Annotated in this window: 60 protein-coding genes and 1 pseudogene (2 of these 61 only partly in view); 56 read left to right on the top strand and 5 right to left on the bottom strand. The window is 44.1% G+C overall.

Annotated features, from left to right (window positions below; genetic code table 11):
* Both BLS69_RS11610 and BLS69_RS11605 read right to left on the bottom strand, forming a co-directional pair.
* On the bottom strand, window positions 1-994 hold the 5' portion of the coding sequence (locus BLS69_RS11610) for a response regulator (protein WP_256332344.1). 596 nt of this gene lie to the left of the window's left edge; the window shows 994 of its 1,590 coding nt (coding positions 1-994); it begins with the start codon at window positions 992-994; its stop codon lies off the left edge, out of view.
* A gap of 5 nt (window positions 995-999) precedes the next feature.
* Window positions 1,000-2,811, bottom strand: a complete 1,812-nt coding sequence (locus tag BLS69_RS11605) for a cache domain-containing sensor histidine kinase (protein ID WP_091031634.1) — start codon at window positions 2,809-2,811, stop codon at window positions 1,000-1,002.
* Window positions 2,812-3,054: 243 nt separating this feature from the next.
* On the opposite strand from BLS69_RS11605, the gene BLS69_RS11600 reads away from it, so the two are divergent.
* The 35 genes and pseudogenes from BLS69_RS11600 (at window position 3,055) to BLS69_RS11430 (ending at window position 32,930) form a co-directional block, all read left to right on the top strand.
* Window positions 3,055-4,077 carry an ABC transporter substrate-binding protein gene (locus BLS69_RS11600; protein WP_091031632.1) on the top strand — a complete coding sequence of 341 codons (1,023 nt, stop codon included), beginning with the start codon at window positions 3,055-3,057 and terminating at the stop codon, window positions 4,075-4,077.
* 85 nt (window positions 4,078-4,162) lie between these two features.
* Window positions 4,163-5,674 carry a sugar ABC transporter ATP-binding protein gene (locus BLS69_RS11595; protein ID WP_091031630.1) on the top strand — a complete coding sequence of 504 codons (1,512 nt, stop codon included), beginning with the start codon at window positions 4,163-4,165 and terminating at the stop codon, window positions 5,672-5,674.
* Between the two features lie 4 nt (window positions 5,675-5,678).
* Entirely contained in the window at window positions 5,679-6,722 is a 1,044-nt protein-coding gene (locus BLS69_RS11590; RefSeq protein WP_091031628.1) for an ABC transporter permease, read from the top strand.
* The gene (gene yjfF / locus BLS69_RS11585) at window positions 6,712-7,686 is read left to right on the top strand and encodes a galactofuranose ABC transporter, permease protein YjfF (protein WP_017689006.1); all 975 of its coding nucleotides are present in this window, start codon (window positions 6,712-6,714) and stop codon (window positions 7,684-7,686) included. The genes BLS69_RS11590 and yjfF overlap by 11 nt, the downstream gene beginning before the upstream one ends.
* Before the next feature lie 105 nt (window positions 7,687-7,791).
* The gene (locus BLS69_RS11580) at window positions 7,792-8,841 is read left to right on the top strand and encodes an ABC transporter substrate-binding protein (RefSeq protein ID WP_091031625.1); all 1,050 of its coding nucleotides are present in this window, start codon (window positions 7,792-7,794) and stop codon (window positions 8,839-8,841) included.
* 220 nt (window positions 8,842-9,061) lie between these two features.
* Window positions 9,062-10,126 carry a polysaccharide deacetylase family protein gene (locus tag BLS69_RS11575; RefSeq protein WP_091031624.1) on the top strand — a complete coding sequence of 355 codons (1,065 nt, stop codon included), beginning with the start codon at window positions 9,062-9,064 and terminating at the stop codon, window positions 10,124-10,126.
* A gap of 193 nt (window positions 10,127-10,319) precedes the next feature.
* On the top strand, window positions 10,320-10,850 hold the full coding sequence (locus BLS69_RS11570) for an AAA family ATPase (RefSeq protein ID WP_091031621.1): 531 nt from the start codon (window positions 10,320-10,322) through the stop codon (window positions 10,848-10,850).
* A 27-nt stretch (window positions 10,851-10,877) separates the two neighbouring features.
* Window positions 10,878-11,234, top strand: a complete 357-nt coding sequence (locus tag BLS69_RS11565; RefSeq protein ID WP_256332282.1) for a DUF952 domain-containing protein — start codon at window positions 10,878-10,880, stop codon at window positions 11,232-11,234.
* A 74-nt stretch (window positions 11,235-11,308) separates the two neighbouring features.
* A complete protein-coding gene (locus BLS69_RS11560) occupies window positions 11,309-11,794 on the top strand; it encodes a GNAT family N-acetyltransferase (protein WP_256332343.1) in 486 nt (161 codons plus the stop codon).
* Between the two features lie 12 nt (window positions 11,795-11,806).
* Window positions 11,807-12,337 (top strand): AAA family ATPase, encoded by a 531-nt coding sequence (locus tag BLS69_RS11555; RefSeq protein WP_091031616.1) that lies wholly within the window; start codon window positions 11,807-11,809, stop codon window positions 12,335-12,337.
* Window positions 12,338-12,384: 47 nt separating this feature from the next.
* Window positions 12,385-12,852 carry a DUF2691 family protein gene (locus BLS69_RS11550; RefSeq protein WP_091031615.1) on the top strand — a complete coding sequence of 156 codons (468 nt, stop codon included), beginning with the start codon at window positions 12,385-12,387 and terminating at the stop codon, window positions 12,850-12,852.
* Window positions 12,853-13,243: 391 nt separating this feature from the next.
* Window positions 13,244-14,123: pseudogene (locus BLS69_RS11545) on the top strand (methyltransferase domain-containing protein).
* A 37-nt stretch (window positions 14,124-14,160) separates the two neighbouring features.
* On the top strand, window positions 14,161-14,517 hold the full coding sequence (locus BLS69_RS11540; RefSeq protein WP_091031612.1) for an NIPSNAP family protein: 357 nt from the start codon (window positions 14,161-14,163) through the stop codon (window positions 14,515-14,517).
* Window positions 14,518-14,540: 23 nt separating this feature from the next.
* The gene (locus BLS69_RS11535) at window positions 14,541-15,038 is read left to right on the top strand and encodes a GNAT family N-acetyltransferase (protein WP_091031609.1); all 498 of its coding nucleotides are present in this window, start codon (window positions 14,541-14,543) and stop codon (window positions 15,036-15,038) included.
* 2 nt (window positions 15,039-15,040) lie between these two features.
* Window positions 15,041-15,583: a GNAT family N-acetyltransferase gene (locus BLS69_RS11530; RefSeq protein ID WP_091031606.1), complete on the top strand. Its 543-nt coding sequence runs from the start codon at window positions 15,041-15,043 to the stop codon at window positions 15,581-15,583.
* Complete coding sequence (locus tag BLS69_RS11525) at window positions 15,580-16,149, top strand: P-loop NTPase family protein (protein ID WP_091031605.1); 570 nt, start codon at window positions 15,580-15,582, stop codon at window positions 16,147-16,149. Before BLS69_RS11530 ends, BLS69_RS11525 begins: the two co-directional genes overlap by 4 nt.
* The gene (locus tag BLS69_RS11520) at window positions 16,146-16,604 is read left to right on the top strand and encodes a GNAT family N-acetyltransferase (protein WP_091031602.1); all 459 of its coding nucleotides are present in this window, start codon (window positions 16,146-16,148) and stop codon (window positions 16,602-16,604) included. Before BLS69_RS11525 ends, BLS69_RS11520 begins: the two co-directional genes overlap by 4 nt.
* Window positions 16,605-16,663: 59 nt before the next feature.
* Window positions 16,664-17,107 (top strand): GNAT family N-acetyltransferase, encoded by a 444-nt coding sequence (locus BLS69_RS11515; RefSeq protein WP_091031601.1) that lies wholly within the window; start codon window positions 16,664-16,666, stop codon window positions 17,105-17,107.
* A 229-nt stretch (window positions 17,108-17,336) separates the two neighbouring features.
* Complete coding sequence (locus BLS69_RS11510; RefSeq protein ID WP_256332281.1) at window positions 17,337-18,098, top strand: serine hydrolase domain-containing protein; 762 nt, start codon at window positions 17,337-17,339, stop codon at window positions 18,096-18,098.
* A gap of 20 nt (window positions 18,099-18,118) precedes the next feature.
* Entirely contained in the window at window positions 18,119-18,586 is a 468-nt protein-coding gene (locus BLS69_RS11505; RefSeq protein WP_091031598.1) for an NUDIX domain-containing protein, read from the top strand.
* A 50-nt stretch (window positions 18,587-18,636) separates the two neighbouring features.
* On the top strand, window positions 18,637-18,906 hold the full coding sequence (locus tag BLS69_RS11500) for a hypothetical protein (RefSeq protein WP_091031597.1): 270 nt from the start codon (window positions 18,637-18,639) through the stop codon (window positions 18,904-18,906).
* Window positions 18,907-18,934: 28 nt separating this feature from the next.
* Entirely contained in the window at window positions 18,935-19,480 is a 546-nt protein-coding gene (locus tag BLS69_RS11495; protein WP_176872683.1) for a GNAT family N-acetyltransferase, read from the top strand.
* Entirely contained in the window at window positions 19,477-20,112 is a 636-nt protein-coding gene (locus BLS69_RS11490; RefSeq protein ID WP_091031595.1) for a hypothetical protein, read from the top strand. Before BLS69_RS11495 ends, BLS69_RS11490 begins: the two co-directional genes overlap by 4 nt.
* 51 nt (window positions 20,113-20,163) lie before the next feature.
* The gene (locus BLS69_RS11485) at window positions 20,164-21,192 is read left to right on the top strand and encodes an alpha/beta fold hydrolase (RefSeq protein WP_091031593.1); all 1,029 of its coding nucleotides are present in this window, start codon (window positions 20,164-20,166) and stop codon (window positions 21,190-21,192) included.
* Between the two features lie 26 nt (window positions 21,193-21,218).
* Complete coding sequence (locus tag BLS69_RS11480) at window positions 21,219-21,635, top strand: hypothetical protein (protein ID WP_091031591.1); 417 nt, start codon at window positions 21,219-21,221, stop codon at window positions 21,633-21,635.
* Window positions 21,636-21,842: 207 nt separating this feature from the next.
* A complete protein-coding gene (locus tag BLS69_RS11475) occupies window positions 21,843-23,030 on the top strand; it encodes a glycoside hydrolase family 5 protein (protein WP_091031586.1) in 1,188 nt (395 codons plus the stop codon).
* Between the two features lie 204 nt (window positions 23,031-23,234).
* The gene (locus tag BLS69_RS11470) at window positions 23,235-23,774 is read left to right on the top strand and encodes a GNAT family N-acetyltransferase (protein ID WP_091031584.1); all 540 of its coding nucleotides are present in this window, start codon (window positions 23,235-23,237) and stop codon (window positions 23,772-23,774) included.
* Window positions 23,775-23,940: 166 nt separating this feature from the next.
* Entirely contained in the window at window positions 23,941-24,216 is a 276-nt protein-coding gene (locus BLS69_RS11465; protein WP_091031581.1) for a hypothetical protein, read from the top strand.
* Window positions 24,217-24,227: 11 nt separating this feature from the next.
* Window positions 24,228-25,028, top strand: coding sequence for a phosphotransferase (locus tag BLS69_RS11460; protein WP_371129041.1), 801 nt, complete (start codon window positions 24,228-24,230; stop codon window positions 25,026-25,028).
* Between the two features lie 237 nt (window positions 25,029-25,265).
* Entirely contained in the window at window positions 25,266-26,147 is an 882-nt protein-coding gene (locus tag BLS69_RS11455; protein ID WP_091031576.1) for an AraC family transcriptional regulator, read from the top strand.
* A gap of 22 nt (window positions 26,148-26,169) precedes the next feature.
* Window positions 26,170-27,441, top strand: a complete 1,272-nt coding sequence (locus BLS69_RS11450; RefSeq protein ID WP_091031573.1) for an ABC transporter substrate-binding protein — start codon at window positions 26,170-26,172, stop codon at window positions 27,439-27,441.
* Window positions 27,442-27,533: 92 nt separating this feature from the next.
* A complete protein-coding gene (locus BLS69_RS11445) occupies window positions 27,534-28,439 on the top strand; it encodes a carbohydrate ABC transporter permease (RefSeq protein WP_091031571.1) in 906 nt (301 codons plus the stop codon).
* Window positions 28,440-28,444: 5 nt separating this feature from the next.
* Entirely contained in the window at window positions 28,445-29,263 is an 819-nt protein-coding gene (locus BLS69_RS11440; RefSeq protein ID WP_371129073.1) for a carbohydrate ABC transporter permease, read from the top strand.
* 5 nt (window positions 29,264-29,268) lie between these two features.
* Window positions 29,269-31,824 (top strand): hypothetical protein, encoded by a 2,556-nt coding sequence (locus tag BLS69_RS11435; RefSeq protein ID WP_091031566.1) that lies wholly within the window; start codon window positions 29,269-29,271, stop codon window positions 31,822-31,824.
* 35 nt (window positions 31,825-31,859) lie between these two features.
* Complete coding sequence (locus BLS69_RS11430; RefSeq protein ID WP_091031564.1) at window positions 31,860-32,930, top strand: beta-galactosidase BglB; 1,071 nt, start codon at window positions 31,860-31,862, stop codon at window positions 32,928-32,930.
* A gap of 59 nt (window positions 32,931-32,989) precedes the next feature.
* Here the strand turns inward: BLS69_RS11430 and BLS69_RS11425 are convergent, their stop codons facing one another.
* Entirely contained in the window at window positions 32,990-35,239 is a 2,250-nt protein-coding gene (locus tag BLS69_RS11425; RefSeq protein WP_091031562.1) for an FAD-dependent oxidoreductase, read from the bottom strand.
* Window positions 35,240-35,391: 152 nt separating this feature from the next.
* Between BLS69_RS11425 and BLS69_RS11420 the strand changes: the two genes are divergently transcribed.
* The 13 genes from BLS69_RS11420 to BLS69_RS11360 all read left to right on the top strand — a co-directional run bounded on the left by BLS69_RS11420 (window position 35,392) and on the right by BLS69_RS11360 (window position 49,067).
* Window positions 35,392-36,159, top strand: coding sequence for a helix-turn-helix domain-containing protein (locus BLS69_RS11420; RefSeq protein ID WP_176872681.1), 768 nt, complete (start codon window positions 35,392-35,394; stop codon window positions 36,157-36,159).
* A gap of 211 nt (window positions 36,160-36,370) precedes the next feature.
* Entirely contained in the window at window positions 36,371-38,191 is a 1,821-nt protein-coding gene (locus tag BLS69_RS11415; protein ID WP_091031556.1) for a cache domain-containing sensor histidine kinase, read from the top strand.
* A 184-nt stretch (window positions 38,192-38,375) separates the two neighbouring features.
* Complete coding sequence (locus tag BLS69_RS11410) at window positions 38,376-39,227, top strand: response regulator transcription factor (RefSeq protein WP_091031554.1); 852 nt, start codon at window positions 38,376-38,378, stop codon at window positions 39,225-39,227.
* Window positions 39,228-39,395: 168 nt separating this feature from the next.
* On the top strand, window positions 39,396-40,712 hold the full coding sequence (locus BLS69_RS11405) for an ABC transporter substrate-binding protein (RefSeq protein WP_091031552.1): 1,317 nt from the start codon (window positions 39,396-39,398) through the stop codon (window positions 40,710-40,712).
* Between the two features lie 208 nt (window positions 40,713-40,920).
* Window positions 40,921-41,802: a carbohydrate ABC transporter permease gene (locus BLS69_RS11400; protein ID WP_091031550.1), complete on the top strand. Its 882-nt coding sequence runs from the start codon at window positions 40,921-40,923 to the stop codon at window positions 41,800-41,802.
* Window positions 41,803-41,818: 16 nt separating this feature from the next.
* The gene (locus BLS69_RS11395) at window positions 41,819-42,715 is read left to right on the top strand and encodes a carbohydrate ABC transporter permease (protein ID WP_371129040.1); all 897 of its coding nucleotides are present in this window, start codon (window positions 41,819-41,821) and stop codon (window positions 42,713-42,715) included.
* A 126-nt stretch (window positions 42,716-42,841) separates the two neighbouring features.
* A complete protein-coding gene (locus BLS69_RS11390) occupies window positions 42,842-43,318 on the top strand; it encodes a GyrI-like domain-containing protein (RefSeq protein WP_091031548.1) in 477 nt (158 codons plus the stop codon).
* Between the two features lie 308 nt (window positions 43,319-43,626).
* Window positions 43,627-44,175 carry a glutathione peroxidase gene (locus BLS69_RS11385; RefSeq protein ID WP_076216217.1) on the top strand — a complete coding sequence of 183 codons (549 nt, stop codon included), beginning with the start codon at window positions 43,627-43,629 and terminating at the stop codon, window positions 44,173-44,175.
* Window positions 44,176-44,255: 80 nt separating this feature from the next.
* Window positions 44,256-45,104 carry an AraC family transcriptional regulator gene (locus BLS69_RS11380; RefSeq protein ID WP_249911808.1) on the top strand — a complete coding sequence of 283 codons (849 nt, stop codon included), beginning with the start codon at window positions 44,256-44,258 and terminating at the stop codon, window positions 45,102-45,104.
* 136 nt (window positions 45,105-45,240) lie between these two features.
* Window positions 45,241-45,495, top strand: a complete 255-nt coding sequence (locus BLS69_RS11375) for a hypothetical protein (protein WP_091031546.1) — start codon at window positions 45,241-45,243, stop codon at window positions 45,493-45,495.
* A 147-nt stretch (window positions 45,496-45,642) separates the two neighbouring features.
* On the top strand, window positions 45,643-46,242 hold the full coding sequence (locus BLS69_RS11370; RefSeq protein ID WP_036670536.1) for a nitroreductase family protein: 600 nt from the start codon (window positions 45,643-45,645) through the stop codon (window positions 46,240-46,242).
* Between the two features lie 94 nt (window positions 46,243-46,336).
* The gene (locus BLS69_RS11365) at window positions 46,337-47,968 is read left to right on the top strand and encodes an S-layer homology domain-containing protein (RefSeq protein ID WP_256332280.1); all 1,632 of its coding nucleotides are present in this window, start codon (window positions 46,337-46,339) and stop codon (window positions 47,966-47,968) included.
* Between the two features lie 181 nt (window positions 47,969-48,149).
* Window positions 48,150-49,067, top strand: coding sequence for an NAD(P)/FAD-dependent oxidoreductase (locus tag BLS69_RS11360; protein WP_091031542.1), 918 nt, complete (start codon window positions 48,150-48,152; stop codon window positions 49,065-49,067).
* 121 nt (window positions 49,068-49,188) lie between these two features.
* Here the strand turns inward: BLS69_RS11360 and BLS69_RS11355 are convergent, their stop codons facing one another.
* On the bottom strand, window positions 49,189-49,398 hold the full coding sequence (locus BLS69_RS11355; RefSeq protein WP_091031540.1) for a hypothetical protein: 210 nt from the start codon (window positions 49,396-49,398) through the stop codon (window positions 49,189-49,191).
* Window positions 49,399-49,645: 247 nt separating this feature from the next.
* Here BLS69_RS11355 and BLS69_RS11350 point away from each other — a divergent pair, with 247 nt between their 5' ends.
* The 5 genes from BLS69_RS11350 to BLS69_RS11330 all read left to right on the top strand — a co-directional run bounded on the left by BLS69_RS11350 (window position 49,646) and on the right by BLS69_RS11330 (window position 52,963).
* Complete coding sequence (locus BLS69_RS11350; protein ID WP_091031537.1) at window positions 49,646-49,999, top strand: DUF3243 domain-containing protein; 354 nt, start codon at window positions 49,646-49,648, stop codon at window positions 49,997-49,999.
* Window positions 50,000-50,244: 245 nt separating this feature from the next.
* On the top strand, window positions 50,245-50,811 hold the full coding sequence (locus BLS69_RS11345) for a hypothetical protein (protein ID WP_091031535.1): 567 nt from the start codon (window positions 50,245-50,247) through the stop codon (window positions 50,809-50,811).
* Between the two features lie 158 nt (window positions 50,812-50,969).
* A complete protein-coding gene (gene cyoE, locus BLS69_RS11340) occupies window positions 50,970-51,827 on the top strand; it encodes a heme o synthase (protein WP_091031533.1) in 858 nt (285 codons plus the stop codon).
* A gap of 426 nt (window positions 51,828-52,253) precedes the next feature.
* Window positions 52,254-52,736 carry a tetratricopeptide repeat protein gene (locus tag BLS69_RS11335; RefSeq protein WP_091031530.1) on the top strand — a complete coding sequence of 161 codons (483 nt, stop codon included), beginning with the start codon at window positions 52,254-52,256 and terminating at the stop codon, window positions 52,734-52,736.
* A gap of 29 nt (window positions 52,737-52,765) precedes the next feature.
* Window positions 52,766-52,963, top strand: coding sequence for a hypothetical protein (locus BLS69_RS11330; RefSeq protein WP_091031528.1), 198 nt, complete (start codon window positions 52,766-52,768; stop codon window positions 52,961-52,963).
* Between the two features lie 45 nt (window positions 52,964-53,008).
* Here BLS69_RS11330 and BLS69_RS11325 read toward each other — a convergent pair whose 3' ends face one another.
* A complete protein-coding gene (locus tag BLS69_RS11325) occupies window positions 53,009-53,884 on the bottom strand; it encodes a LysR family transcriptional regulator (protein ID WP_091031525.1) in 876 nt (291 codons plus the stop codon).
* Between the two features lie 165 nt (window positions 53,885-54,049).
* Between BLS69_RS11325 and BLS69_RS11320 the strand changes: the two genes are divergently transcribed.
* The 3 genes from BLS69_RS11320 to BLS69_RS11310 all read left to right on the top strand — a co-directional run.
* Window positions 54,050-54,997 carry a DMT family transporter gene (locus BLS69_RS11320; protein WP_091031522.1) on the top strand — a complete coding sequence of 316 codons (948 nt, stop codon included), beginning with the start codon at window positions 54,050-54,052 and terminating at the stop codon, window positions 54,995-54,997.
* Window positions 54,998-55,186: 189 nt separating this feature from the next.
* Window positions 55,187-56,218 carry a LacI family DNA-binding transcriptional regulator gene (locus BLS69_RS11315; protein WP_091031520.1) on the top strand — a complete coding sequence of 344 codons (1,032 nt, stop codon included), beginning with the start codon at window positions 55,187-55,189 and terminating at the stop codon, window positions 56,216-56,218.
* 247 nt (window positions 56,219-56,465) lie between these two features.
* A protein-coding gene (locus BLS69_RS11310) for a beta-mannosidase (RefSeq protein WP_091031517.1) crosses the window boundary here: on the top strand, window positions 56,466-57,671 show its 5' end (the start). The gene runs 1,344 nt beyond the window's last position; only the first 1,206 of its 2,550 coding nucleotides appear in the window; it begins with the start codon at window positions 56,466-56,468; its stop codon lies beyond the right edge, outside the window.

Genomic DNA, 57,671 nt, shown 5'->3' with positions numbered 1-57,671 from the left:
CGAAGGACTGTAATGGAGCGGCAAACTCCTGCACAAAATGGTCACGCAGATTGAGACTGCCGATTTTGAGAAATTCAAGAAACGAATTCCTGTCGAGAAAAAGAGTTGTTTGCTCATCCAGGTTAATTTCACGTAGAGAAGCTCTGTTCTGAAGGGTGAGTCGATTAATATATTTATCTTCCTCCGCTTCCAGATAAGAGACATGTATTCCTTGCAGACGCTCCTGTTGACTGCCAATGCCCAGAATAATATGACAGTTGAACATATGCTCAAGTTCCATACGAACCCGCCCGCGAAGCTGCTCCAGATATACGGATATGCTGTCATCGGAGTGATACTTGAGCAGAAGCACGAGCTCTGTCCGGCTTCGAATATAAGGAAGAAGTTCTACGTGGGGATCACGAGTTTCCTCCAGTACGGGAATGAGCTTCTTCATCATGGATTCCGAGTCCCTGGAATCATCTGTTGATCGTACGTCGATAATGACAATGGTATAATACCTGGCTGAGAGAGGAAGTGAGAGTTGTTTGGCTGATTCAATCGCATCGGTTGTACCGATGAGTCCTCCACACAGATCGGCCAACAGCTTTTCTTTGGTGATCGTCCGGCTTGTCATGCGTTGGTGTTCTTCATCCATTTGTTTGCTGACCTTATGAAGCATTTGGATTAGCTCTGCTGCGCTAATGGGCTTTAGACAGTACTCGGTCACACCAAGTCGGATGGCCTCCTGGGCATAGCTGAATTCATCATGACCGCTCATGATAATGATTTTGATATCAGGTTGTTGAGTGCGAACGATGGAGGTCAGTTCCAATCCGTTCATAAATGGCATTTTGATATCTGTAATCAGAATATCCGGAGCCCATTCATGAATTAAAGGTAACGCAAGCTCGCCGTCGGGTGCATCCCCGCAATAGTGAAAACCTTCCTTTTCCCAATCAATGCAACTGCGTATATTCTCCCGAATTCCAATTTCGTCATCCACAATCATCACCTTTTTCAACGGTGAACCTCCTTGCTTTTGGGGATACGAATCATAAATGTGCTGCCTTCCATATACGTACTTTCCATTTCAACGCCATAAGCTGGTCCGAAATAGAGCCGAATCCGGTGATGTACATTGAGCAGACCAAATCCGCCTTCCTGCTCGTCATCTTGGGGTGAACGGGAACCTGCCGGCTTCTCCAACTCTTCACGTAATTGTGCCAATCGATCCGCAGACATGCCGATTCCGTTGTCTTGTACGGTGAGAATGATGCTATTGTCCTCAACATATCCGTGTATGGATATCAGCCCTTGACCACGTTTGTTCTTGATCCCATGATAGAGCGCGTTTTCAATCAGGGGTTGCAGCGTCATTTTTAAAATGGGATAGTCCTGAAGCTCAGAGTCAACGCTGATCTCGTAGGTGAGAATATCGTGGTACCTCATCTGTTGAATGACCAAGTAACTCCGTGCATGTTCAAGCTCGGTTTGAATGGACACCCAATCGAATCCTTTGTTCAGACTCAAACGAAAGAACTTCGAGAGGGCCTGGACAAGTTTAATTACCTTTTCTTTTTTCTCTGCTTCAGCCATCCATAGAATAGATTCCAATGTGTTATAGAGGAAGTGAGGGTTGATCTGAGCTTGCAGCGTACGTAGTTCAGCTATTTTTACCTGTTCATTCTCTCGAATGCTTTTTTCGATTAGTGTTTTGAGCTTATCAAGCATCACATTAAAGCTTTTACCCAGATCAGCAATTTCGTCCGAGCCGTGTGGTGTGACTTTGGCTTCCAAGTAACCGTTTGCAGCTTTACGCATCTTGTTCATCAGAATCCGAATGGGAAGAATCAGTCGATTATTCAGGAAAAAATATAACGATATTGCAAAGAACGCACTTAACAACACCGTGATGATGATCAATTGCCGAATGCTATTGGCCTCTGCAATGATTTCCTGATAAGGAGCTACGCCGATCATTTTCCATCCGGTCTGTTCTGAGGTGCTGTATACAACAAACTGGGGCTTGGATCTTGCAGACAGGATAAAGCTGTCGTGCTGTAGATGTAAAGGAATCGATCGGATCTGATCCATCATGGTTATGGATGCCGGGGTGGCATCCGGCCTGAAAAGTGTATTTCCGTATTGATCACTAATATAGAAAAAACCGGAATCCTTAATGGGGGTACTTGTCAAAAAATCATCAATGAACGAATCATTCAAATCAATTACGATGAACCCAATGACCTCATGCGTAATTCGCTCTTTTACCGTGGTTATAATTGAAAGCGCATTCTGTTTAGGGTAAGCAAACCCATCCAGCCTGTTATATTCGGCATTGGCTGCAGAATGAGGGATGCGCAGAATGGCATCCGGGTACTGTATCAGATACTTGAAGTACGGGTTACGCAGCGGATTTCGTTCCAGCTTGAACACGCCTTTTCGTTCACTTATGCCTTTTCCATAAAAATTCACGAATGAGATATTAAGTACCTTGTCATACTTGTAGGTTTCCCGATAAAGGTTGTATGTCTGAAGGATGGCTTTGGCTTCCGGGTAGGACTCCGATTGAGAATATAAGTATTGAAGCACCTGCGGGTTCTTGCCCAGTTCGAGCAGTCGTTCCGTATCCTCAAACAAGATGTCAATGTTCCTGGCAAGCTGGTCGGCAACCAGTTGTGTCGATGCCTTGTTATGATTGGATACGACCGTATAGGATTTGTGGTAAGAAATCAATCCAACCACGATCAGTGGTACTGAACTGAGGATGATAAACATGCTGAGTAATTTAAGCCTGAGGCTTGAAGCAATCCATTGAATGAGTTTCAACGTATTCCACTCCATCTGAAGGGATCAAAAATGTATCATTAGTATAACATGATTTTCTAATATGTAAGAGAATCGCTAAATACTACACAATTAAACAAAGAAATTACACTTTTTAGACTCCATTTTTTGAAATTACTAAATTATTACATAAATAAAGTATAAGACTCCATATAAGCTCGGAATGAAAGCGTTCTATAATGTGGTCACACCATAAGGTGAAACGAAAAAAGGGAGGATCACAACATGCGAACCAAAAAAAAGTGGGGACTTGCCATAACATTGGCTATAGTGATGCTGGTCAGCACGGCATGTAGCAGTACCAATGGAGGAGCAGGCTCCGATAAAGAAACTTCAACGAGTGGGAATGGCAGTACACCTGCCAGCGCCAAAACAATTACGCTTGGTTTTTCGCAGGTTGGTGCGGAGAGTGGCTGGCGTTCGGCGAATACCAAGTCAATTCAGGATTCAGCCAAAGAAGCGGGTTATGATTTGAAATTCTCCGATGCGCAGCAGAAGCAGGAAAATCAAATTAAAGCTTTGCGATCCTTCATACAACAGAAGGTGACGGTGATTGCTTTTTCCCCTGTTGTAGAATCCGGTTGGGATACCGTATTGAAGGAAGCGAAGGATGCAGGCATTCCCGTAATTTTGACGGACCGCGCTGTGGATTCGCCAGATAAAACCCTCTACAAAACCTTTATTGGCTCCGACTTTGTAGAAGAAGGACGCAAAGCAGGTCAGTGGCTTAGTGACCAATACAAGGATACACAAGACGAGATCAATATCGTTGAGTTGCAGGGTACAACAGGCTCCGCACCAGCGAATGACCGTCAAGAGGGCTTTATGGAATTGATTGCTTCCAATTCGAAGCTTAAAGTGATTGCTTCACAATCGGGTGACTTTACCCGTGCCAAAGGAAAAGAAGTCATGCAAGCTTTCCTCAAAGCACATAAAAAAATAGATGTTCTCTATGCACATAATGACGATATGGCACTTGGTGCAATTCAGGCCATTGAAGCGGCAGGACTGAAACCAGGCGTAGATATCACCATTATCTCTGTGGATGCCGTGAAGGATGGGATGCAGGCTGCAGCTGATGGCAAAATCAACTTTATCGTTGAATGTAATCCGTTGTTAGGACCTCAATTAATGGAAGCGGTTCAAGCGGTAGTGGACGGAAAAGACATCGAAGCCCGAATCGTAACGGACGAGACAACGTTCACATCGGAACAAGCCAAAGAAGCATTGCCAACACGCGAATATTAAAAGCAGATTCGTATAACACCGAAAAGTCATTTTTCGACCAGGCTGTCGCTAAATGACTTTTTTCCATAACAAAGGAGAGGGTTATATGGCCGAGCAAACACCCATTTTGCAAATGACAGGCATCACCAAACAATTTCCCGGGGTTAAAGCGCTATCCAGCGTCAGCTTTCGCTTGTTTCCGGGCGAGATTCATGCCTTGATGGGTGAGAACGGAGCAGGGAAGTCCACGCTTATTAAAGTTCTGACCGGCGTTTATTCCATTGACGAAGGAACGGTAACGATGGATAACCGGGATCTTTCGATCTCCGGTCCGCTTGAAGCGCAAAAGGCGGGAATCAGTACCGTTTACCAAGAGGTCAATCTCTGTCCAAACTTAACGGTTGCTGAGAATATTTTCATCGGGCGGGAGCCGATGCGATTTGGCAAAATCAATTGGAAGCAAATGAACAAAGATGCGGAGAACCTTCTGCGAGACAGATTACATCTGTCCATCGATGTTAAGGCTCCTTTACAGACCTATTCGGTGGCGATTCAACAACTGATTGCAATTGCAAGAGCACTCAGCATCTCGGCAAAAGTGCTCATACTGGATGAACCCACATCCAGTCTGGACAAAAACGAGGTTCAGCAACTGTTTCGTATTATGCACAAATTAAAGAGTGAAGGTCTGGCGATTCTTTTTGTTACTCATTTTCTTGATCAGGTATACGAAATGTCGGATCGTCTCACGGTGCTCCGTAACGGGGAATTGGAAGGAGAGTACATAGCCGCAGAACTTCCACGCATGGAACTGGTGCTCAAGATGATCGGCAAGGAGCTTGAGGTGCTTGAGGAGCTTCCGAAGGAAGCGGATGCTGCCCAGGCGGAGTCGGGAGAACTGTTAATTACCGCTAAGGCACTTGGACGCAAAGGAGCAATTGAGCCGTTCGATCTGGACATTCGCAAAGGAGAAGTCGTAGGCTTGGCTGGGTTATTGGGGTCTGGTCGTACCGAGATCGCTCGCCTTTTCTTTGGTGCAGATCGTTCAGATGAAGGCAAATTGCTCGTTGTAGATACAGGAAGTACGGTCAAGTCGCCGCGTCATGCAATTGATCAGAATATTGCTTTTTGCTCCGAGAACCGTAAAACCGAAGGCATAATCGATGATTTGACCATTCGGGAGAACATTATTCTGGCTTTACAAGCGACACGAGGCTGGTCCAAACCAATCTCACGCAAGAAGCAGGATGAGATCGCCGAAAAGTACATCAACCTGTTAAATATCCATCCGAAAAACCCAGAGCATTTAATTAAAAATCTGAGCGGCGGTAATCAGCAAAAGGTGTTGCTTGCACGGTGGCTGCTGATGAACCCGAATCTGTTAATTCTCGATGAACCTACGCGTGGAATTGATATCGGTGCAAAGACCGAAATACAGAAGCTAGTGCTTTCTCTGTCGAAGCAGGGCATGGCCGTGCTGTTCATTTCGTCCGAGCTGGAAGAAGTGATTCGTGTCAGCCGCCGGATTGCCGTAATCCGGGACCGCAAAAAAGTGCAAGAACTTAGCGGGGATCAGATCCATCAACAGCAAATCATGAAAGCAATGGCAGGAGGTTAAAGAGATGGCGGGCAAGATGCGTAAACATCATTTGTTTTGGCCGTTGTGTATGCTTGGTTTACTTTTAATCTTTAATTTGCTGTACTCTCCGGATTTCTTCTCCCTCGTCATGCGTGAAGGGAATCTGTATGGCAGCTTGATTGATATTCTCAATTTTGGAGCGCCCTTAATTCTGGTATCGATCGGTATGACACTGGTGATTGCGACCGGAGGTATCGACTTGTCTGTGGGCTCCATTGTAGCGATCTCCGGTGCAGTGGCTTGTATGAGCATCAGCAGAGGAGTAGATCAGAGTTCCTTCGGGCTTGTGTTGGGTGCACTCGGATTATCTATAGGTCTCTCACTGATCTTGGGCATATGGAATGGGGCGCTGGTTTCGGTTGCCCGAATCCAGCCCATTATTGCAACGCTTATTCTGATGGTAGCTGGACGTGGGATTGCGCAATTAATTACGAGTGGACAGATTATTACTGTATCCAACGCGAACTACGCCTATATCGGGGCGGGTTCGCTTGCAGCATTGCCTTTTTCCATCTTCATCGTATTAACTGTTCTGCTTGTTGCCTCTCTGTTGACGAGAAAAACGGCACTGGGACTGTTTATCGAATCGGTTGGAAGTAACGCAAACGCGAGCCAACTGGCAGGTATTCGTTCAAAAACGGTTATTCTCACGGTATATGTCTTCTGTGGTCTGTGTGCCGGCATTGCCGGGCTTATTCTCAGCTCGAATGTATCCAGTGCGGATGGCAATAACGCAGGTCTGTGGTATGAACTCGATGCCATTCTTGCTGTCGTCATCGGGGGTACTTCGCTCAATGGTGGTCGTTTCTATCTAATGGGTACCGTCGTTGGAGCACTCATTATCCAAACCTTAACAACAACGATCTATATGATTGGAGTCCCGCCAGAAGTTACGCTGGTTGTCAAAGCCTTTGTTGTACTGGCCGTATGTTTAATTCAATCCGATTCATTCCGCAATTCCATGGTGATCCGTTGGAAAAAACGGAAGTTTCCAGCCGAACAGGGGGTTAACCGCCATGTTTCTTAATCGTAAGTATCTCCCGGTCTTTGTCACCTTCGGTTTGCTGGCCGTGATGTTTGCCATAGGCTCTTTCCGGTATACGGGATTCTTCTCCACTCAGGTACTGCTTAATCTTCTCATTGATAACGCATTTCTGATCATCACGGCGATTGGCATGACTTTTGTGATTGTATCGGGAGGAATCGACCTGTCGGTAGGATCTGTCATTGCGCTGACGACCATCATTAGCGCAAGTCTGGTCGAGAAGCAAGGGTGGTCGCCTGCGATCGTTATACCGATGGTGCTTGTCATGGGCGCGTTGTTTGGCACTGTCATGGGGGCGATCATCCACTATTTTAAAATCCAGCCCTTCATCGTGACGCTGGCCGGCATGTTTTTGGCACGGGGGCTGTGTTATGTCATTAGTCTCGACACGATTACTATTACAAATCCATTTTACACACAGGTTGCACAGGCGAAAATTTCCCTGCCAGGGGGCAGCTTTGTCTCCATTAATGTGATTATTGCTCTGGTTATTGTACTGCTCGCGATCTACCTGGCACATTACACCCGGTTTGGGCGCAACGTTTACGCCATCGGCGGAAGCGAGCAATCCGCGCTGCTCATGGGACTGCCGGTTGCACGTACCAAAATCCTGGTGTATACGTTCAGCGGTTTGTGCTCCGCGCTTGCCGGTGTTGTCTTTACCTTCTATATGTTATCCGGTTATGGATTACACGCCATGGGTCTTGAACTTGATACCATCGCGGCTGTTGTGATAGGAGGCACCTTGTTAACAGGTGGTGTGGGGTATGTGGCGGGAACCTTTATTGGTGTATTGATCCAGGGGGCTATCCAAACTATAATTAGCTTCGAAGGCACGCTCAGCTCTTGGTGGACCAAGATTGTGATTGGTCTAATGCTGTTTGTCTTTATTTTGTTCCAACGACTTCTTAGCGGGCGGCGAGTATCCTCGAAATCACTGCATTAAGTTAATCGAATTAAATAACTGAACACAAATACCAAACAATGATATAACACGATGTGCTCTGCATTGGTGGCTGCAGAGACTAACATGGAGATGGGGGATGCGTGAGTGAGAAGATATGTGAACGGGTTGTGTTTGTTCATTCTGCTGCTTGTTGGTTGCACAACACCTGAGTCTGAAACTGTGCCTCCTCCCATCTCGTCTAACAACTTGAAAACTCTTCCGTCCGTTGAGGAATGGATGGAATCAGCGGTAGCAAGGGATACCTCTACGAAACCGATTGTTTTGGGTTTTTCACAACTGGGCAGAGAGAGTGCCTGGCGTCTGGCAAATTCCACGTCTATTCGGAATGCTGCGGCAGAATCGGGAATCTCCCTTGTGATAAAAAATGCAGAACAGTCTCAGACGAAACAGTTCGAGGCTGTTCGGTCGTTCATCAGACAAAAGGTGGATGTCATTGCCATTGCACCGGTCGTGGAATCGGGCTGGGAGGGTATTCTTCAGGAGGCCAAGGATGCAGGTATACCCGTGATCATCGTAGACCGATCAGTTGATGTCAAAGACACTTCACTTTTTGTAACAACGATTGGATCGGACTTTTACGAGGAAGGTGTGAAGGCCGGAAAGTACGTTCAGGATCGGATGCGAAATCATCCAGGATCGATACGAATTGCCGAACTGCAAGGCACGAGTGGTTCTACGCCTTCTATCCAGCGTGGTGAAGGATTTAGTAGCATTTTCGACACCAGAGCAGATATCATCTTCTCACAAAGTGCTCCGGCCGATTTTACGGAGGACAACGGGAAACAAGTGATGAAAGAATTCCTTCAGGTCCCGGAAGACAAACGGCCGCAGGTTCTTTTTGCCCATAATGATGAAATGGCGTTTGGCGCCATACAAGCGATAGAAGAAGTTGGGCTGAAGCCGGGAGAGGACATTATCATTGTCTCGGTGGACGGCTCCCGCAAAGCACTTGAAATTCTGGCGAGTGGGAAAATCAACGCTGTGGTGGAATGTAACCCGCTGCTTGGTCCTCAGCTTATGCAGGCTACAAAAGAAATTATTGCAGGGCGTACACTCCCAAAGCGCATGGTGCCCCCGGAGGACATTTTTACACAGGAGAGTGCTAGACGGGAGATGTACAACAGGCGATTCTAGAACACGCGAATAAATAGAACATTTTGGATAAAATTCAATTTACTTTAAATAAAGTTATCGTTTATACTGAACTCACCTTGAACTAAAAGTTCTTATCTATGAGAAAGTACGCAGCGGATTGCGTACATTTGAAAGCGCTTTTTTTTGAGGGTGAAAGTTTGATAAAGAGAGGGAGTGTAGAAGGTATTATGCTGTAATTATAATCTGAGGAGGTAATTTTATGTTCAAAGTAAAGTTAGCCAAGGCGGTAATATCTCTCGCACTTTTTGGTACCTTGTTTTCTATCCCGGCGGTGCCCGATGCTCGTGCTGCAGATGCAAGTTGTCCGAATGGTTATGTAGGTCTAACGTTTGATGATGGCCCATCTGGAAATACAACAAACATGCTTAACGCGTTGAAGCAAGCTGGTTTACGGGCAACGATGTTCAATGTTGGACAAAATGCGCAAAATAATCAATCGCTGGTTACTGCACAGGTGGCAGCAGGTATGTGGATTGGCAATCATTCGTATACACATCCGAATATGACTACATTAAACAGCGCTCAGATGTCGTCAGAGATTACACGGACACAGCAGACAATCCAGTCCATTACCGGCAGTTCACCTAAACTATTCAGACCTCCTTACGGTGCGACAAATGCGACCTTGAAATCCGTTGTGAGCCAAAATGGCCTAACTGAAGTGCTGTGGAACGTAGATTCCCAAGACTGGAATGGCGCCAGCGCGGCCCAGATTGTAGCGGCTGTGAACACGATGAAAAGTGGTGACGTTATTCTAATGCATGATCAGTACCAGACGACACTTCAAGCCATTCCGCAGATTGCACAAAATCTGAAGAATCGTGGCCTTTGCTCCGGCATGATCTCATCAACGACCGGTCGGGCAGTTGCACCCGATAGTAGCACTACGAATCCGCCAAGTAACGGAACAAAAGTGGAAGCTGAGAATATGACCAAAGGTGGGCAATACACCGGCAATATCAGTTCTCCTTTCAATGGCGTGGTCCTTTATGCTAACAATGATTTGGTTAAATACACTCAGAATTTTGCAACGAGCACTCACAACTTTTCACTTCGTGGAGCTTCAAACAATGCCAACATGGCTAGAGTTGATTTGAAGATTGGTGGACAGACGAAGGGAACCTTTTACTTTGGCGGGAGCTCTCCAGCGGTCTATACCCTGAATAATATCAGCCATGGAACGGGAAATCAGGTCATTGAGTTGGTTGTAACAGCCGATAACGGAACATGGGATATATATATCGATTACTTGGAAATACATTAACAAGCTCAAGGTTGATTGAAAAATAATGCACTATCATGAAAACCCGTTGGGTGAACCCAATGGGTTTTCCTCATGTTTTTGGCCATTTTATAACACAAAAGTGGAAGAAAAACCTTTATAATGGATGAAATTGAGGATAGGAAGAATTTGGTGTGTATTGAAACCATTTATGGAATAGGAGTGGATTGATCAAATGATCATTATGATTAACGGAGCGTTTGGTTCGGGAAAAACTTCTGCAGCAGAAGCACTTCAGCCCTTAATTGCAAACAGCATGATTTACGATCCTGAAGAAATAGGTTATATGCTCAGAAAACTTCTTCCGGAGAATTGTAGAGAGGAAAGGGAACGGACGGATGATTTTCAAGATATCGATCTATGGAAAATTCTAACCGTAAAGACAGCAAAAGAAGTAAAGCAGAAATACAACAAACACTTAATCATCCCTATGACCATCTATAAAGAGGAAAACTTTAATTACATTTATAACGGGTTGAAAGAGATCGATCAGGACATTCATCATTTTTGCCTTACGGCTACAGAAGAGACGATTTATCATCGTTTGGCTAAACGCGGAGATGAATATGGAGGCTGGCAGTATCAACAAGCACCAAAGTGTGTTGAAGCTTTCAAGGATGAACAATTTCAAACTCGCATTATTACCGATCATTTGGAGACTAGTGAAATCATAGAACTCATTTTGAAGAAGGTCCTATCCAAATAATTATCATTTTTTTAATAGGAGGGTTTTATGATGATGATGATTGTACATGTGCTCTCGAGAAAAGAATGGGAAGCCGCGGTGATCAATGGGGTATACAGAGCAGCATCTTTAGAAAAGGAAGGTTTTATTCATTGCTCACCTGTGGATAGGATCGTAGCTGTGGCTAATTATAATTACCACGGGACAAAGGGGTTAGTATTACTTTGCTTGGATGCATCTAAATTAAAATCAGAAGTTATATGGGAAGATCTGTATAATGAAGGCAGGGAATATCCTCATATTTACGGTGAGTTAAATCTTGACGCTGTATCTCATACATATGATTTTGAGCCTAATACAGAAGGTGAATTTTCGTTACCAACTGATTTAGAGAACATGCGGTGATGTCGGATTTCTTAGATAGACAATGGTATTTTTGAAGAAAATGAAAAGATGAGGGTGGATCTTAATTGACAACAGTGACTTTTGAAGAGGTAACCGAACAGCATCTCCCTGAAATTAGAGTGATATATAACTATTATGTAATGAATACAACGATTTCGTTTCATACGGAGGAATTAGATCTTGATCAGATTAAATCCTCTGTGATGAACAAGGATACGCGGTATAAAACTTACGTAATTCTTGAAAACAATCAAATGATGGGCTATGTTCTGATCACCCAATATAAGAGTAAACAGGCATATGATATTTGCGGTGAAGTCACCATATATCTAAAGCCCGACATTTTGGGAAAAGGCTTGGGGAAACAAGCATTAAGTTTCATTGAGAAGGTTGCAAAAGAACAAGGATTCCATACATTAATTGCGACAATTTGCATGGAGAATACTAGAAGTAAATCATTATTTGAGAGAAATGGTTATGAACAATGTGCTCTGTTTAAAGAGATTGGATATAAATTTGATAGAAAACTGGATATTGGAAGTTTCCAAAAGATATTGTAAGGAGAATACAGAATGAGTAAAAACCTATATATTATATCTGGCCCCCCTGGAGTAGGGAAATCTACAACTTCCAAGCTGCTGGTTCAGACTTTAGAGAGAAGTGCGTATATTTCTGGAGATGCGGTTAGTCACTTTCCGGTCAAAGGGCGAGGTAAACCCTGGCTTGATAAGGATACACATAACTTAACTTGGACAAATATATTCAGTCTAGTGAAAAACTTATTGGACTATAAATACGATGTAGTTCTGGACTATGTGGCCTTTCCGGAAGACATTAATGGATTAATGACCGAATTGGCAAACTATCATGTTCGCATAATCTATGTTGTATTAATGGTTGATCGTCAAACCATTATTCGTAGAGACCGTCTAAGAGCAGAAGAATATCAAATGAAAGAAAGAAGTATAATCCTGCTGAATGACTTTGAAAATCATCCGGATCTGAGAGTAGATAACAAGCTGTATACTAATCATTATACAGAAGAACAATTACCTGAAATAGTAAGTGAAATTATAAATAATGAAAAATATCAATTGAAATAACTGCACTGTTATCATGCTTCGAATTGAAAATGATAAGAGGTGAACAGATGAACAGAGGAATACGTTTTGAAATACCAAATGCCTATGGTCGCTTTCTTGGAGAGATTTTAAAACCAATGGAGGTGTCTAATTTCGATTGGTTTATTGGTGGAGAAGAATCCTATTTCATTGAGGGTGATACGTTAGGGGATGATCTTTTTCCGGATATGATTATTGGTATGAATGGAGAAGAATTACAAAAGATTATTGAGAACAACGAGTATTATTTAATATTTACGAATTTAAAAGCATTTCCAAAAGGCACACAAATAACAGATGTAATCACCTATGAAGATTATGTGGAGAGTGAGTGTCAGATGGTTCTTCTTGTGATCGATAGTATCTACGTCACGGTTTATTGTAAAGATCTAGAAAAAGTCGAGGAATTATATAATCATATAAATAGACAGGGATTTGAATCTCTCGAATATTTAACGGATGAGAATGATACGAGGACAATACTATCGGTCTGGTGATAAAGGAGATTGGGATTAACTGCTAAGGTTTGATAGATCTTCCCATGCTTTCGTTGATATGCGTTAACATAGCGTTGAGTTTAGTGTTAGGTGTTAATGCCAACGAACCTGACACGTCTTATTCGGGAATTTGAAACGTCCTCCGAAATCTAAGGAATCTGAGACACGCTATATCAGAAAAAATAGCCTTTTGTAGTGTTTTTATCAGATGATTTTGGGAAATAAGATGTCTCATGTTCCTTACAATTTTAAAAGAGGACGTGAGGGACGAATAAGATGTCCTGTGTTCCTTAGTAAATCGCCTGAGTTGGAAGACACACTCTAGTCCGCTTCCCCATGATATGTGAATGTTTATGAATACGATTACATCTTATAAAGGAGGGATTTCACCTTGTCTGATTACTATTGGGATGACCAAATTGAATATCTGAGAAATACGCGGTGGCTTTATTATAACGATGATTATCTTGAGTTTTTGGTTCAACGTGTATGGAAGATTGAAAATTCAGTAGATATCATTGACTATGGATGTGGTTATGGCTATCTCGGATTGAAGCTGCTTCCTTTTATTACCCGAAGGATCAACCTATACCGGATTAGACAAGGGTGAAGAATTGATTAAGCAGGCCAAAGAGAGTTTCTCAAAGACCTCTTATCAAACGACTTTTATAGTAGATGACATTGAAACAGTGCAAGTGAAACGTCAATACGATATTGCGATAAGTCATGCCTTCTTATTACATATGACAGAACCTATCACCGTTCTTCAGAAGATGATCGACAGTGTAGTAGATGAGGGTAGAATCATATGTTTTGAACCTCATTGGATCGCTAACATGTCAAACTATGAATTACATGGACTTGAACAATCCAAGATTATTAAGCTAGGTATTCTCCAAAAATTGTTCGAGGCGGATGCCAAACGGAGTGGTAAATATGGAAATATCGGTATGAAGATTCCGATTCTGCTTAGCCAACTTGGCTTGCGAAATGTAGAATGCCGGGTGAGTGACAAAGTTAACTTCTTAGATCAACACATGGCAGATTCGGATAAGGGAAAGCTTTTTCATGCATTAAAAGAAGAAGGACTGGGACAAGAACCGAATGCAAGAAATGAAGTAGTTGCTCAACTGATTGAAAGAGGACTGAATTCAGAAGAAGCGAATAGAGAATATGAAGCAGAGAGTGTATTTGCCAGGAAGTTTAATGAAAACTCATGGTTAACCTATGCTCCAAACATGAAAATTACATCGGGAATCGTGACGAGATAGTTGTATAGCTTCTATCACACATAAGGAGGTACACATGATGATATATAGGAGAAAAACTTATATTATTGCGACTTCTTTTGAAGAAGAGTTTAATGCTCTGTTTAATGATATTTTGCTGCCATCCCAATTGAAATACGGATCAAGACTTATTGGGAGATGGCACACACCAATCGATGATGAAACCAGCGAAATTTTTGCGATGTGGGAATACGATACTCTTGAACAATACGAAGAAATTGAGAAAAAGATAAAATCAGATAAAGAACACGTAAAGCGAGTTCAAGCCCGTTTTGATCAGATTGGAAGACATCGGTATAAAGAAGTATTTCGTGACGAGATAAGGCAAGTGTTTTTCACATCGACAGTAGAGCGCGAACAAACGATTTTGAAGTGAATAAAAAAGGAGCTGAGAGAAAGATGGAGACAGAACGACTTATATTTCGGAAATATACCAAAAATGATTTCGATTTACTTTTTGAGATGACACGTGAGCCAAATATGATGAAATTTATTAGACATGGAGGACCCTGGACGAAGGAAGAAACCATGCAAAGCCTGGAAAAGTTCATCAACTGGAATAAAGACGATAAAGGGCTGTTTCTCGCATTTAATAAAGAGGATAACAAGTTAATTGGAACCTCTGGACTGATTCCTCAAATCATTGAAGGCACTGATGAGCTTGAAGTTGGTTACTGGGTTGTAGAGCAATACTGGGGAATGGGTTACGGATATGAACAAGCAAAAGCGTGGAAAGAATATGGCATGGATCACTTGAAACAGAGACGATTAATATCGTTAATTCAACATGGCAATGTGGGTTCTATGAAAGTCGCGCAAAAGAATGGCATGAAACACGAGAAGGACGTAGACATCATTGGGAAAAATGTAGCAGTGTTCTCGATTGAGGTGAAGTGAATATGACTCCATTTCCTGAATTAGAAACCAAAAGATTGCTGTTAAGAGAGATTAAACAGAGTGATTCCCAAGACATATTTCAATATTTTTCTTCAGATGAAGTTACAAGGTTCTACGATGTAGAAAGTTTTACGAATACAAAACAAGCAGAAGAACTCATACAAAGATGGAATGAACGATTCGAAAATGGTCAGGTCATCCGCTGGGGAATTGCTTTGAAATCGGACAACAGAATTATTGGAACATGTGGATTTCATGGTTGGATGAAACAACATCATAAAGCTGTGATGGGATATGAATTAGCACCGGAGTTCTGGCGGCAGGGTTACATGACCGAGGTAACTAAGAAAATCGTTGAATATGGATTCAATAACCTTGAATTAAATAGAATTGAAGCATTTGTAGAGCCAGAGAACGCGGGATCAAGAAAGTTGCTTGAGAAAATTGGGTTCAGTGAAGAAGGCATATTGAAAGAGAATTTTATTTGGAAAAATCGATTTGTTGATAATGTCATCTATGCATTTTTGAAGAAAGAATATGTATGAAAATACGAATTATTGGATCTTGCGGTAGTGGGAAATCAACATTAGCCAAAGAATTATCGGATAAATACGGTATTCCTTCTTATGAATTAGACAATCTCATATGGGACAGAAGCGCCGAAAATCTGAGATATCCTGAACATGTTAGGGATGAATCTGTCCAATCTATTGTCAGTTCAGAGGCTTGGATCATAGAAGGAGTGCAGTGCAAAGATTGGACCATTAAGTCCATCCAGGAAGCGGATTTGATTTTTGTATTAGCTCCAAATGTTTTCATTAGAGATTATCGGATTATAAAGAGGTTTGTATTGTCCAGAATGGGCTTGCAACCGTGGAATTACAAGCAGTCATTCACGGACTTATGCAAGATGATTGTAAAATGGAACCATCAATATAATATAGAAGAAGTTATATGTACAATTAACACAAATCGCAAAACTGCGACAATCACAAAGAATAAAAAACAAGTGATACAGTTGATTGAACATCATTTGGAAGTGGTTGTAAGTGAAAGTGAAAAGAACCTTAGAGGTAATCAAGGATTGTCGAGTGAGGAGATACAGTGGTGAATATAAAGATACAACCAGTCACACGAGAGAATTGGGAAGAGGCGCTGAAGATCTCTTTGTATGAACACCAAGCGTCATTAGTTCCGTCCGTTATTGAGGGAATCGCTTACGCCTATGTAAAACCGTGGGATGAAGCATTTGATCCTTACGTACTTGAGATCGATGGGAAGGTATTTGGTTTCTTTTATCTAAGTTATACGCCAGATAGTACAGATAACTACTGGATTGGTGGTTTTCAAATCGATCAATCCTATCAAGGTAAAGGAATGGGAAAGCGTGCTTTAAGAGCCATTCTAGATTACATTACGAAACAGCATCCGTTGTGCAAGGTTATTTCATTAACGGTTGAACGGAATAATGAAATAGCACAGAACTTGTATAAGAGCATGTTGTTTATCAGTGAGAATAGAACCAATTCAGATGATGAAGTGATCTACAGGTTGGTAATAAGGTAAGAAATTTGAATAGTGTATAGATTACATGTGATGATTTTCTAAATGAGGGGATTTAAACAATGAATCGTATGAATCATGAAGAAGAATTACAAATCGCATTTGATAATCATGAAGAAGACTACAAAAAAGTTTGTAATAACTTATATAACTATAATGTCTCTGAAACAAATGGGTTATTAAATAAGCCTGGAAAGACTATCAATCTTTTTTTACGGGACAAGACAGGTAAGGCAGTTGGTGGAATCTTCTGTGCTACATATTGTGAAACATTATATATTGATAATTTTTGGATAGATGAGGAACACAGAAAGAAAGGATATGGGAAGTCTTTAATCATGCAAGCAGAAAGCATGGCTTCTGAATTAGGATGTAAGCTTGCACACACAAGCACATTTTCATATCAATCACCGAAATTCTATCAAAAAATGGGCTATGAAGTGTTTGGATTAATTGATGAGTATCCTGATGGAATCATTCAATATTTTATGAAGAAAAGATTATAAGACGAGTACCTAACATAGTATTGGATTTAACGAATGATGAATTTTTATGGAGAAACAAAAGGATGGCGGAAAGTATGCGAGCCACAAGGGAGGGTTACATATTACTGAATTTAATGATCTTGAAAGAGAGATAAAACGAAATAAAGCGGAGAGCTGCATGATATACCGAGAAAACGCAATTCAATATGAATTTTATCGGAATTGAAAAACGAAAGAAAAACAACATAAAGTGAATTCAATTACAAAAAGTGTGCTCTCCGCATTGGTGGGAATAGCTATACAACAGGGTTACATTGAGAATGAGGATACCCCAATTGTGAATTATTTTAACGATCTGGATGACAGCAAAAAGGGGATTACGATTAAGCATCTATTAACGATGTCCTCGGGCTTGCACTATCCGGGGAATGAAGCGATGATCCCATCTAGGAATTGGACGAAATTTGTTCTTGAGCAACCCATTGAATTCGAACCTGGAATCCAAATGAAATATAGTTGCGGGAGTTCGCATATACTTAGCGCCATATTGCAGAAGGCGACTGGTATGAACACTTCGGAATTTGCAAGAAAGAACTTATTTGCACCTCTAGGTATTAACGATTTCCATTGGTATCAGGATACACAAGGGATTGCGATCGGTGGTTTTGGTTTGCGAATGAAGATCGAAGATATGCTGAAGTTTGGAGTGTTATACGCTCAGAATGGGGAGTGGAATTCGAAACAACTCATCTCTGCTGACTGGATTGCTAGAAGTGTAAGGCCTTCTCTCACTTTCGAAACCTTATATAGCTACCACTGGCGCATAATGAAAAGCATCCAGGAAGAAGACGCTGAAAATAAAACGTTTTATGCTATGGGTATGGGCGGAGGAAGAGGGCAATACATATTTGTTAACCAAGATCGAGGATTGGTTGCGGTATTCACAACGATTAAATCCGATGATAGTTTGTTACCACTTCAATGGTTTAACAATTATATATTGACAGAATAGTTGTTTATGGGAGAGATAACATGAGCCACTGGTTTGATCTAGATGAACTTGATCCAAAGTTAATCAAATTTGCAGTTATGATCGCGAAATACAATAATAAATTCATCATTATAAAAAATAGGAAAAGAGGAGGTTGGGAGATACCAGGAGGCAACAAAGAAATAGGGGAAACAATTTTACACACGGCAAGTCGAGAACTCTATGAAGAGACAGGGGCAATACGCTTCGAATTAATACCTTATGGTGTATATGAATGGAATGGGAGCTTTGGTATGGTTTCTTATGCTGAGGTTAAATTGCTGGAGAGCTTACCGGAGTCTGAAATTGATGAAATAAAGCTTGTGGATGTATTACCAGAAGGGATGAACTTTGGAGATATGTTTTATCATTTCTCAGACAGATGGGATGGACTTGAGAACCATAAGTTTAAGAAATACACTATCGAAATAAATCATTTGAATGAGTTACCTGAAATTAAAATAAGCTAGTTTTAGTTGGAGGAACTCTGTTTTGAAACTAAAGGAGATGAAAAGAACTAGTGAATAAGAATAAGGGACTCATCATGTCACTATTACTTTTATTGATTTTAATTTTGTTATGGAATTCCTTTCGAACTTCAATTTTTGAAGCAGTTACTGTTCAAAAGATTAGTGAAAATGAAATGACTGTAATTAATTTTAATAATCTTGAAAGAACAATAGCCGTTCCAATGGATATGTCAAAACTAATTGAAGAGAACAAGGAATACACTATTTTGTACGATAAAAGAGTTTTTGATAAATACAGACTTCGATCTATAAAACCATAGGTCTTAGAAATAATATGTGGAAAGAGAGATGGCAACGATCATGATAACGTATAGAACGTTGACCCTTGAAGATGTGAACCAGCTGCAGGAAATAGATCGTTCGGAACATATTGATCTCATTTATGAAATGAGAGGGAACCGATTGGTTGAACTTGAACAAAATCATGAATGCTCAAACTGGGATGAGATGCTTTTGAAAGAGATTCAAAATCGATATGTGTACGAATTAGAACAAGGTGGCATGGCATATGGCGCGTTTGCTGACAATCAATTAATCGGATTTGGTGTGCTGGCACATCAATATAGAGGAAAAGAACGAAATCAATTACAAGTTGACTTGATGTATGTCTCACGCGGGTACAGAAGACAAGGTATTGGAAAACGTATTCTAAACGAGTTAGGTGAAGAGGCTAAGAAACGTGGTGCACAGTATCTGTATATCTCCTCCACAGAGACGAAATCAGCGGTATCCTTTTATAAAAGTCAGGGCAGTCAGATTGCAAGTGAGATCGATCAAGAACTTTATGACAAAGAGCCGAACGATATACATATGATAAAGGAGCTGGGCACATGACAACGGTTGGGATACTTGGCACCATTCATAATCCTGAACTCAGGGAGCGATATCATTGTTCCCTTTCTCTTTACAAGGATGTGATCACTGAGTTTAAACCAGATCTCATTTGTGGTGAAGTTCATCCGCAGAGTTGGTTGAGGTACCTGAAGGACAAACATGATAGAGGATACTGGGGAGAACCAGCTAGTGAGTATTGGGAATTGGTCTTCCCTTTATGCGAGAAGCATAACATCCCATTTGTCCCTATTGATTGGTTTGAATTAGATGTATGGAATGCTTTTGATCCATTCAACGGTTATTCGGGCGAGGAACGCCAAGAACTTGAACAACGGGACGATCATTGGTTTGCGGAGCAAATGGAGACGTATCGGTTTGGCGAGATTCCTTTTAATTCAAAGGAGTTCGATCGCGTAACCAGACAAAAATATGAATGGTTGCATGAGGTAAATCCGAAGGCACAGAACTTTCGCTGGGTGGTCCGTAATCAGATTATGGTTCAAAGAGTCAAAAATACAATTGAAGCTCATCCAGAAAAACGAATCCTCTGTATCGTAGGAGCCGATCATAATTATATTTTCCAAGAAGAGCTGGTGAAAGAACCCGTTGAATTGATGTATCCGTTACGATAAATGAACCGTTGGTAGAATGACAAATGAAACTTATGACGTAAGGAGCATTACATGCGCAAAAAAATACGGAAAACACTCAAGTACAGCATATTCAGTATTATTTTAATGGTCATAGTAGCTCTGATATTTCCCACATGGACACCCAAAATTAAAGGTGAAAACAGCATCAGCATGTTAGAGCAGGTCGAAATTAACGGTACAGGACATGAAGTCATGATCAGGGGTGTTGATCGGACTAACCCTATCCTGATTTTTGTGCATGGCGGGCCGGGATGCTCGGAGATTCCTTACGTAAGGAAGTATCAGAAAGAGCTTGAGCAACACTTCACGGTGGTGCATTACGATCAACGTGGGAGTGGGAAGTCCTATCACTTTTTTGAGGATTACTCGAATCTCACAACAGATGTATTAGTAGATGATTTGTTAGCGTTAAGGGATTATGTATCTAAGGAGTTAGGTCAAGAGAAGGTTATATTAATCGGTCATTCATTTGGTACATACATCGGGATGAAAGCTGCGGCTAAAGCACCTACTCAGTTTCACGCTTATATAGGCATCGGACAGATGGCTAATACACTTCAGAGCGAACTGGAAAGTTTGGAGTACACGTACGAGCAAGCGAAACAAGCCGGTAATGCAGAGGACGTTAAAAAACTGGAGCTAATTCGCAGCTCGATTGAGCAAGGAAAGGAACTTACGCCTAGAATTTTGTTGCAAAAGTACGGTGGTGCAGCCAGGCTCATCCATGAGAATAGAGATTATATTTCAGGATTCCTTTTAAATCCCGAATACAATGGGCTGGATATGATTCGCTTTTATTCAGGGATGTTCAGTTCACAAGACATCTTACTGAAGGAAGCATTTGATCAAAATTTACCTGATATTGTTGATCATCTGGAGATTCCTACCTATTTTGTAACGGGTAAATATGATTATATGACTACTGCGAATGCAGCACGTGATTATTTTGATGTATTGAATGCACCGATCAAAGACTTCATTGTATTCAACGAGTCGGCGCATTACCCACAGTTTGAGGAGAAAGAAGAATTCGTAAAGTGGTTAAATGAGCTATTTTAAGATGCATTGAAAGGAGCAAGATCATATTGTTAAGTGAATTCATTGAGCTTGAAGAAGAGAGTGATGAGAGTTACCGGTGTTACACTCTGCAAAATACAGTGCAAATATTTAAACATTGCATACAGGATGAGGATTTAAATGACGTCCGAATATATGTGTCCACAAATACACCGTTAGATTCAATGGTTAATAAAATAGATGACTACATTAAGTGGTTTTCTATTTGTGAGACGGTCTTTCGAGAATATTATGAGAATGAACTTGATGAAAAGGTACATCAGAATTGGTTTAATGAGATTGAAGTTTATCGTGTGGATATCACATTTAACGGTATAACCGACTACGGCGCAACAATATCTTGCGGAGATAATATCCTGCGCGATCACATCATGATTATTGATTTTGACAGAGAACAAATCCAAGCAATCCACTTAAACGGATAGATGGATTATTTTGTAGTAAATAGTCACAAAAAACAATAAAGATATCGCTTTATTTTCCATAAATGTGTTATTATGTTGGTGTTAGACGAAAAATTCATTTGTTTGATCGATAGGGAGAGGAGGCACGTATTCTCGAATCATTCAATCTGTATGGATAGATTAACTGCACTGCTTGTTAAAAATAATAGAATAAGCGGAGGTATGGTTATGTTCAAAAAATGGAAGAAGTTTGGCATCAGCAGCTTGGCACTGGTATTAGTGGCTGCGGTAGCCTTTACCGGATGGAGCGCTAAAGCATCAGCAGCTGACGCTTCGCAAATAGTATCTGAGATGGGTGCAGGATGGAATCTCGGCAATCAGCTGGAAGCAGCGTTGAACGGTACACCGAATGAGACAGCTTGGGGCAATCCTACGGTAACTCCAGAGTTAATCAAAAAGGTAAAAGCGGCAGGTTTCAAATCCATTCGTATTCCCGTTTCCTATTTGAACAACATTGGAAGCGCTCCCAATTATACAATCAATGCGGCATGGCTGAATCGAATTCAGCAAGTCGTGGACTACGCGTACAATGAAGGTCTGTATGTGATCATCAATATTCATGGTGATGGGTATAATTCCGTACAGGGTGGATGGCTGCTCGTGAATGGTGGCAATCAGGCTGCCATTAAGGAAAAATATAAAAAGGTGTGGCAGCAGATTGCCACCAAGTTTAGCAACTACAATGATCGCCTTATTTTCGAATCCATGAACGAAGTATTCGATGGTAACTATGGCAATCCAAACTCGGCGTATTACGCCAATCTGAACGCATACAATCAAATCTTCGTGGATACGGTTCGTCAGACTGGTGGTAACAACAATGCCAGATGGTTGCTGATTCCAGGCTGGAATACCAATATTGACTACACTGTTGGTAATTATGGCTTTGCTCTTCCTACAGATAATTACAGATCCTCGGCTATTCCTAGTTCGCAGAAGAGAATCATGATCTCGGCACACTATTACTCTCCGTGGGATTTTGCAGGTGAGGAAAACGGTAATATCACACAGTGGGGTGCAACTTCTACGAATCCTGCCAAGAAGTCTACTTGGGGACAAGAGGATTATCTTGAATCGCAGTTTAAGTCCATGTACGACAAATTTGTGACTCAGGGCTATCCTGTAGTGATTGGTGAGTTCGGTTCCATTGATAAAACGTCCTACGATTCCAGCAACAATGTATATCGTGCTGCATACGCAAAAGCAGTTACCGCAAAAGCTAAAAAATACAAAATGGTTCCTGTTTATTGGGATAACGGGCATAACGGTCAACATGGATTCGCATTGTTTAACCGTTCGAACAATACCGTAACGCAGCAAAATATCATTAATGCAATCATGCAAGGTATGCAATAATTTACTGTCGATCAGCATCCGTACAAACGGTGTGTTCCTTCAAAAGGGACATGCCGTTTTTTGTGCTACCCTGAGATAAAGTTGAACAACATTTACCAATGCATTTTACATAAGCCACATACAGAATTCATTAAATCCCACACTAGCTTTTATATACTTAATTTGCTTGATATAGCGAACTAAAAGGACTAGGTGGTAGACAGAATGTTAAAAAAACGTGATTTGCAGGAATGCCTTTCACTGTACAGCTTAATGATGGACCCCGCAGTTTCTCCTTACGTTCGTTATCAATGCCAATCGTATGAAGAATATCTATTCCTCACCAAACAATTGATGGCCGAAGAAGAACAAAAAACGGTGATTTCCCGAACGATTTTGAATGAAACAGGGCAGCCTATTGGAACCATTGATCTATATCATATTGAGCATCAAACCGGTTTTTTAGCCACTTGGATTGGTTCACCGTTTTTTGGAAATGGGTATAGCCAAAGAGCCAAATCAGCCTTTTTTGTTGAACTGTTTCTGGAACATGGGATTGAAACGGTATTTATGAAGATACGCAAACAGAATATAAGATCCAGAAAAGCGGTACAAAAACTGCCTTATGTGAAATTAGCCAATGATGTGTATCCAGATGTATATCAACAGATCAACATGAATGAACAGATGTATGATCTGTATTATGTTGGACAGTCAGCCTTTTTCGAAAATAGTATGGATCTGCACCCAGTGGTAGCTACGTAACTTATTCAGAGAGCATAAACAGCGGCGTCAGAGATGACGGCGCTATTTGCTATGATGATATAGGAACGGACCGTGAATATAACATGCAGGAATATAGACTAGAGAATCGAAAGACATTAAGTAGATAACCTCTTAAAAATTGGACGGTTAATCAAGGAGGCATGAAATGAATAATATTAACAAGATTTTGGGTGTAGTCCTCATGCTTGGCAGTGTGTTTATTTCAACGATGGAGAGAATCTCAATACGAGTTTCTGTCGCTATAGTAGAAGCAGGATACGCTTCAGGAGGGACCAACGTACCCCAGTTTGCTCAGACGAACGAGCATCCAACAGGTTTACTCGTATACTTCATGTTCTTTGTTGGATTCATACTATTGGTCGCGGGATTCCCGGGGAGTTATAAGAAAAATCGTAATCATGGGCATAGCAAGGAAGTTTAGCTTGAGGAGGGATGAAAGTGGCCGAACAGGAGGAAGTGTTATCGGGAGGTAATGTGAATAAGGTCGTCAGAATAGGTGAGACGGTTCGCCGGCATGCGAAACCAAATCCATATGTGATTGAATTGCTTTTACATCTCGAAAAAGTTGGTTATGATCATGCCCCTCGATTTCTGGGAATAGATGAACAGGGGAGAGAAACGCTCTCTTACCTCGAAGGCATCGTTCCAGGCAATGATTATCCTGATCTAGAAGAGTATATGTGGTCAGACGAATCTTTGATTGAAGTCGCGAAACTGTTGAGAAGTTACCATGATGCGACCGTTGGATTTACAACAACATCAGTATCAACGAACAGATATCCAGGCCTAACTGAAGATGAAGTTGTATGTCATAACGATTTTGCGCCGTATAATGTGGTGTACAAGGATGGCCGTCCTCAAGGCATTATTGATTTTGATATGGCGGGTCCAGGTCCGCGAATGTGGGATATCGCCTATGCCTTGTATACATCCGTTCCACTCGCAGAATTTTCACCAGAGATGGATGGAAAAGGTGTAATGCCATACGACAGCCAGGCGCACGGAACTGTTCGAAAAGAACGGATTGCCTTATTTATGGCTACGTACGGGCTGAGTGTTCCAGCAGATTTGAAGGATTGGGTCATATCCCGTATCCGTTTCATGTGTAAAACACTGACTGATCGTGCGGCGGATGGAGATGTCGCTTTTATGAAGATGGTCGAAGAGGGTCACCTGGCCCACTATGAGAAAGAAGTCATTTTTCTTGAAAACCATTGGGATGAATGGGTTTGAAAGGTAATGCTAATGGACCGCGTGATAGCCTAAGGGCTGGACAGCGGTTTTTTTGTTTCCATCTTTCGAATCCCTATGAATTCCTTTCTATTCATTTTCAACAATTGTGATCAACAATACAGCAATATAGTTCAGATTAGAACGAAATAACTGTGATACAATTCATTGTAAAGCGCTATCATTGTAAATTATTAAACTATATTGCTTTTTATATTCTGGGAAGGGAGATCTTTACTGATGCTAACCATACACACCCCGACGAATATTGCTTTGCAGGAAAATGAAGTTTATGTGCGATCAGAAGCAGATAATTTTCAGGATGAATGGCCTGTTCATACGCATAATGGGTATGAGATACATTATTTTATTCAAGGAGATGCAACCTTTCTAATCGGTGACCGAATATATAAGCCGCTGCCCGGCGATATGTTTATATTCAGAGGCGGTGTGCCCCACCGAATCAATCCTTCAAGAGAAATCGTGTACAAGCGAAGTTTCGTCAATTTCACGGAATTATTGCTTTTGGACATGCTTGCTGTCAGTCAGTTGGAGAATCTGATGTCCATATTCCGTCATCCCAATGGGTTATTGGTGCATTGGCCCCCGGAGGAGCGTGAGCATATCACAGCTATATTTAAGGGAATCAAGGAGGAGATGGGGGCAGGAAATACAGGGTACAAAACAATGGTCAAATTAAGTCTTACCCAATTGCTACTGCGGATTTACCGGAAAACAACCAGTGAGCAATCCGCCAATCCTATTTTATGTTCCTCCCAGAAGCAGACAAGCGTAAGCCGGGTTCTTCATTATTTAAACCAGAACTACACGGAGAATGTTTCATTGGATGAACTGTCCAAAACACTCCATTTGAATAAATACTACATTTGTCATTCTTTCAAAGAGACAACGGGATATACCATAAGCAATTATGTTATACGGAAAAGAGTTGCAGAGGCCAAAAAATTGTTGCTGTCTACGGATGCACCGATTTTATCCATATCTGAGACGCTAGGTTTTAACACACCTGTATATTTTAGCAGGGCCTTTAAACAATATGTGGGTGTATCACCACAGTTATTCCGTAAAAGTGAATTGCTCAACGAAGCCAAAATTCATTAGACCCTTCCAAGGAGATGTTGATATGACAAGAAGAACAGCGTTTAAGCTCACCACTAGCATGGTATTGGTCATGTTACTCATCGTATTGACTGCTTGCGGAAATTCAGGTACCAATGCTAATTCAAAACAAACAACTCTGGATTTCTTGTGGTTCTCTGACGGAAAAGAAGGAGAAGTCATCAAGGAAATCATTAAAGATTATGAGCAGACCAATACCAAGGTTAAAATCAACCTGATTGAAGTTGGCTTCAAGGATATCCAAACCAAATTAAAAACAATGTTATCCGGTGGAAAGCCACCTGCCCTGAGCCGGGTCACGGATACCGGATCATTTGCTAATCAGGCGGTTGATCTGACACCTTACGTGGACAATGCGGACCAATTCGAGGATCAATTTATTGACTCACTTAAACCTTATTATGTTATTAATGACAAGCTGGTAGCGGCGCCTATGGATGTTACAGCGAATGGGCTTATTTATAACAAAACCTTATTTGATAAAGTGGGCGTCAAAGTACCGACCTCTCCTGACCAGGTATGGACGTGGGATGAATATACAGCTGCGTTAAAAGAGGTTATGGACAAAGGCGGAGCACGTTATGGCATGGTATGGGATGTCACACCGCACAGATGGTCCACTCTTTTGTATCAGAATGGCGGAAGCATCTTAACAGAGGATGGCACTGCAGCAGCGATTAACAGTGAAGCCGGAATTCGTAGCATGGAGCAGTTCAAGCAGCTTCATCAAGAAGGGATCATGCCCGAATCCGTATGGCTCGGAGGGGAAAATCCGAACAACCTGTTCCGTTCCGGGACGGTGGCTACCCACTGGGCTGGCAACTGGATGATCAGCAATTACAAGGATATCACCGATTTTGAATGGGGAGTCACCTATATGCCAAAAGGAACACAACGTTCTTCAGTACCAGGCGGGAAGTTTCTGATGGCTTTTGAAGGCAGCGGATATGAGCAGGAGGCGGCAGAATTTATTGAATACTTAACGTCCAAAGAAGTGAATTCAAAATATAACCAGGAATCATTGTTTATGAGTCCGCGGAAGGACAGCTCTGTATTGAATTATGAATTCGGCAAGGAGATGTTTGAAATTTTCGCGGATGAACTGAAGAACAGTTCGCCTCTTGCAGCTAATGACTGGTCTAGACAGACGATTATATCCAAAATTTCAACGGACCTGAAAAATAATATTGTTGAGGTTCTATCCGATAAGGCAACTCCGCAGGAGGCTTTGGATCGAACAGCCAAGCTGATTAACGAGGCTATTGGCAGTCAATAAACGTAAAGTCATTTGGTGAATTCGCATAACGGGGGCTTATCGATATCTGTAAAGCCTCCCCTTCGAATAACGTATAAGGAAGGGGCAAGCAGATGAGTGAAGGACAACGATTAAACAGAATTACGCTGGCAAAACAGAACAGGAAGCTCGTTATTGCTCCTTATCTGTTTATACTTCCCAACCTCCTGATCTTTGGAACTTTTATCGTATTTCCCTCTTTATTGGGCCTCTATTATTCGTTCCATGTCTATGATGGATTGAACCCGATGAGGTTCAACGGGCTGGACAATTATATCAAAATTATAGGAGATCGGGAATTTTGGTCGACCATCGGACGAACGGGGATTTATGCAGCAATTGTTGTCCCGCTAATATATGCAGCAGCGTTAGGCATTGCTTTGCTGCTTGCACGCGAGATTAGGATGCGCGGTTTCTTCAGGGCCGTATTTTACTGGCCGACCATGATTTCTTACATTATCGTAGGATTGACCTGGAAGTGGATTTTCGGAGATTCATTTGGCATCTTGAATCATCTGTTAACCGTGGTTGGTGTGGAACCTGTCGGCTTTTTAACCTCTTCCTTTTGGGCAAATACGGCTGTAATCATCGCGACAGTATGGTCACGTGCAGGCTTTTTCATGGTCATTTTTATCGCGGGTTTGCAGGCTATACCTACGGATTATTATGAGGCTGCCCGCTTGGACGGGGCAACGGGAACAAAGGTATTTCGCTATATTACCCTCCCACTTTTGAAGCCTACAAGCTTACTCGTTGTGATGCTGTGTCTGATTGACGCGTTCAAAGCCTTCCCACTTATGTTTGCGCTTACAGGCGGTGGGCCGGGCAAAGATACTACCTATATTGTTCAATATATTTATGAAATTGGCTTTAACAGGCAGGAGCTTGGGTTAGCCAGCGCCATGTCAGTGATACTGTTTATCCTTATTGGTGGATTCTCGGCTCTGCAATTCCGTCTATCGAAAGGAGGGGCTACGTGATGGTAATGAAGCCTATGGTCAAAATCGTCATCTACAGTATGTTAAGTGTTGCTGCAGTGGTGTGGCTCCTGCCTGTCCTGTGGGTCGTGATTTCTTCTCTGAAAACGAATAGCGATCTGTACAGCTTCCCTCCCAAGTTGTGGCCGGAGCCAGTCACCTTCGAGCATTTCAAGGAGGCATTCAGAAAAGGTAATTTTGGCTTGTATTTTATGAATAGTACAATCGTAACTCTATCCTCAACGCTGCTCCTGTTATTGATTAATTCCATGGCAGGCTTTGCACTCGCGAAGTACCGCTTCCGCGGAAGCTCGATCATATTAATCGCTTTTATCTCAACACTCATGATTCCGATTGAGGTCATTATGATCCCCATATTCAAGGTGCTGAGCGCACTTGGGATGTATAATAGCCTGCTCGCGATTATTATCCCGCCAGCAGCAACACCGACAGGTGTGTTCCTTATGCGGCAGTACTTGCTGAGTGTACCAGACGAGCTACTGGAAGCTGCCCGGATGGATGGAGCCGGTGAATGGAAAATTTACTGGAGCATTATTCTTCCGATAGCGAAGCCAATTCTTGCGGTGCTCGCAATCTTCTCCTTCATGTGGAGATGGGATGATTTTGTATGGCCGTTAATTGCGATTAGTGATCCATCGAAGTATACGATTCAGCTTGCACTCTCTAATTTTATTGGTGAATACAACGTGGATTGGGGAAGTTTGCTTGCGATGTCCGTCATCACGATGCTTCCAGTACTGATTGTTTTTATGGTTTTCCAGCGATATTTTGTCAGCGGTATGATTACTTCAGGAATGAAAGGATGAGTTGAATGTCAGATACCACCCGGAGTGGGATGGATACCTTGAATTATAAACCTTTGAAATTAGGTCACAATCAGGTCATTAATCATTGGATGATCAGCGGCATATATACGAGTCCTGTTGCCTTTGTTCCAACAACGATGGAGGGAGATATTAATGATTGGCTTATCGATGGTTTTGCCATTCATGAGAATCCATGCAGAAAGGAATTTGTAGAACATAGGAGAACGCAGCCTGTGAACCGCTTTTTTGATCAATGGAGCGAGTTTCCTAGCCCGGGAGACGACTTCGTTGGAGAAGAAAACGGAATGCCTTGGGCACTGTATTCTCCTTGGAATAATCCACGGGTGGAGCAATCAGGATTTTGGTTTGTGCCAACACATCTGCGCAGTTACGCGGCGACAAGACTAATTTCTCCGACTGCTCATACCGCCTCTTTGCGGATTAAGACCTATGGCAGTCTGACGTTGTGGATGAATGGGGAAATGGTGACGGACTTTGCACCACTCACGCGTAACAAGGAACAGGAAATCATTATTAAAGCTGAACTTGTAGCCGGAATCAATGAGATCTATGCCTGCTGGGAGGATCTGGCTGAGCGGGATACGATGTATGCTTTTGCGGTGGAGTACCTAGGAGACGAGGAATTAGTGATTTCCCTGCCTATTGCTCCTCATTTGGCGGAGTCTGTAAAATCCGCAGAGGAAGCCCTCGAACAGGCTTATTTTCCTTCGGATCTCTTCAGAGGTGAGCAGATTAAGCTCAAGCTGCCACTTCCCTTACCGGATATCGTTAGAGAGGTTGATATTCAGTATGGCAATTTTTTTGATGGCACCGAAAATAAAACAATACACATAACCGAACAGGAAACGGATCTGGTCCTGGCACATACGAATCAACTCGGTCATCATTACGTATATTTCACGCTGACTATTTCAGTATCAAATGTTGTACTAACCAAGAAATTTGGCTGCCAATCCTATGATACCAGCTATGATGAGGCAGCTCAGCAAGCTGCGGATATTGAAGACCGCAAATCCCTGGCACTGCGATGCATTGCCGAGAAGGGCAGTCCCAATATTCATAAGGCGATCGCCATGCTCAAAACGGGAGGTAATCTGCAAGAAGCGGAGAACATTTTGCTTGAGGGTGTGGAAGGGATCGAGCAACGGAAGGATTGCAGTGACTTCTATCTGGTGGGACTGTTCCGTCTTTGGAGAGATGAGCGAAATAGCGGTCTGTTTAGTGAATCGTTCTGGGATCGGGTAAAAGCAAGCATTCTGGGCTATCGGTATTGGATAGATGAACCTGGCGATGATGTGATGTGGTTCTTCAGTGAGAACCATGCCTTATTGTTCCATACCAATGAACTGTTAGCCGGACAGTTGTTTGGGGATGAAACGTTCAGCAACAGTGGTGAATCCGGTGAAGTACACCGTCAAAAAGCAGAGCAGAGGCTTGCACTATGGTTTGAGCGCTTTTTGGATGAAGGATTGGCAGAATGGAATTCAAGTGCATACATTCCAATTGATGCGGTTGGGTTATTGCATATCTATGAGTTTGCCCATAATGAACAGCTCAGGCAACAAGCAAAAAAGGCGATGGACCTGTTATTCTATTATATTACCGTTCAGATGCATCAAGGAGTTTTGTCCACAACGTTTGGGCGCAGCTATGAGAAGGAACTGCTGGGTGGTTATGCAGCGGGAACAACTTCAATGTGCTGGATCGCTTATGGCGTTGGCAATGTAAACAATTATTCAATAAGCAATGTTGCCTTGAGTTTATCGGATTACAGTCCTCCAGCAGCATATCAGGAGCATCTGTTGCTTGGGGAGAATCAACAATTGGTGTTTGCCAATCAGCAGGGCAAGGGAGGTTACGCCAAGCTCTATCACTGTCGGACTGAGGAATACTCCTTATCCTCCATCATTCGCTTTCGTCCAGGCAAGCCAGGTTATCAGGAGCATGTCCAGCATCTATCTCTGTCACCTGAGGCGCAGATTTGGGTGAATCATCCGGCAGAAATATACAAGCATGGGGATGGTCGGCCTTGCTTCTGGGCTGGGAATGGGATATTACCCGACGTTGTTCAGCATGAGGGGATCGCTTTGATGATGTTTGATATTCCTGCGGATAACAACTCTGACTGGACACATGCTTATTTTCCTACTGACTTCTTCACGGAATGGGTAAAGCATGAGAACTGGCATTTTGCCCGTTTGAATAAGGGGTATGCAGCTATATATGCGGCCAACGGGACGAGTATGGAGAGCAACGGGGTAACAAGAGAGCGTGAGCTTATTTCCCCTGGCTTGCGTAACGCCTGGATTATAAGAGCAGGAAGCGAACAGCAATTCGGGTCATTTGACGCTTTTATTAACCAAGTTTGTTCTGCAAGCCCGCAATTCGATAATCAAGCTTTAACTCTCACTCTAACAGACCCGGTATATGGTCCAATTCAATGGGGAATGAACAAGCCTTTTCTTATTAAAGAAGAGGAAATTATACACGAAGGTTATGGAGTGAAGGGACAACTGAAGTTACTGGACATGGAGCGCTGAATCGTGTGCAAGAAACCAAGGGAGTGATAACCAACATGCTGAATCAAATGGTGCTGCAGGAGAGAATAAGCAAGGTATCCCAAGCGATGGAGTCTATGAAAAACACAAGCATCAATGAACAGTTTCCCATTGGACTAATCGACATACATCTATGGGAATGGCCGCAAGGTGTTGGTCTGTATGGCTTGCTTCAACTCCATGAGGCAACGAAAGATCCTAAAGTGCTGGAATTTCTGGAATCATGGTACAATGCAAGGCTGATGGAAGGGTTACCGGAAAAAAATGTGAACACCTGTGCTCCGCTCCTTACTTTGATCTCACTATGCGAGCTGACCGGAAACAGGGAGTACGAACAGGTCTGTGAGGAATGGAGCAGCTGGATCATGGATGGACTGCTGCGAACCGGAGATGGTGCGTTTCAACATATGATTACGGGAGATGCCAATGATGGTCAAATTCTGATTGATACCTTGTTTATGACGGTGTTATTTTTGGCCAAGGCAGGGGTATACTTCAAGAAACCCGACTTGGTGGAAGAAGCCAAACGACAGTTCCTTGTGCATATCAAATATCTATATAACAAGAAAACCGGATTGTTCTATCATGGCTGGGATTTCAATGAAAATCATAACTACGGTGCTGTTCATTGGGGAAGGGGCAATGCATGGTATACGGCGGGAGTTATGGATTTCCTGAATATCATTCCGATCGAAGACGGGCTGAAGGCCTATCTGTTGGATACAGCAACCGCTCAAGTCAGAGCACTGAGCAAGCTTCAGGGTGAGGATGGTATGTGGCATACCGTGTTGGATGACCCCGCCTCTTACAAAGAAACCTCAGCAACAGCAGCGATTGGATACGGCATTCTCAAGGGAATCCGGTATGGATACCTGGATGAATCCTATCGTCAGAATGGCTTGAGAGCGCTTGAAGCGGTTTTGAAACATATTGATGATCACGGAGTTGTACATCAGGTGTCCTACGGAACTCCTGTGGGGCAGGATGCTCAGTTTTATAAAGATATAGCGATCAGTCCGATGGGTTATGGACAAGCACTTACGTTGTTTATCCTGATTGAGGGCTTGCGGGTTCCAACCGCCGAATAGAAGAAGGCAGACTTGTACGGAGGATGGGGGATACAGTTTCCTGTATCCTCCTTTTTGGTTTAGTAAGCTCGAATCTCGATTAATTCGGCATATCTGCTGCCATTTGTGGTATCAATTATGATTCTCAGAGCCTGAGCTGTCACAGAGACATCCAGGGAATGAATAACTTTTCTTTTGTGATTTTCTTGCATGCTCGCAATCTGTGTCCATTCCCCAGCCGGAGTCAGTACATCCACGCGATAATCACGCACCAACTCAGGCATCACACGGAATGTTGTGTGATGGTGATGTAAATTAACCAGATCCTCGTTCACATCATCATTAAACGTCAAGTGCAATTCAGCCAAGGTTTGTGGCTCTTCCCATGTCAGTTGCACCCATTCTGGCTTGCCTGACTGCATCGGTTGCGACATCCACTGCTGCGGCCCGCCGTAAGGACGATGGTATCCGTTGATTGTGTTGTCCGCTGAATAGGCCGTGGTCTCAGAGAGGGTACGACAGCAGAACGGTTGACGCGCCAACCCCTGCATGGACCATAATACGACAGGCTGATCCGTGGCATGATCCTCCAGGTTTTTGGACACGTGGTTTTCTTCTGTTTTGAAGAAGATCAGCACCCCGCTGTGTGCTTCTATCGAATGGTAGAGTGAGATGGCTTTATTGGAGCGGATGATCACAAAAGCATTCTGTGGTTCTTCCGGTCGCCATTCGAGCGGAAGCTTCACCCACTGCCTGATTCCTGTTTTAACGTTAATAGTCGCCGTAACTTGTAATGTATGCGGGACGTAGTTCTCCTTACGCTCCGTATCCCACAGCTCTACCGTCAGCGCGGTATCGCTGGATGCATCCAGCAGCAGCTCCAGGCCGCTGAGCAGTGGATGCACAGGCAGCAGAAGGGCAACATCCGTACCCAGCGGGTACGTCTCGCCAGGCTGCTCCAGAGCAATGCCCGTCAGCGTGCTGGAGGCTGTAGCCTTGGCACGCCAGGCCAGATCCAGCTCATCGTGGCTGCGCACCCCGATGATGGAAGCGTCCTGCCGCAGCAATGTCTGCTGCAGCAACGCCAGATGCCTCGCGTGCAGCTCGCGCGGCGACACACTCATGGACGCGCAGAGCGCTGCGCCCGTACCCGCGGCTTCGCCGATGACCGCGCATGTGGCCATGACGCGCGTTGTGCCGAAGGCGACATGTGATGCGCTGATGTCGCGCCCGGCCATGAGCATATTCCGCACATTTGCGGAATACAACGAGCGGAACGGCACGTGATATACGCCGTCGGCATGCATATGCTTCGAGCCGCTCGCTTCGGCGTACATGCCCTGCGGAGGATGCAGGTCGATGGACCAGCCGCCAAAGGCAACGGCATCCGGGAACTCCCGCTGGCTGATAATATCGTTCTGGGTGAGCACATAGTCACCCGTGAAGCGGCGGTACTCCCTTTTGCCAGGCAGAGAACCAATCCACTCCAGCGTCATATGGTCGGCATCAAACTTGCCGGAATTCTTGATATAGTCCCAGATCCCGTAGATCACGGACCACAGTTCATCACGGATCAGCTCATTGTCATGAACAGTGTCATGTTCACCGCCCCATTCAATCCACCAGTAATGACAACCGGAATCCCCGCTGCGAATGACCCGGCGAATCGGAATGCTGGTCTGTGTAATATCCTTGGCAAAAGAAGGCGGGATATAACGGACAGGTGCACCAGCATCCTTGGTATAGAAGAGAAGTGTACTGCCCAGCGTGATCTGATCAGCCACCTCCGGTGCCCACTCTTCGCCATATTCGCTGCGTGCTTCCCGGCCGAGTGCAAACTTGGCACCTGCCAGAAAGCCAACCAATCCATCACCCGTACAGTCCAGATAGATCTGACTTTCGAATCGGATTTTGCGCTCAGAACCCATCATCCATCCGGTAACGGAGGTGATCATGCGTTCATCTCCATCCCCAGTGGCCTCGACTTCATGTACATCCGTGTTCAGGTACAGGCTGATGTTGGATTCAGCTCGAACGGCTTCCAGAATGATCAAGTCCCAAAGATAAGGATTGCCCTCTGGATTACGATACTGATTCTCTACAAATAGTTCTCCCATGATGCCCGTCTCGCGGGCATAGCGGTTAATTCCATGGGCGGTAGCGCCGCAGACCCATACGCGTACTTCACTGCTGGAATTGCCACCGAGTACAGGACGATTCTGCACCAGAGCGACCTGTTGGCCCAGCCGGGCAGCAGATATGGCAGCGCATACGCCAGCAAGCCCACCCCCGATGACGGTGATATCCGGTTTAACGAGTTCGTGCTTCATATGAACACCTCTCTCATTGAATATGGATGAGCCTAAGCTCAGATTTCATAGTTCATATCTATAATTTCATATTAGTTCTATATATTTACTTTTCAAATACACTATATTATCATCGAGCATATACTTTATTTCATAACAAAGGCAGGTGTGTCATGGACCTCCTTAATCACATCTACTGGAAGAAGAAAGCTGAATTTGCTCTGGCAGAAGATATCTACGACGCTTGGGTGGTCTTTGCCGTTGAAGAGGGCGTATTTCGTTACGAGATTGATGGGCAGACCGGAGAGGCGGGTTTTGCTGATCTGGTGTTATGTCCGCCCCACGTTCCTTTTCGCAGAGAGACGGTAACCCCGCTGACGTTTCACTATATGCTGTTCCGTTGTAACTCCGCAGAGGGTGAGAGTCTCCTGCCGCCAATAGGGAAATCTCTCATTAATGATACGAAGCGTCTGGCTTCAACATATGCCTACCTGCGTCTGGCGAGCGAGGACAACGATGAGGCTACAACAGGATGGAAAACCCATCTGATGTTGGATTTGTGGCGGCTGTATCAATGGGAGCGCAGACAGAGCAGGTTAATGGAAACGAAGTTCACGGAGGATGCTCTCATGGCTGAAGCGGCAGTGTTGTTGGAGGAGTGGGCAGGAGAGGCGGTCAGTCTCCGAACGTTGGCCGAACATTTGGCTTTGAGTCCAGTCCAGCTCACCCGAAGGTTCCGGGAGGCCTTTCAAGAAACACCATCTGATTATCTGAAAGCGATTCGTCTCAAAAAAGCAAAAGCCTTGCTGGCAGATAGCCGTCTGACCCTTACGCAGATTGCCGAGAGATGTGGATATGAGAACGGATTTTATCTGAGCCGTGTATTTTCGTCGACCATAGGAATCAGTCCCTCGGAGTATCGGAGACGACATCAAGTATGAGGTAAAGGGTCTCGTCCATCTAGCCATCCATCCATTCACTCACTCATTCATTCATTCATTTCTTGCTTACACCAATAGAACATATCTGTGTAGTTCACATGGATGCAGGCAGCGAATATCACAAATCCATGCAAATCATTCGACTCCGGCTGTGAATGGCAGGCAGGTGCTATAATGGGGTCATTAATTGTAGGGGAGCGAGCACTAAGGAATGAAGAAGCCAAATTGGAAAAGTTGGTTGCCACAGCGGCTTAGATACCGCCTGTTCGGTGCGTTTGTGGTGTTGATTCTCTTGCCGTTCAGTGCATTGAATGTCTACAATTATCAGCAAATTGAATCGCTGGTCGAGCAGAAAATCAGTGAGCAGAGTCATGAGCAGCTAGTCCAGATGTACCGCTCTCTGGAGGACCAGATGAGCATTGCCTTCAAAACGCTTATTTTTCTGGAACAGGATTCCGCGGTAAGAAATGTGCTAACCTCCCCGGACAGTCGTACGCCGCTTGAGAACAAGTCGCTGGTAGAAGAAAAGTTCAAGATGATCAACAACAGTTTTTTTCTATATAATCCTTCGGTGTACTTTACCTTGCTGGATTTTTATGATAGCGTTTACACTTCGTATTTGCCCAAAAAAGCACTGACTTATGGCCCCTATCTGGAGCAATTCCGCGAACGTCTGGGGGAAATAACCATTCCAAAAGGCGGTGCGGATTCACACTCGCTTCAACCGGAAGAACTCTTCTATCGCTGGGATGCACGGGATTCCAACCCTGTGCTCAGAGAGTTATCCTCCAGCCCATATCTGTTGTCGCTGTATGCTTACATGAAAGATAGCGGCGGCAAGCGATACGGGCTGGCACGAATTAGTATCGATTATTCCTACTGGTTCCAGACCATGCTGAAGGATTCACAGAGTAACCAGGAGTATTACCTTATCACAGGTAGTGGAGAGACCATAGCCAGTTCATCCAAAACAGCGGCGCTTTCCCCGGAAGTTACGCGTGAAATAGCTCTTCATCCGGCACAGGCTTATCTGACCGATCCAGCCTCGGATACGCTGATTAACTACGTGTACATCGAATCACTGGATTGGTATATGGTAAATCGTATTCCCCTTTCCATCCTGTTTACAGAGATATCCGAGCTTAAACAGCGTTACTTTCTGACCTTTTTTGGTTTCACAGGAGCATTTGTAGTGATGGCTTTTATGATCTCGGCAACGTTCACGCGCCCTCTGTCACACTTACAGAATAAGATGAAGGAGGTTGTTCGCAAAAACCTCAAGATTCGTATTCCCGAAGGCCGCAGCCGTGGGGAAGTACTGGAACTGACACGCACGTTTAATACGATGCTGGATGACGCCAATCAGATGATCAACAGACTCAAGGCGGAGGAACGCCAGAAGGAAGCGGTACATTTTCATATGCTCCTGGCCCAGATGAATCCGCACTTTCTCCTGAATACATTGAATACAATGAAATGGAGTGCGATACGCAGCGGGAATGAGGAGATCTCCGAGATGTGTGTTTCCTTGGGCAAATTACTGGAGGTCAGCCTGAATTCACAGGTCGAATTGGTATACCTGAAGGATGAGATCGAGTTGGTTCAAGCCTACCTTCATATTCAGCGGATTCGTTACCGCGATAGCTTTGAGGTGACTTGTGAATTTGACGATAAATTGGAATATGCGCTTGTGCCCAAGCTGAGTTTGCAGCCACTGGTGGAGAATGCCATTCACCACGGTGTTGGGCCACTGGAACAGCTTGGTCAGATCCGCATTGGAATTTATAGGCAAGACACAGGAATGCTGATGCTGGAGGTCGCAGACAACGGAATTGGAATGGAGGAATCCCGGCGTCAGCAGACGACCCGCACGCGTCCGGGGATCGGTCTGTCCAACCTCAGGGAACGATTGCGGTTATTGTTCAAAGGCCAAAGTGAACTTGAAGTGATGGATACCAAGCCGGGGACATTAGTGAGGTTCAGCATTCCTTTTTTATTGTCGACGCCTTACGTACAGAAGCGGTCAGACTAGGGCGTGTCTGAAAACTCCGAAGAAGCAGATTTTGCTGAATTTTCGTTCCAAGCAAGGAAGTTTTCCGCAGGCGTGCCGGGGCACGTCAAGGGGAAGTGACGCAGCATGGGGCGAAAAGGCGGTAAAAGATGCACTTCGCGAGTTTTTGAGACATGTCCTACACGACTGGAGAGGGGAATCTGGAATGTGGAAGGTATTGCTTGTAGAAGATGAAGTATTTGTACGTGAGTCGGTGCGAGAGATTATTTCCTGGGAAGAGCTGGGTTTCACGGTCATCGGGGAATCCGGTAATGGGACCGAAGCGCTGGCGATGATTATACAGGATACACCGGATCTGGTACTGACCGATATTGTCATGCCGGGTATGGATGGTCTGGAATTACTCAAACAGACCCGTCAGGCCGGGTTAAAAACCAAATTTGTCATGCTCACCTGTATGGGGGAGTTCGAATATGTACGCCGTGCAATGGAATACGGGGCTTCCAATTATATTCTGAAGCTGTCGATGAGTGTAAATTCACTGCGTGATACTCTGCGTAAAGTAAGTGCGGAACTGGGAGCTTCTGCTGAAGCCCGGACAGAGACAGATCAACATGAAGTGCCGCCTTCCACACCGGTTCTCACATCAACGCCTGCTTTGCCTAATTCTCTTACGGTCTCTTCTGCGACCCCGTCTGATACGGATCTTCCATTTACACCTGTTCGTGAGCCGGTTGTGAAGCATCCGGAGATTAGCAAAATAATTGAGTACATCGGACAGCATTATGACCAGGACATTACCGTCAAATCCATGTCACGATATGTGATGATGGGCGAGAATTATGTGAGCGCTTTGTTCAAAAAGAAAACCGGCCATACCCTGATTCACTACTTGCATGGGGTACGGATGGAGAAAGCGGCTGAATATTTGCGCGAGACGGACCTTCCCGTACAGGAGATTGGTTACCGGGTAGGGTTCGGAAGTGATAATTATTTCATCAAAATATTCAAGCGTTGGACCGGTTGCACGCCCAGCCAGTATCGCCATCGTTCGTGACTCACAGGATGAGTAGAAGGAATATGTGTACCGAGTGCTCAGGCAAGCACAAGTAAATCCGTATTTTTGTTCAATCCGAATCATGGATATGTATCTTATGAACCCAGGAAGGTCCCTGCTACGATGTAACGGAAGGTACACTTCAATTCAGGGAGGTCATGTGACCAGATGAGAATCAAAAAAGGATTAACGGGGTTAATCGTAGGTGCGCTGATGCTGGGCTTGCTTGCCGGCTGTGTAGGTAAAAATGAGACGAACGGTGGAGACAACGGAGGTGGAGCGGCAGGGGGAAAAGTGAAGCTCACTATGTGGGGCGCGGTGCCGCCCGAGAATGGTCCACAGGAAGTGGTGGATACCTGGAATGCGGAGCATCCTGATATTCAGGTGGAATATGTGCGGTTTGTGAATGATGACGACGGCAACCTGAAGCTGGATACGGCGCTGTCCACCGGGCAGAACGTTGACCTATATGTCAATTACACTCTCACAAACCTCGATAAACGCATCAAGGGCGGGACGGCGCTGGATCTAGGTGAGTTCACTGATTACAACATTGATGAGAAAATGGGTGATGATGCGGCTTCCTGGAAAGTGGACGGCAAATATTACGGGATGCCAACCAAGAAAAACGCTGCCTTCTTCGCTTTAAATATGAAAGCGCTTGATCAGGCCGGACTGAGTGTACCGAAAGCCTGGACATGGGATGAAGCCCGTGAATATGCACTCAAACTGAAGGCTGCTGGCTTCAAGTACGGATTGGTGCAGCATACCGCTTCCTATGTAGACCCGCTCGATTCCGTTCTGGTGAAGAACGGTTATGTTAAGGCAGACGGTACTTCCAACCTCGATGATCCTCTCGTTACCAAATGGCTGGAGACGTTGAACGGAATGATGAAGGAGGATGCAACCACCCCTCCGCTCGGAGAGCAGCTGACTTCCAAAATGCCGGTGGAAAACATGTTCCTCGGCGGTGAGTCTGCCATGATTAATATCGGAGAATGGCTGATCCGCACATCAAACAATATGACCGAGTTCCCGCGGGATTGGAAAATCGCCTTTGCCCCTGTACCGAGACTGGTTGCAGAGGAAGCGGATATGGTGAAGAGCGGGGGACTGGGTGACTTTATCGCCATCAATTCCAAGTCGAAAAATAAAGAAGCTGCATGGGAGTTCCTGAAATGGTACGCCGATGGGGGAATGATGCCGATGGCTGCGGGTGGACGTTTGCCTTCCTCGAATGCAGTCGATCAACAGACTGCTATTGATCATCTGCTTGGCGATTATGCCGATTCTTATGACAAAGAGTCACTGGAATTTGTGTTGTATGGTGACGAGACACCTACGTTTGTCCGCAGCATTGCACAAGAGGTGGTCGATCTGCGTGCACAGGAGTATGAAAAGTTCTTCCTTGGTAACCAGACTGCCGAAGTTACGGTTCAGAACATGGTTAAACGCCATAATGATTGGCTGAAGCAGAATCAATAAAATGCAAAAGCAATGAGTCCAAAGGCCGTCCCCAATGGGACGGTTTTTCTATATAAGCAATAGAACAATTCCATGTTGTTTTCCTCCCAAAAGGCACTGCCGAAATACATATATCTGTGATATCAGGTACAGGGTTATGTTCCTTAAATGTTAGAGGACATCTTGTTATGCTTAATTCCAGAACAGATGTTAAGGAGTGGGGGAGCATATGCATAAATCCTGGATGAAACGGCAGAGCAGGCTCGGGTATCTGTTTATTGGGCCCAATATGATTGGCGTGCTGTTGTTTTTTATTATACCGGCTGTCTATTCGTTCTATCTCATGTTTACTGATTACAAATTCATGAGCCCGGAGACAAATTTCGTCGGGCTGGACAATATCCGCCGGATGTTGAATGATGATCTGTTTGGGGTGGCCCTGCGAAATACATTTGTATTTCTGTTAGCGGTTCCAGTATCGATGGGTTTGGCATTTATCGTGGCTGTGGCGCTGAATAAGTCGGTGTACTGGCAAAAAACACTGCGAGCCCTCTATTTCATGCCCTATATCACCAGCGGCGTTGCCATCGCCTTTGTCTGGATGCTGCTATTTCAGCCAACGTCGGGTCCGATTAACGGTTTCCTGCGCGGAATCGGTATTACGAATCCACCGGGCTGGTTATCAACAACTGAATGGTCCATGTATGCGATTGATATCATCTGGATCTGGTTCATGCTGGGATACAACATGATTATATATCTGGCCGCTTTGCAGGAAATCCCGGAGGAATTAGTTGAAGCTGCAAGGATTGATGGAGCCCGTCCCTGGCAGACCATTCGCCACGTGATTTGGCCACTCGTGAGCCCAACGACCTTTTTGCTGCTGATTACAGGACTGATTATGACGATCAAAAACTTTGGCATTATCCAGGCCATAACTCAGGGTGGGCCGGGAAACAGTACAACCGTGCTTTCGCTGTTTATCTACCAGAATGCCTTCCGATATTACGAGATGGGATACGCTGCTGCCATTAGCTGGGCGCTCTTTGCCATCATCATGATCTTCACTGTATTGCAGTGGCTTGGTCAGAAACGTTGGGTTCACTACTAGGAGAGGAGGGATTGTTATGGAGAAACAAATTGCCGCGAATGCGAAGCCCACAGCCCCACATTCACCTAAAGTGAAAGTCCGCATGGAGTCCTTGACGCAGATTCGAAAAATCATATTGACACTTCTGATGTCCGGGTTTGCCCTGCTGATGATTATGCCGTTCATCTGGATGATCAGCACGTCGTTCAAATCTCCTGCGGACGTATTCACCTATCCCATCCAGTGGATACCCTCCAGCCTAAACTGGGAGCATCATATTAAGGTCTGGAGTGGGGCGGATACCTTTGCGACATATTATCTGAACTCGTTGAAAATATCGCTAATTAGCACGGTCGGAGCTGTATTTCTCTCGGCTTTTGCAGCCTATGGCTTCGCACGGATTCAATTCAAAGGTCGGGAGACACTGTTCCTGATCTATCTCTCGATGATGATGGTGCCTCCGCAGGTACTCTTTGTACCGAAGTTCCTGATGTTTGAATGGGTTGGCATATATAATACGCATTGGGCATTGATCCTGCCTGGAATGTTCACGATCTTTGGGGTGTTTATGCTGCGGCAATTCTTCCTATCAGTGCCTTCAGAGATCTCGGAAGCCGCGTTCATCGATGGTGCCGGTCATCTGCGCATATTCTTCAGACTGATTCTGCCTTTGGCGAAGCCAGCGCTGGCTACCCTGGCGATCATCGATTTCTCATGGCATTGGAATGACTATGAAAATGCGCTAGTGTTCCTGATCGACAAAGACCTGTACACCGTGCCACTAGGACTGCAGAACTTTATTCTGGAGAACAATGTGGATTACAACGGCATGATGGCCGCTGCCACGGCAGGTATTATTCCGATGATCATCGTTTTTCTGGTGGGACAGCATTATATTATCCAGGGCGTGGCCGGAAGTGCCGTGAAGGGTTGAAGCTGCGATCTTACAATCCCATAATATAACCCTTTTGCTGAACGAAGAGATTTTCGCGGCAGAAGGGTTTTCTGTTGAAGGGGAGAATTAATCCATGATCTGAGTTTATCATTGGAGGAGATTCTCATGGAAATGAAAGTGATCACATTGCCCGCTTTTTGCGTTGTAGGATATTCAATCGAAGCGACTATAGAAGAGTTCGAATCGGGTCTGGGCAAGAGCCACTATCATAAGCTTGTTGAGAGAAAAGATGAATTTCAACATCGAAAAAATGACAACGTCATGTTGATGCAGATTTATCCGATGAACGTGGATTTCAATGCAAAGGTTGATAAGTTCACACATCTAATAGGATATGAAGTAATTAGTTCGGAGAATGTTCCTTCAGAGATGATAAGTCATGAGGTCCCTGACAGTCAGTATGTGACGTGCACGCATCGAGGGGTTGAGTCAGAGATTGGTGATACATATGATTATATATATGGACAGTGGTTTGGTGAGACGGGACATGAACCCAAAGATTATGATTTTGAAATTTGGGATGAGCGTTATCAACCGGAAAGTCCCAACAATGAGATTGATATATATGTAGCTTTGCAGTGATTTTATCGGGATTCATGGGACACATTTAAATGAAGGAAGAGGATGTTGTTGAAACTGAGTATAATCATATTTATTGTTTGAGATATCGCATGGGAAAATCGAGATAAAACACTGGAAATAAAGTATCCCCCAGAACCAAATATGTTATGAGTATTAGAGCAGTTGAGTAATAGATATATTTTCAAATATCTCTGAGTCTAATCTGAACGATCAATATCTTCTCCAATACAATAGTTCAAACTTCGTATATAATATAAAATCATATGATGCTGTATGACTACATAACTATCGCGAGGTGCACTAGACTTATGCCAACCATCTACGACTTTACCGTAACCAGAACCAGTGGAGAGCGTTTCCCACTCTATCAATATGAAGGAAAACCTGTGCTCATCGTAAACACGGCAAGTAAATGTAAATATACGCACCAGTTTGATGACATGCAGAAGCTGTATGACCAGTACAAGGATCAAGGGCTTCAGATTATTGGTTTCCCGTGTAACCAGTTTGCAGAGCAGGAGCCTGGAAGTAGTTCAGAAGCAGAATCCTTCTGTCAGATTAACTATGGTGTGAAATTTCCGATGTTCTCCAAACTGGATGTGAATGGAGAAGCGGCACACCCGCTCTACGACTTTTTGAAAAGATCAGGGCCTTTTGCTGGCTTTGATGAAACAGATATACAGGCCAAATTATTGAAATTAATGGTGGCTGAGAAGGCACCGGAATGGTTACATGGAGATGCAATCAAATGGAATTTCACTAAATTCCTGATTGATGCAGAGGGTCGTGTGGTCAGACGTTTCGAACCTATCGACTCCATCGACGAGATTCAAGAGAGTATTAAACAGCTTCTTTAATTTCACTTTCATATATCCTACAGGGGCATGACACAAATCGTTCCCCTCTTCCGAACAGGAGGTGCATGAATGTGCCGAGCATGATGCAATTTAGTGCTTCACTGGAGTATAGTTACCGATCCACCAGTACGTTTAACCCAGGCAAGTCAGATGGATTCCATTCACATCCACATTATGAGATTTATTATTTTCATGATGGAGAATGTACCTATATCATAGGAGACCGGGTATATAACTTGGAGCCGGGTGATCTGGTATTAATGCATGGCTTGACTCTTCACCGACCACATCCGAAGCCAGGCAGTGCTTATGAGCGAAGCACACTGCATTTTGATCCGTCTGCCATTCGCAGCAGCCTGCATCCGGACCGTATGGCTGAGGTCTTGAGGCCATTTGAAGAACTCAGAAATTGCCGGGTCAATCTGAAGGGAGATAGTCGCTCTGAATTCGAAGCTCTATTGCATGATCTTCATCGTCTGTCTCAAAGTGAGAGCAATTTCAGGCAAGAGCGAATGAATGTCAGACTGTGTGATCTGTTGTATTTTGTAGCAGAGATCTGCCAGGGTGATGTCCAAGAACAACTTCCCTCATCGGAGAGGGAGCGACATGTCCAACACATTATTCGTTATGTGGATACCCATTATATGAAGGACATTGGTCTGGATGATTTGGCACTGGAATTACATCTATCCAAGCCATATCTGGCAGGCATGTTTAAGGAAATGACAGGTTTGACGATATTCAAATACCTGTATGACCGTCGCATCAATCAGGCGAAGCTTTTGTTTCAGTTCCAACCAGAGATTACTGTGACAGAAGCAAGTCGATTGTCCGGTTTCAAACGCCTTTCGCATTTTAGTCGGATGTTCAAACAAAGTGTGGGATGTTCGCCTGATCTGTACCGTACCCAATTGCATCGCCAATCCTAGAAGCCCTCTGTGAGCTGACCAGCTTGTCTGGTCGGCTTTTTTTGTTGATTTTCGTTTGAGGAATGCATACCACTGTGTTTAGAGGACACGCAGAACAGGTAAAGAAAGGTAATGAACCCAGAGGAGGCGAATATGAATGAAACAGCGCACACCGGATCAGAATAACAGCGATACCCATCAGGAACAATCCCATGACAATCCTGAACAATATAAGACAGAGCACGAAAATCTGCTTGACCGACATGAAGAAGAACAGACTGTAGATCCAATTCCAATGGAAGATCTGAATATGGAAGCTCAGGAAGAGAAGAATAAAGATCAGACAAAAAGTAACTCGTCTACGGAAGAGAAATACCGGGCGGATTATCGCAAAAAGACGGGCGAAGGATAATTCCAATTGCTGTTGTGGGCAAACTTGTTGAAATGTTTTCGGTGAATGTATATTTAGTGAAAATAAATTAGTTTGTTGACTAATGTATGTTACTATATTATAGTTACTATGTTGGCAATTGAAAAAAAATTTGGGAGGCGAATAAGAATGACAACTTTTTTTGATGCGTTGAAAAACAGAAGATCTTATTATGGAATCAGCAAGGAATCTACAATTTCGGATGCTAAAATCCAGGAAATCGTAGAAGAAGCGGTGAAATATACACCAACTTCCTTTAACTCACAAACATCCCGTGCCGTTGTATTGCTCGGTGAACAACATGATAAATTGTGGAATCACACAGAAGAAATTTTGCGTGAAGTGGTAGGCAATGAAGAAGCTTTCAAATCCACAGCAGAGAAAATGACTGGATTCCGCAGCGGATATGGTACGGTTCTCTTCTTCGAAGATAACAATGCGATCGCACAGCTTCAACAAAACTTTGCAGCTTATGCAGATAACTTCCCAATCTGGGCTAACCAATCCAACGGTATGTTGCAACTGGTAATCTGGACTGCTCTGGAGCAAGAAGGTCTGGGTGCATCTTTGCAGCACTACAACCCGTTGATTGACGAGAAAGTGAAGCAAGAATGGAACATTCCTGAGAACTGGAGATTGATCGCTCAGATGCCATTTGGTAAACCAACGGCAGCACCGGGTGAGAAAGAATTCCAACCAATTGAAGAGCGCGTAAAAGTGCACAAGTAAGCTTCGCATTTCCCAACATTTAACCACATACGGCCTCGCTTCAATTTGATACGATGATAGTTGATCGTAATCCAATGAAGCGAGGCTTTTTGATGTGAATAATAGATTAAAAGACATAACAAACCAACGGATATGGAAAATGGCTTTATGCGGGTTATTAACACTTGGATCTGTGGCTGGATACGGCTCCACCGTTCAGGCCGCAACCGTGCAGCAACAATTTCAGGATACGCGCACCAGTTATGCCAAGGATGCCATTACACATCTGGTGGCCAAAGGTATTGCTGCCGGTACGTCAAAGACTACGTTTGAACCGAAGAAAGCCGTTACTCGTGCAGAATTTGCGACGTTTGCGGTGAGATTGCTAGGTTTGAAGCCCGTTAAAAATAATATAAATCCCTATCAGGATATAAGCATGAATGCTTGGTATTACGGCAACGTTGCCGCCATGACGAATCTTTTTATTCTGGAGGGTAAGGGTCAGGGAACGTTCCAGCCTAATGCTTCCATTACGCGCGAAGAAGCGGCTGCCCTTCTTGTGCGAATGTTGAAACAACAACCCGTTGAGACATCACTCTTATCTTCAACGTATTTCGACGCAGCGGATATCTCGTACTGGGCACGTCCTTATGTTCAGACGGTATATCAACTTGGTCTAATGCGGGGAAGTGGAGGCATGTTTCGACCACATGACCAGGTAACGCGAGAAGAAGCAGCCGTAATGCTTGATGCCATTTTACAAAAGAAAACATGGTCTGAGCAGTTACAACGTGGAGATGAACTCGGCGTTCAGTTGGGGTGGCAATATAACTCCACTACCGCTGAATTCAAGAAGCAAGTGGAACAGTCTGAAGTGAATACGCTTGTCCCACGCTGGTTTTTCCTGAACAGCAGTATGAAAGTAACAGATCACGCGGACCCGGCATTGATCTCCTGGGCATCCGCCACAGACAGGCAGCTATGGCCATTGCTGGGTAATCGTTCGGATTCGGCACTTACCCATCAGATGTTATCCAGTTCGGCCAACCGAGCGGCAGTGATCTCACAGGTAGCAGCTTATGTCAAAACCTATAAACTGGACGGCATTAATGTGGACTTCGAGAATGTTGATCCTGCGGATCGTGAAGGGTTAACGGCATTTGTGACCTCTTTGACGGCTACGTTGCACGCACTCGGTGCGGTGGTGTCCGTGGACGTTTCGCCAGACCTGGGTACTGATTGGACGGATGCATTTGATTATGCCAAACTGGGCGCTGTATCGGATTATATGGTGCTGATGGGATACGAGGAACACTGGAACGGTGATCCGAAAGCAGGATCAGTGGCGTCTCTTCCATGGGTGGAAAAAGCTTTGGATACCATGCTCTCTGAGGTCGTACGTGCCAAAACAATTTTGGCCCTTCCATTGTATACACGAGACTGGTCTTCCGTGAATCCAGCAACCAGCTCTTGGGACATTACACTGGCAGACCAGGGAATGCGTGCGCATGCTACGGGATCTGTAAGACGATGGGATGCAAGTCTGGTTCAATATATTATCGGGTACAACAGTAATGGTAAGCCAAGATATATATGGGCAGAGGATAGTCGTTCGTTATCAGCCAAAGTGTTAATGAGTGAGCAACGGCAAATCGCTGGACTGGCTTACTGGTATATGGGCGGCGAAACAGCCGATGTATGGAACGCCATTTCAAATGCTTCGCGATTTGAATCGTATAACTTCTAAATATTCATGAATCTGATAGACTCAAGCGAACCGGGATGCTGCCGGATGGTTTGGGTCTCTTTGTTTTGGTATAAGATAAGCAATATGAGGAATCGTTTAAGCTTGGCTGAACGGTTTAATGTATATAAGGACAAACAGTTTAATTAAATTAGATAAATGGAAGTTCAGGAGGAGAAGGAGCATGCGAGAGGTTGATTGCATAATTGTTGGTGGAGGGCTCGCAGGGCTTCAGGCAGCCATTCAGCTTGGACGTTATTCAGCTCATCAGGTGTTGGTAATCGACGCGGGAGAAGGCAGATCGACGTTGTGCCGGACTTATCATAATATCCTCGGTTTCCCCGATGGGGTATCCGGTGAAGAGCTTAGAGAACGAGGCAGGATGCAGGCAGAGCGGACCGGTGTATCTTTTGAGAGAGACCGTATTGTTAAAGCAGGACGTCATGGAGAGAAGATCCAATTGTTCGGTACTTCCGGATCTGAATATAGGAGCAAAACCGTGTTATTGGCAACGGGGCTCACGGATAGAGTTCCGGACATCCCGGGACTAACCCCTACGCTGGGCCGAACAGTGTATGTCTGCCCTGATTGCGATGGTTATGAGATTCAGGATCAACGTACGGTACTATTGGGATCTGGTGAAGCAGGTGCCAATATGGCGATGATTTTAATTCAGCGTACGAATGATCTGTTATATATCAATCATGAGCAGGCTCCCATATCTGCAGAGCTGCATCGCAGCATGAAAGAGGCGGGAGTTCGTTATCTGGAAGCGGCTGTCCAGGAAGTGCAACAGATTGAGGATGGTCATATCACCGGTGTTCTGACCGAAGATGGACAGATTTTTGAGTCGGAGCGTGGATTTATCGCATTTGGAGGCAATCGTGTACACTATGAACTGGCGGAGCAGCTTGGAGCTGTAATCGCAGATAATAAACATGTAGAAGCTGATCCGCGCAGCTTGCAGGCAGCAAATAATGTATGGATAGCCGGGGATTTAGGACTGCACGCAGAACAAGCAACCGTTGCGATGGGTGAAGGTTCCATTGCCGCGATCTGGATTCATAAGGCGTTACAGCAGATGACAAAGGATTCACGTTGAATTTCACCTTCAAATATGAGGTTGATTATTTAATTGTTCATTACCAAAAAGTCCTCCCAAGCCATACATATGGCAGGAGGACTTTTTGAGCTATCTTTTGTTAGGAAGAAAAAGATTACGCTTATTTGTCTGATGAATCCTTTGACTTGGAAGAGGACGTCTTGTCCTTCGATTCATGGGAGAAATCTTTGCGAATGTTGTCCACGATATCGCCAACCACGCCTTCGATCATATCGGTTGGTCCGGGATTATTTTTGTCTGGATGGATAACAGTATTCACTCCTGGTTCAAGTTCATCGTTTGTCTTCTCATGTTTGGTTTTATCACGCATGGGAAATCCCTCCTGGTTCGATATTGTATAAGGTGTTCATTAACATATCCAAACACCGTTACGTATATGTAAACGATTAACCGCTGTAGTTCTTTTGAAACGCGTACTTGCTCATATATAAAAGATATATACAGAATTGAACGAACTGATTAAACTTCTGCAATACGTTTATATTATAGATAACCAATGAGTATCAAAGATTAAATCTCAAAACCAATAAACAACTATTATGCAGGAGGTTATTCAAATGAATGAAGAAAATCATGTAATCCATAAAGATGGCCAAGTTTCAACTGACAAGGTGGACAATGCAATCGAGAAGATTGCGCCGGAAGAAAGAGAACAGATTCTACAGAACTTTGATGCGTTCAAAGAATACCTGGGTAAGCGAATTGCGATGGGTGAATCAATCGGACTAAGTGAGGAGCAGATGGCCAAAATTGCTGAGAAAGTTGCTGACCATCTGGCTGCTAACGAAGAACCCCGTAACCGTGAAGAAAAATTGCTTCAGGAGCTGTGGAATGTCGGCAAGGAAGATGAACGTCACATGCTGGCTCATATGCTCGTTCGTTTGGCACAAAGCTCCACACCCAATCATTAAGATTAGTAAGTTAATAACCCCTGAATGGCGATGCCTTCAGGGGTTATTGCCGTTTACGGAGACTACAGACAGAAGTGATGACGCACATTGTAACTATTTTTAATCTGGCTGATACTTTTATAATCTCCCTAACAAGTATGATAGGAAAAGAAAGAACGTTGGAATCGATAGTTCACATGAGCGTTTGAGAAGCAAGACTTCCGGTTAAGGAATAGTAACGTTCATATTAAGGAGAGATGTTACCTATGAAGAACGCGACGAAACAATGGAAACTACGAATGATCGGTGCAGTTGTTGCTTTACTTGGTATGATTGTGCTGACTACATATTTACTTACCCCTGCGAATGCTCAAGGTAGTACGGACGCTCAACAACCTTCTGCGAAAGAAGCTCAAGTTGCAAACTCCGAGATGTTTACAGCCTATGTTGAAGGTATGCACATAGAAGATGGCAAATTGTTTATGACAGTGGACAAGATTGGCTGGTATCAGGGTGAAGAAGCCGATGCGATTTTTGCACAGCGCAATCCGGAAGCAGGTATAGACGGTGCTCCAGATGGTTACTATATTGTCAACGATAGCAAAGAGCAGGAACAAGTTGAGGTTAGTGCCAATGCTGAAGTATTGATGCAGTTGTATGATCGGGATGGTACGATGCAGGGCGCAGACATTCAGTGGAATGAACCTGTAACATTATCCAAGTTCGAATCGTTGTATGAGAATACCCGTATTCTTGATCTGTCCGTATTCCCGTATCATCTGACGGTGCAGGACGGAAAAGTTACTAAAATTGTACAACAATACATCCCATAAAAATAAGATTAAATTCATCATTCAAGCATTCCTCCTGTTCATTGGAACGGTGAGGGATGCTTTTTGGTTATGACAAATTCATGAAAGCGATTGTAATTAATGGTAGGTACATGTATCATTATTGGAATGGCGTTTTTACATAGTTCAGGAGGAGCCTCATGCTTAAAGACATGATTGCATTAACTAAGCCCGGACTTCTAAGGTTAAATGTGTTTGCGGTGGCGGTAGGATTCTGGGTAGCTTCAAAATGGGATATCAACTGGTTATCTCTTCTCATGGTCGTGATTGGATCAACCTTGGTTATTGCTTCAGCTTGTGTAATCAACAATTATTGGGATCGTGAATTGGACCAAAAGATGGAGCGCACCAAAAAAAGGATGGATTACATTAACCATCTGAAGCCAGGGTTTGTACTTGGCTATGGCATTATCCTTGGTATTGTGGGACTAGCAGTACTGTATCTCCTGGTGAATCCGTTATCAGGCTGGATGGCACTGCTTGGATGGTTCGCTTACATCGTGATTTACACGATGTGGTTGAAACGCAGTTCAACGTGGAGCACGTCGCTCGGTGGAATTGCAGGAGCGATGCCGCCTGTCATCGGTTATACGGCTGTAACCAATGAGATTGATGCAGGTGCCTGGTTGCTGTTTGCACTATTATTCTTGTGGCAACCACCACACTTCTGGTCATTGGGTATTCGCCGGGTAGAGGAGTATCGTGCTGCTGGCTTCCCGTTGTTGCCAGTGGTTAAAGGGGTGAAACGCACCAAGTTTCAGATGATTCCTTATGTTTTTCTGCTGCTTCCTGCTGTATTTCTGTTGTATTATTACGACTACGTTGGTCTGGTATTTCTGATTGTATCTCTGGTCGGTGGACTGATCTGGTTCGTGCATACACTTAGCGGACTGAAGACACAGGATGATGAGAAATGGGCAAAAGTAAACTTTCTGATCTCGGTGAATTACCTTATGCTTGTATTTATTGTGATGGTAGCGAATACGGTATGGTCATAATTAGACGATGAACAGATCGTTTTCAGAGAGATTTCAGCTTATGCTATATAAATTGAACTAAACATTTACACAAAACGGAGAGGGCAGAAAAAACCTGAAGAAGCGAAAGCGTTCGCCTAAAAGCTTTCTGAAAGAAAGCTGCATCGAAAGCATACGCTTATCCCCGGATTTTCACCTTTGTTAAAATGATTCGAAAAATCCGGGGATAACAGCGATCGGAAGGTTGTTCTGTCATCGAAGTGTCCAGTGGAAATATGCTTTAGTCCATTTTTTATAACAAGCTGCATCGAATGAAAAAGCACACGATGGAATAGCGTTTGGACAACCTTGAGTTGTTACAACATATTCTCCAGTGTGCTTTTTTGGTATAATAAAACAATTGAATCATATATGTGGAAATTATAATGCAAGATGGGAAGTGACATCATGAGTGATTTGGAACAGGCCGTACGATGGAGACAAGAAGGCAAGGTGCAGGAAGCGATTGAACTTTTGCAAGAGATTACAGTCCAGGAACCCGAGAATGCGAATGTTTGGTATCAGCTGGCTTGGGCACATGATTCGCTTGGATTGGAGCGGGAAGCTGTTCCGTATTATGAGAAGGCACTGAGTCTTGGACTTTCTGGGGAGGACAGAGCAGGTGCAATACTCGGATTAGGCAGTACATACAGAACGCTTGGACAGTACGAGCAGGCGAAAGTTTGGTTTGAAAAAGGGATGAAAGAATTCCCGGCGTACCGGGAATTTGAAGTTTTCTATGCCATGGTGCTCTATAATCTGGGTGAACATGCAGAAGCGATGCAAAGACTGCTCGTACAACTTGCGGACACATCAAGTGACAAGAGAATCAATGACTATAACAGAGCAATCCGTTACTACGCAGATCAGCTCGATCGGGTGTGGGAATAATCAAATACGTAGAAAAGGGAGATGGATGAATGAACTCCAATCAAGATCTGAAACAGGTAAATGAAAGGTTAGATCAAATTGAGAAAAAGCTGGATAGCTTGGGACGCAACCAGCAGAACAAACGCTCACCTGGCAAGCGCTTCCTGATCGGTTTGGGTATCACAATTGCGGTTATATTTGTACTGCTGCTGACTCTTGGTGTTATCCAATTTGTGAGTAACGGATAGGAGGAATGGATCATACCGACAAAGGTAGTGATTCTCCGAATTTACTTACATAGCCTGGCTGAGCCACTGTTTCACCTCTTCAATGAAACGCCGCGTAGCTGGCGATAGATTAACCAAAGACGGGCAGGCCATGCCAATCGTACGATAAGGATCTCCAGAGAGTGGCACAAGCGCGAGTGCATCCGTATGATTTTGAAGAACCATCTCCGGAAGCAGGCTGATGCCGAGGCCGTTACGGACCATCGCCATGATGGCTTGATCTTCTGCGACTTCATAGACAACATTAAGCTTGGCTGCATGCTGCCGGATTAGTCGTTCAATCTCGTTGTCTCCGCCCCATTTGGGCAGAATAAAGGGCTGCTCCAGCAGAATATCAAACGAAACAGACTCCTCTGTGGCAAGAGGATGATCGAGAGGCAGGATGCACATCATCCTGTCTTTTTGTAATGGGATCGTCTCAAAAGGTGATGAATCGCCGAGGGACAGAAATCCGAGATCGATGGCACCTCCAGCCAGCCAGCCCTCAATCTCAGCATAATCGCCCTCCCACAACTTGATCTCAATTCCTGGATGACGCAGGCGAAATTGTTTCAGGATGCCTGGCAACCATTGTGTGGAGACACTGGCGAAGGTGCCAATACGCACCGTACCAATCTCCGCGCCGCGAATGAGGGAGATCTCCTGGTTCATGAGTTCCGTCCAGCGCAGAATCTCACGTGTGTATCCCAGAATGCGTTCGCCTTCAGCGGTAACCCGCACCCCGGAGCGGCCGCGATGGAGCAGTGAAAAACCACATTCTGTCTCCAGACTGGCGATGGCATGGCTGACGGCGGATTGGGTGATGTTTAATGCTTCTGCTGCTTTGGTGAGACTGCCATATTCCACAACGGTATTCAATATTTCGTATTTGATCAGTGACATGAACGGTTCAGTTCCTTCCCATTTTGGTTGCATGAGTTTATTTAATATAATCCATTATAAATATTCATTTTAATAATGCAAAGAGATCGTTTATACTTGCCAAGGCGAGTTAGTTTGACGCACGATCACACAGCTCAGAATACATAGAATGAAGGTTGAAGCAAGATGAATGGTGTACAGGTTAATCAAGGTCAGGCAACAAGAAGAGCGGACATACAGATGCTGCTCGCAACGGTTATATGGGGATCATCCTACCTGTTTATGAAATCAGGCCTGGAGTCCATGCAAGAATTGAATCTGGTCGCATTTCGTTTTGGAATTGCCTTTATTGCGGCAGGGCTACTTTTTCATCGGCGGTTGTTTAACATGGATCGCAGAACACTTGTGGCAGGAGCTATTATGGGGACAGCTTTATTTGCTGCATTTGTATTCATCACCTATGGTGTGCAACGAACAACGACATCCCAAGCGGGATTCCTAATAAGTTTGGCCGTTATTTTTGTACCGATCCTGACGACCATCCAGCATCGTCGTATGCCGGACAAACGATTGACGCTCAGTATCCTGGTTGCAGTTACCGGGCTTGGCTTGCTGACGCTTCAGCATCAGCTTAGTCTGCACACGGGGGATATTCTCTGCATACTAGCAGCACTTGTGTATGCCATCTATATAATGATTGCTGGCAAGTTCACACCGAAGCATGATCCATTAACATTGGGGACAGTTCAATTAGGTGTTGCAGCGATGTGGGGAATTGCAGCTACATTTATACTGGAAACGCCACGTATGCCCGCTACGGCTGAATCCTGGGCAGCCATTCTCGGCTTAGGTGTTTTGTGTAGCGGCTTGGGGTATATTCTGCAGACACTCGCGCAGCGTCATGCCTCTCCTACAAGAACAAGTCTGATTTTTTCACTCGAACCACTGTTTGCAGCAGCATTTGCATTTACCTTTCAAGGGGAATCGCTAACGTTGCAAGGATATGCAGGAGCAGCTTTGATGTTGGTCGGTGTTCTGATCACAGAGATCAAACTTCCACAGCCTATCTTCTGGCGCAGAAAACGCCCGGTTTTACAGTCGGAACTTGGGGATCAGGGAGCACCAGGTGTATAATTGGCGGACAAAGGGTCCTTTCGTCATCTTCTATGGAAGGTGGGGAGAGGGTCTTTTTTGGTTATGTCGAATAGCTTGTGAAACAGATAATCAACTACCTAACAAAAACAAAATAACATAACCTTGTTTTGTTGATTTTTGTTTTTTATGCTACACTGAATGGAAAATTAGGAAAAACGGGTGAATAGGATGGCCAAAAGAGTAACAATGCAGCAAATTGCGGATGCTGCGGGGGTGTCCAAATTCGCAGTCTCCCGTGCGCTGACAGGCAAGCCTGGTGTGAGTGAGCATACACGCGAGATGATTGTCAGAACGGCGGGGCAGCTTGGGTATTTCAGAACTGAGCCTAAGCGTTATCCGGGGGAGACACAGATATCAGCGGAGATGAAGCCAGAAGCGGAGCGACAAGGCACGATATTGATTTTATTTCCCAACATTCGTTCTCAGAATCGGTCCTCCTTGTACTGGGGTCCTGTGTTTGACGGCATTTCTGAGAGGTTGAATGAGAAGGGAATGGATATTTTAACGTTAACAGAACCCTCTTCAGACCGGATGTTCTCGGTCCTTAATCCGGAAGCGATCAGCGGAGTTATTACCGTGGGCACCATCTCGACATCGGTATTGCTGGAGATTTACAGGCTGCGTATTCCGCTTGTCATGGTGGATCATGAAGACCCTGCCATATACGCAGACTCGGTTTTTACGGACAATATGAAATGTATGAAAGAACTGGTTCTCATGCTCATTGGAAAAGGGTATAGAAGGTTCCAGTTTGCCGGGCAACTGCCCGATGCAGCAAGTTTTAGAGAACGCTGGCTTGGATATCGTACGGTGCTGGAAGAGAAGCAGTTGGAGGGGGAACAGCAAGAAGGCTTGCTGGGACCAGAGTATGATCAGATTCGGAGATCCGTTGCTGAAATGGTGCTGGAGGATATCCCTGAAGTTATCGTGTGCGCAAATGACCATACAGCTGTCATTGTCATTCAGGCACTCCAAAGTCGAGGCATTAAGGTGCCTGAACGCTGTGCCGTAACCGGATTTGACAATACCCAGACGGATGAACCCATTCTTGCTTCGGTACATATTAACAAAGAGAATCTGGGAACACGAGCAGTAGATCAGCTGTTGTGGCGGATCAAACACCTGGATGAACCATATGAACGCAAGCTGATCTATTCGGAATTAATTATTCGTGATGAATATAACGCCAGTATACAGTAATGGGATATGAATTTACGGGCTCATTTTAACAATGATCATACGGGTAAATGAAATCAGGTGAGAGACATGGAGAGGTTAGAGCTTCATGTCTTTTTGGTATGCAGAGATTGTTTAACAAATTAAATTACAAAACAGATTGACTATAAGAAGCATATCGTGTTAATTTTGTTTTGTAAGTTATTTGTTTTTATAATAACAAAACCTAACAAAATAATGTTTACCAACTCTAACAACAATGGAGGCTGTCATGAGCACAATACAATCACATGTTTTTCAGAATTGGACGTTCAAGGCTTGCGAAGATCAAGAGTGGATGCCGGCTCAGGTGCCCGGCTGTGTGCATACAGATTTGCTGAAGCTGGGCAAGATTCCAGATCCTTTTTATGGAACAAACGAGAAGGAAGTACAATGGATTGATAAGATAGATTGGGAATATCAGACGGAATTTGACGTTGCCGAAGGGTTGTTCTCGCAGGAACATCTGGAACTGGTGTTTGATGGTCTGGATACATATGCGGATGTGTATGTGAATGATGTGCATGTGTTATCAGCAGATAATATGTTCCGGGTATGGAAGGCGGATGTGAAGGCCGTATTAAAAGGGAAAGGCAACATTCTCCGAATACGTTTTCGGTCACCGATTCAGGAAGATCTGCCTAAGCTGGAGAAGCTCGGATATGCATTACCTGCATCGAATGATCAGTCCGATGTTGGCGGACTTGGCGATAAAAGAGTAAGTATTTTTGCACGTAAAGCCCCGTATCACTATGGTTGGGACTGGGGTCCGCGTTTTGTAACCAGTGGGATCTGGCGTGAAGCACGTCTTGAAGCTTGGACACAGGTACGAATCAATGATGTGTATATCCAGCAAAATGAAGTAAGCGCTACCTCAGCTTCATTAACTGCTGTTGTGGAAGTCGAGACATCCCAAGCGGTAGATACGATTATTCGTATCGGCGCAGATGGACAGAGATGGGAAAGATCCGTATCGCTACAACCAGGAACTCAGACTGTGGAGATTCAAGTCTCCATTGATGAACCGAAACTGTGGTGGAGCCGTGGGCTTGGTGATCCGCATATGTACACCTTCCTTACCGAAGTGCTTCAAGGTGAACGAGCTGTGGCTGAATCTACAGTGAAGACTGGGCTTCGTTCCATTCGCTTGGTACGTGACAAAGATGAAGCGGGAGCATCCTTTTATTTTGAATTAAACGGGGTTGCGGTCTTTGCCAAAGGGGCCAATCACATTCCAAATGATAGCTTCATCACTGAAATTACTCATGAACGTTATCGTCATGAGATCGTATCCGCAGCCGAGTCCAATATGAATATGTTGCGTGTGTGGGGTGGCGGAATCTATGAGCAGGATGTGTTCTACGAACTGTGTGATGAATACGGCATCCTGGTATGGCAAGACTTCATGTTTGCATGCAGCATGTATCCAGGAGATGAA

Origin of the sequence: Paenibacillus sp. CF095 (assembly GCF_900101225.1) — a bacterium.
Classification (GTDB): domain Bacteria; phylum Bacillota; class Bacilli; order Paenibacillales; family Paenibacillaceae; genus Paenibacillus.
This window is presented reverse-complemented; position numbering and strand designations above follow the sequence as displayed.

Excerpts from the sequence above, each read along its gene's own strand:
- BLS69_RS11460 (WP_371129041.1), top strand. The coding sequence starts at position 24,228 with ATGAAAGTGGCCGAACAGGAGGAAGTGTTATCGGGAGGTAATGTGAAT.
- BLS69_RS11410 (WP_091031554.1), top strand. The coding sequence starts at position 38,376 with ATGTGGAAGGTATTGCTTGTAGAAGATGAAGTATTTGTACGTGAGTCG.
- BLS69_RS11450 (WP_091031573.1), top strand. The coding sequence starts at position 26,170 with ATGACAAGAAGAACAGCGTTTAAGCTCACCACTAGCATGGTATTGGTC.
- cyoE (WP_091031533.1), top strand. The coding sequence starts at position 50,970 with ATGCTTAAAGACATGATTGCATTAACTAAGCCCGGACTTCTAAGGTTA.
- BLS69_RS11415 (WP_091031556.1), top strand. The coding sequence starts at position 36,371 with ATGAAGAAGCCAAATTGGAAAAGTTGGTTGCCACAGCGGCTTAGATAC.
- BLS69_RS11360 (WP_091031542.1), top strand. The coding sequence starts at position 48,150 with ATGCGAGAGGTTGATTGCATAATTGTTGGTGGAGGGCTCGCAGGGCTT.
- BLS69_RS11485 (WP_091031593.1), top strand. The coding sequence starts at position 20,164 with ATGCGCAAAAAAATACGGAAAACACTCAAGTACAGCATATTCAGTATT.
- BLS69_RS11590 (WP_091031628.1), top strand. The coding sequence starts at position 5,679 with ATGGCGGGCAAGATGCGTAAACATCATTTGTTTTGGCCGTTGTGTATG.
- BLS69_RS11475 (WP_091031586.1), top strand. The coding sequence starts at position 21,843 with ATGTTCAAAAAATGGAAGAAGTTTGGCATCAGCAGCTTGGCACTGGTA.
- BLS69_RS11575 (WP_091031624.1), top strand. The coding sequence starts at position 9,062 with ATGTTCAAAGTAAAGTTAGCCAAGGCGGTAATATCTCTCGCACTTTTT.
- BLS69_RS11400 (WP_091031550.1), top strand. The coding sequence starts at position 40,921 with ATGCATAAATCCTGGATGAAACGGCAGAGCAGGCTCGGGTATCTGTTT.
- BLS69_RS11395 (WP_371129040.1), top strand. The coding sequence starts at position 41,819 with ATGGAGAAACAAATTGCCGCGAATGCGAAGCCCACAGCCCCACATTCA.
- BLS69_RS11320 (WP_091031522.1), top strand. The coding sequence starts at position 54,050 with ATGAATGGTGTACAGGTTAATCAAGGTCAGGCAACAAGAAGAGCGGAC.
- BLS69_RS11380 (WP_249911808.1), top strand. The coding sequence starts at position 44,256 with ATGATGCAATTTAGTGCTTCACTGGAGTATAGTTACCGATCCACCAGT.
- BLS69_RS11330 (WP_091031528.1), top strand. The coding sequence starts at position 52,766 with ATGAACTCCAATCAAGATCTGAAACAGGTAAATGAAAGGTTAGATCAA.
- BLS69_RS11430 (WP_091031564.1), top strand. The coding sequence starts at position 31,860 with ATGCTGAATCAAATGGTGCTGCAGGAGAGAATAAGCAAGGTATCCCAA.
- BLS69_RS11425 (WP_091031562.1), bottom strand. The coding sequence starts at position 35,239 with ATGAAGCACGAACTCGTTAAACCGGATATCACCGTCATCGGGGGTGGG.
- BLS69_RS11375 (WP_091031546.1), top strand. The coding sequence starts at position 45,241 with ATGAAACAGCGCACACCGGATCAGAATAACAGCGATACCCATCAGGAA.
- BLS69_RS11370 (WP_036670536.1), top strand. The coding sequence starts at position 45,643 with ATGACAACTTTTTTTGATGCGTTGAAAAACAGAAGATCTTATTATGGA.
- BLS69_RS11445 (WP_091031571.1), top strand. The coding sequence starts at position 27,534 with ATGAGTGAAGGACAACGATTAAACAGAATTACGCTGGCAAAACAGAAC.
- BLS69_RS11550 (WP_091031615.1), top strand. The coding sequence starts at position 12,385 with ATGAACAGAGGAATACGTTTTGAAATACCAAATGCCTATGGTCGCTTT.
- BLS69_RS11540 (WP_091031612.1), top strand. The coding sequence starts at position 14,161 with ATGATATATAGGAGAAAAACTTATATTATTGCGACTTCTTTTGAAGAA.
- BLS69_RS11390 (WP_091031548.1), top strand. The coding sequence starts at position 42,842 with ATGGAAATGAAAGTGATCACATTGCCCGCTTTTTGCGTTGTAGGATAT.
- BLS69_RS11515 (WP_091031601.1), top strand. The coding sequence starts at position 16,664 with ATGAATCGTATGAATCATGAAGAAGAATTACAAATCGCATTTGATAAT.
- BLS69_RS11535 (WP_091031609.1), top strand. The coding sequence starts at position 14,541 with ATGGAGACAGAACGACTTATATTTCGGAAATATACCAAAAATGATTTC.
- BLS69_RS11405 (WP_091031552.1), top strand. The coding sequence starts at position 39,396 with ATGAGAATCAAAAAAGGATTAACGGGGTTAATCGTAGGTGCGCTGATG.
- BLS69_RS11435 (WP_091031566.1), top strand. The coding sequence starts at position 29,269 with ATGTCAGATACCACCCGGAGTGGGATGGATACCTTGAATTATAAACCT.
- BLS69_RS11335 (WP_091031530.1), top strand. The coding sequence starts at position 52,254 with ATGAGTGATTTGGAACAGGCCGTACGATGGAGACAAGAAGGCAAGGTG.
- BLS69_RS11525 (WP_091031605.1), top strand. The coding sequence starts at position 15,580 with ATGAAAATACGAATTATTGGATCTTGCGGTAGTGGGAAATCAACATTA.
- BLS69_RS11495 (WP_176872683.1), top strand. The coding sequence starts at position 18,935 with ATGGCAACGATCATGATAACGTATAGAACGTTGACCCTTGAAGATGTG.
- BLS69_RS11325 (WP_091031525.1), bottom strand. The coding sequence starts at position 53,884 with ATGTCACTGATCAAATACGAAATATTGAATACCGTTGTGGAATATGGC.
- BLS69_RS11440 (WP_371129073.1), top strand. The coding sequence starts at position 28,445 with ATGAAGCCTATGGTCAAAATCGTCATCTACAGTATGTTAAGTGTTGCT.
- BLS69_RS11555 (WP_091031616.1), top strand. The coding sequence starts at position 11,807 with ATGAGTAAAAACCTATATATTATATCTGGCCCCCCTGGAGTAGGGAAA.
- BLS69_RS11530 (WP_091031606.1), top strand. The coding sequence starts at position 15,041 with ATGACTCCATTTCCTGAATTAGAAACCAAAAGATTGCTGTTAAGAGAG.
- yjfF (WP_017689006.1), top strand. The coding sequence starts at position 6,712 with ATGTTTCTTAATCGTAAGTATCTCCCGGTCTTTGTCACCTTCGGTTTG.
- BLS69_RS11315 (WP_091031520.1), top strand. The coding sequence starts at position 55,187 with ATGGCCAAAAGAGTAACAATGCAGCAAATTGCGGATGCTGCGGGGGTG.
- BLS69_RS11350 (WP_091031537.1), top strand. The coding sequence starts at position 49,646 with ATGAATGAAGAAAATCATGTAATCCATAAAGATGGCCAAGTTTCAACT.
- BLS69_RS11505 (WP_091031598.1), top strand. The coding sequence starts at position 18,119 with ATGAGCCACTGGTTTGATCTAGATGAACTTGATCCAAAGTTAATCAAA.
- BLS69_RS11420 (WP_176872681.1), top strand. The coding sequence starts at position 35,392 with ATGGACCTCCTTAATCACATCTACTGGAAGAAGAAAGCTGAATTTGCT.
- BLS69_RS11355 (WP_091031540.1), bottom strand. The coding sequence starts at position 49,398 with ATGCGTGATAAAACCAAACATGAGAAGACAAACGATGAACTTGAACCA.
- BLS69_RS11490 (WP_091031595.1), top strand. The coding sequence starts at position 19,477 with ATGACAACGGTTGGGATACTTGGCACCATTCATAATCCTGAACTCAGG.
- BLS69_RS11600 (WP_091031632.1), top strand. The coding sequence starts at position 3,055 with ATGCGAACCAAAAAAAAGTGGGGACTTGCCATAACATTGGCTATAGTG.
- BLS69_RS11455 (WP_091031576.1), top strand. The coding sequence starts at position 25,266 with ATGCTAACCATACACACCCCGACGAATATTGCTTTGCAGGAAAATGAA.
- BLS69_RS11345 (WP_091031535.1), top strand. The coding sequence starts at position 50,245 with ATGAAGAACGCGACGAAACAATGGAAACTACGAATGATCGGTGCAGTT.
- BLS69_RS11570 (WP_091031621.1), top strand. The coding sequence starts at position 10,320 with ATGATCATTATGATTAACGGAGCGTTTGGTTCGGGAAAAACTTCTGCA.
- BLS69_RS11595 (WP_091031630.1), top strand. The coding sequence starts at position 4,163 with ATGGCCGAGCAAACACCCATTTTGCAAATGACAGGCATCACCAAACAA.
- BLS69_RS11465 (WP_091031581.1), top strand. The coding sequence starts at position 23,941 with ATGAATAATATTAACAAGATTTTGGGTGTAGTCCTCATGCTTGGCAGT.
- BLS69_RS11565 (WP_256332282.1), top strand. The coding sequence starts at position 10,878 with ATGATGATGATGATTGTACATGTGCTCTCGAGAAAAGAATGGGAAGCC.
- BLS69_RS11385 (WP_076216217.1), top strand. The coding sequence starts at position 43,627 with ATGCCAACCATCTACGACTTTACCGTAACCAGAACCAGTGGAGAGCGT.
- BLS69_RS11470 (WP_091031584.1), top strand. The coding sequence starts at position 23,235 with ATGTTAAAAAAACGTGATTTGCAGGAATGCCTTTCACTGTACAGCTTA.